The organism is Acinetobacter sp. WCHA29, from assembly GCF_002165335.1.
Lineage (GTDB): Bacteria > Pseudomonadota > Gammaproteobacteria > Pseudomonadales > Moraxellaceae > Acinetobacter.
The window spans coordinates 1-57,671 of record NZ_NHRQ01000009.1 but is presented as its reverse complement, the minus strand read 5'-3'; the positions used below and the strand labels follow the sequence as shown (position 1 = coordinate 57,671).

The following is a 57,671-nucleotide window of genomic DNA, read 5'->3' as shown; positions in this document are numbered from 1 at the left end:
ATACTGCATTCAACTTTTTGCAATTGAGCAAGCGCGTGACTTATAGGATTCTACTCATCACAGGATGGGGAGGTGGAGCAGAATTATTAAAGCCATTACATGAGGCTTTAGAACAAAAGGGACATAGTGTTGAGCGGATTAATATTTTTAATGTCTTGAATGGTGATGTTTTACAACAGCATGTCGAACTTGCGGTTGAATATGATGTAATTATTGGATGGTCGCTTGGCGGACAACTGGCAACAATCTTGGTCAATCAAATACAACAACAATATGCTGAACAGAAAGTTTTAATCACTTTAGCATCGAATCCATGTTTTGTTGCTCAAGCAGATTGGATGACTGCTATGCCTGTTGAAAGTTTTATGCAATTTAAACAATCATTTGAACAGGATGCCATTACCACGCTAAAACGGTTTGGCTTATTGGTCTGTCAAGGTACAAGTTCGGCAAAAAAAGACTTCGTGGCTATGCAGAAATTGATTCGTCCACAACCAATTGCTTTGCTTCGGGATGGGTTGCAGTTGCTGGAGCAATTAAATCTGGTTGAAATGTATAAAAAGTATCAGGGTAAGCAGTTGCATGTCTTTGCCGAGTATGATGCTTTAGTTCCTTACCAAGTTATGCAAAAAACTAAAGATTTAGCTGCAAATAATTCATCTATCGTTTCTGTTGAAGGAGCTTCACATGGTTTTCCATGCTTTATGGTGGAGCAGACTGTGCAAATAATTGAAGATTTTATTCAATAGACGGTTTAATCTTGCTTGAATTGAGAGTTCTCGCAATATATTTTAGCTTTTGACAAGTTTAAGATAAAACCTATTTTATAGATCTAACGGAATCGTGCCGAGTACTCATCCATTTTCAGGATATGCCTTCGGCGACCTACTTTTCTTTCGGGAAAAGTAGGCAAAACCATTTGTCATCTGCAAAACCTGTTCACTTCTTTCACTTTTTCTTTTGATCTAGTGTACTAAGCCTTGTATCTTGTTTATATCACGCAGGTTGCAGATGACATTTCCGAGTATCGAAAAGTGTGATTAGGCTGATGGAAAATTTTGAAATAGCAGCAAATGAGGTAGAGGATGACCGATTTATTTGATTTAGAACATATATGGCATCCCTATACTTCGATGTTAAATCCATTGCCAACTTTTAAAGTGAAACGTGCCTATGGCGCAACCATTGAATTAGAAGATGGGCGAACTTTGGTTGATGGCATGTCGTCATGGTGGTGTGCGATTCATGGCTATAACCATCCAGAACTAAACAAGGCAGTTGCTGACCAATTGCAAAACATGGCGCATATCATGTTTGGTGGTCTGACCCATGACCCTGCAATTGAATTAGGTAAATTACTATTAAAAATTACGCCGCCGAGTTTAGATAAAATTTTCTATGCAGATTCAGGTTCAGTTGCTGTAGAAGTGGCCTTAAAAATGGCCGTGCAATATTGGGCTGCGTTGAATCAACCCGCGAAAACCAATTTTATTACCACCCGTTCTGGCTATCATGGCGATACATGGAATGCGATGTCGGTGTGTGATCCAGTCACGGGGATGCATCAAATTTTTGGTACAAGTTTACCGAATCGAATTTTTGTACCCGCGCCACAAAGTCGTTTTGATGGTGAATGGAATCCACATGATATTCAGCAACTCAAACAACAGATCGAACAGCATCATCACACTATTGCTGCTCTGATTATTGAGCCGATTGTACAAGGTGCAGGTGGCATGCGTTTTTATCATCCTGAGTATTTACGCCAAGCCAAGGCGTTATGTGAACAATACAATTTATTGTTAATTGTCGATGAGATTGCCACGGGTTTTGGGCGCACAGGCAAAATGTTTGCTTGGGAACATGCCCAAGTTGAACCCGATATTATGTGTATTGGCAAAGGTTTAACGGGTGGTTATATGACGCTGTCTGCAACCTTGACCACCAAGCAAGTGGCTGAAAGCATTAGTCGTGGTGAAGCGGGTGTGTTTATGCACGGCCCAACCTTTATGGCGAATCCGCTGGCTTGTGCAGTAGCATTAAGAAGCACCCAATTATTGGTGGAACAGGATTGGCAAGCCAATATTCAACGGATTGAAAAGATTCTGGTTGAACAGTTAAATGATTTATCACAGCTTGATCATGTTGCGGATGTACGGGTTCTAGGTGCGATTGGTGTGGTTGAATTAACCAGCAATGTCGATATGAAAACCTTGCAGCAACAGTTTGTTGAACGGGGTATTTGGGTACGACCATTTGGAAAATTGGTCTATGTAATGCCACCGTATGTGATCACAAATGACGAACTCCATTATTTATTAGCACAGATGAGTGAAGTGGTAAAAAATATGCAAGGAGCAAATGCCAATGTCCTTGCTTGATCATTATGCCGAGCAGCTTGACCAGCTCAAACAGCAAGGTAATTTTCGCCAATTTACTTCAAATCAACAGCAAGGACGATGGATTACTATTCAAGATCGAACCATGTTGAATTTGGCATCCAATGATTATTTAGGTTTAGCCGCTGATTTAAGTTTAAGAGAAGAATTTCTTGATACTTTGCAAATCGACCGTGCACTGTTTAGCTCATCTTCTTCACGCTTACTGACGGGTAATTTTGCAGAATATGAACAATTTGAAAATAGCCTAAGCATAGCCTTTGGTCGAGCTGCCTTACTCTTTAATAGTGGCTACCACATGAATATCGGTATTTTGCCAGCCTTATGTGATAGCAAAACCGTGATTCTGGCCGATAAATTAGTGCATGCCAGTATGATTGATGGCATTCGATTATCGAATGCTCAATATGTGCGTTATCGCCATAATGATTTGCAGCATCTGGAACAGTTATTGCAAAAGTATCATCACGATGAACAAGTTGAACGCATTATTGTGGTGACTGAAAGTATTTTTAGTATGGATGGCGACGAAACGGATTTAGCTGCATTGGCGCAGTTAAAGCAGCGCTTTGCCAAAACCATGCTATATGTCGATGAAGCACATGCGATTGGGGTTAGGGGAGAGCAAGGTCTAGGTTGTGCTGAACAATATGACGTATTGGATCAGATTGATTTCTTGGTGGGAACCTTTGGCAAAGCAATTGCCTCAGTGGGCGGTTATATCATTTGTGATTCGATTATCCGTGATTATCTGATCAATAAAATGCGTCCATTGATTTTTAGTACCGCATTGCCACCGATCTTAATGGCATGGTCAGATTTTATTTTTAATAAAGTATTGAGTATGCAGCAACAGCGTCAGCACTTGGCCGAGATCAGTCAGTATTTACAGCAAGCGGTGATTGCAAAAGGTTTTTCAAGCCCATCGAGCAGTCATATCATTCCAGTTATCGTAGGTGAAAGCCAAGCGGCCATTGAAAAAGCACGCTATGTACAACAACAAGGTTTTTATGCTATGCCAGTACGCCCACCAACAGTGCCACAAAATAGTTCACGCCTGCGAATTTCATTAACCTCTTTGGTGCAAAAAAATGAATTGCAACAATTGGTGGAGTGTTTGTGAGTATTAATAAAGCACTGGTTGCCCAACGTTTTGCCAAAGCAGGGCAAAGCTATGTCGAGCATGCTGTGGTACAAAAACAGATTAGTGCACAATTATTTAAATACCTTAAAGTGTATTGTCCGCAGAACCTAGCCTGTGTGCTTGAGATTGGCTGCGGTTCGGGTAATTTAACTCACTTATTTCATTCTTATTTTCAAGTTGATCAACTATTTTTAAATGATCTTTATGAGGATGTAGATCAGCATTTTTCAACGATTGAAAATATAGCTTGGTTGATCGGAGATATTGAGCAACTGCATTTACCGCAGTCCTTAGATGCAGTGATTTCTAGTTCAGCATTACAGTGGATGACTGATCTACCTACGTTATTGCACCGAATTCATGATGCTTTAAAACCCAATGCATATTTCGGTTTTTCCACTTTTGGGTCAGATAATCTCACTGAAATTAAGCAGTTGACAGGGCAAGGCTTAAATTATATTAGCCTAGAGTTTTTAAAACGACAGCTTGAACAGCAAAACTTTGAAGTGCTGTTCATTGAGCAAGAAGTGAAGCAGATTTATTTTGATCATCCAAAATCGGTATTGCAGCATTTAAAAGCGACAGGCGTGACCGCAACAGCGAAATCACATCGCTGGACCAAGCAATCCTTGCAGAAGTTTTATGCAGATTATCAACAGTTTTATGATGAGCAGGGTTTTCGTCTAACTTATCATCCGATTTATGTGATTGCACGGAGAAAAGCATGAGTGCAGCAATTTATTTTGTCAGCGGTATTGATACAGAAATTGGGAAAACTTATGCCACTGGTTATCTCGCCAAACTGTGGACCGAACAAGGGCAGCGTGTTATCACCCAGAAGTTGGTGCAAACTGGCAATGTCGATGTGTCTGAAGACATTGAAAAACATCGTGAAATTATGGGAAGTGGTTGGTTTCAGGAAGATCATGAAAAATTGACTATGCCTGAAATTTTTACTTATCCAGCTTCGCCACATTTAGCCACGCGTTTGGATGGGCGTGATCTAGATTTTGCCAAGATCGAAGCTGCAACTAAAGAGCTTGCTCAGCGTTTTGATGTGGTGCTATTAGAAGGTGCGGGCGGTTTAATGGTGCCTTTAACCACAGAGTTGTTGACCATTGATTATATTGCTCAACATCAATTTCCTGTTATTTTAGTGACTTCTGGGCGTTTAGGTAGTATTAATCATACCTTATTGAGTTTAGAGGCATTAAAGCAGCGTGATTTGAATTTGCATGCTTTGGTGTATAACTTAAAGGATGAGTCGAAAGATCCACTTATTTCGAAAGATACGGCTGATTATTTAAAAGCTTATTTGACAAAGCATTTTCCAGAAGCAGAATGGATTGAGTTGGAAAAATTTAAATAGCTTTAGATATTTATTGTCTAGTAAATATCTGTAATCGTGATGGGCGGCAAGGATGCCGCCAAGTTAGAGTGCCTTGCGCTGCTTTCAAAGCCTTGCTTTGAAATTGCTCAGGACGTACCGTCAGTCTAACAAAAGATTTTTGTTACTTTTCATCTTTGAAAAGTAAGAAGGTTTCCCTATGATCGGATGAGAGCTGGGGGAGACTCCGTCAAGACCGCTTTCAGATTTAATCACTAAAGAGAAATCATAATGAATAAAAAGAATTTTATTTATATAACCCTCTACCTGTCAGGTCTAATCTCGACAACTCACGCTACTGTACCCACAGATAATACCATCATTAGTTGGATCACTAATTTACAAGATTCAAATGCCAATCCACCTCAAGCCATTCATATCGATTCAACCGAAGCCGTAAAACTGATCTCAGGTGAAGAAGCCTATTTATCGAGTGTGAGTTTTGAAAATGCAGGGCGTAACTTTTGGGCAGGTTATGTATTAACCCGTCCAAAATTAAAACAGGCTCGAATCTTAAAAGAGTTTGGTGGCCAATCAAATAGCTTTAAAGTGCATTCAACGATGTATAAAGGAAAACCGATTGAACTGGTTGAAATCGAAAGTGCTGGGTCGGGACAAGGTACTGTTGAAACTACTAAAAGTTTAGTTTATTTCACTCAGTGGACAAGCAAACTGATTATAGAAGTGGAGGAATCTTCTTATGACGGTCGCTACGATGAAAAACTGGGCGCAGAAGATTGCCGTACTGGCCGAGACAATTCGGGTTATTTAAATGTCATGCCTTATTCACCTTATGTGATTCGAACGACAGTAACCGGAGATGCATGTAATAACAAACCACAAGGCTATAAAGTGAGTAGTAAGCTTATTCCAGTTGTCATCAATGAAATAAAATAGATAAACAACAGTATGTTTTGATTGCTTGTTAAATTTTTTAGAAGAAATAATGATTTGATAAAAATACTGAATTATTAAATAGTTAAAGTAAGTTTGGTTATAAAGTTGAATACAATCTAAAAGTCTAGTATTTATTAAAAAACGATGATGTGAGCACTGATTTGAAGTCAACTTTTTTTACGGTCACTGTATTATCAACCGTTATTGCATTTATGCCGATGGGGTATGCAAAAACACCTGCTCAGGCAGATAAAGTACTCCGTGTTGCTTTTGAAGCCCCAGATGATGGTTTTGATATGGTTAAAACTTTTAATTTTTACAGCGGAAATGTCGCCGATGTAATTTTTGAAAGATTGCTTCAATACGATTATCTCGCTAACCCAGTAAAATTGGTTCCATCTACAGCAGAAAGCCTACCTGTGATTGAAAAAAATGGTCAGGTTTATATATTTAAAATAAAACCAGGTATTTATTTTACTGCTGATCCAGCATTTAGAGGTCAGCGTAGAGAGTTAATTTCAGAAGACTATGTGTATTCGGTCAAACGTATTTTAGATCCTAAAAATCATTCTTCTTCATATGCATTTATCGACCAGAAAATTGTGGGTGCAAATGCTTTAGTTGAGCAAGCGAAACAAACAGGTCGCTTCAATTATGATGCCAAGATTGAGGGGGTAAAAGCCTTAGATCGATACACACTTCAATTTACCTTGACTCAACCTGATTATAACTTTCCCTATATTCTAGCTTATAGTACGTTTGGTGCTACTGCTCGTGAAGTAGTTGATTATTATAAAGATCGATTGGGAATGCATCCCATAGGTACAGGACCTTACATGCTGAGTAAGTATGTGCCCCGTAGTAAAATAGAACTAGTAGCTAACCCAGATTATCGCGGCTTTGTTTGGAATTTTAAGTCCACTGGAACAGCGTGGGATAATCAACTCGTCAAGCAAATGAGTGGCAAGCGTATGCCACAAATTGGCAAAGTCAATATCAGCATTATCGAAGAAGAACAATCACGTTGGCTGGCTTTTCAGTCCAAACAACTGGATTTTGATAAGGTCACTTCAAGTGCAATTCCTAAAGTGCTTGATCAAAATAATCAGTTAAAAGCAGAAATGCAAAAGCAGGGTATACGTTTGTATGCCAATAAAGAGGCAGAGATCACCTATTCAATGTTGAATATGCGTGATCCTGTTGTTGGTGGGAATAGCCTAGATAAAATTGCGTTAAGACGTGCCATCGCCATGTCTTTTAATGTCAATGAATATATTCGTATCTTAAGAAAAGGGCAGGCGGTTAAGGCTGAAATGTTGGTACCTGCAGGCATTAATGGTCATAACCCGAATTATCGCAGTAGTATTGGTTATAACCCTGTTTTAGCCAATAAATTACTTGATCATTTTGGCTATAAAAAAGGTCCAGATGGCTATCGTAATTTGCCCAATGGGAAGCCTTTAACCTTAAAAATAAATACCGAGAGTGGTACAGCTTCCGTGATGTATTCTGAATTGTGGAAGAAAAATCTAGATGCAATCGGGATTCGGGCAGACTTTAAAGTCAGTAATTTTGCCGATAACTTAAAAGCCGCAACCCAGTGTCAATACATGATGTGGAGTGGAGCATGGCATGCGGATTATCCAGAGGGTGAAAATTTCACGCAATTGCTTTATGGTCCGAATGTTGGTCGTGGTAATCAATCCTGTTATCAGTCAGCTGCTTATGACAATTTATATAAACAGGCGATGCAGCAAGCCCCTGAAAAACGTATGCCATTCTATGAAAAAATGAGTCGCCAAATTGAAGCAGATGGAACGTGGATTTTACAAGATACACGGATTCGGAACTGGTTGATTCAACCTGATGTGCAGGGATTTAAAGCTCATCCAATTATGAATACCAACTGGCAATACTTAGATATTGTTTCACCCAATCAAAAATAAGTGATGTGTTTATGATGAAGCAAAATTTTAAACTTTCGATGCAACGGACTAGTCTGGTGCTGTTATTGGGGACAACATTAAGTCTAGGGGTAACGATTACAGAAGCGAAAAGCCCTGCCGATCCAAAAAAAGTGTTACGTTATGCTTTTCCCGTGGCTGAGACTGGATTTGATCCTGTTGCTGTACAAGATTTATATTCAGCACATATTTTGTATTCAGTGTTTGAAACATTATATACCTATGATTATTTAGCTTCACCCGCAAAACTCGTTCCAAATACGGCGGTGGCTTTGCCAGAAGTGAGTACCGATGGTTTGACCTATACCATTCGAATAAAAAAAGGAATTTATTTCACCCCTGATCCTGTATTTAAAGGCAAAGCGAGAGAATTAACTGCAGCAGACTATGCCTATTCTTTTAAACGTTTGCTCGATCCAAATCTACATTCACCCAACAGTTGGTTGTTTGATGGACGTATCTCAGGAATAGATAGTGCTATCCAGCAAGCAGCGAAAAATGGAAAATTTAATTACGATCAGCCGATTGCGGGGCTACAAACACCAGATCGTTATACTTTGGTGATTCGATTAAAAGAGCCAAATTATAATTTTCCAATGCTACTTGCACATCAACCAACGGGTGCAGTCGCGCGTGAAGTGATTGAACATTATCGTGATAAAGCAGGCTATGCGATGGGACATCCTGTAGGGACAGGGCCTTATGTTCTCGCACAATGGACACCAGGCTCGCGTATTATTTTGAAAGCAAATCCTGATTATCGCGGTTATACATGGAATTTTAAAGCGACCCATCCTGAAGATCAGAAAATCGTAAAGCAAATGCAAGGCAAAAAAATGCCGCAGATTGGTGTGGTCGATATTCAAGTGATTGAAGAATCACAGTCAGGATGGTTATCGTTCCAAAAAGATGGGCTAGATATATTTACTTTAGATGGTGAATTACCTGCACAAGCTTTAAAAGATGGTCAGTTAAAGCCAGAGTTGGCAAAAAAAGGGATTCAACTTTCACGTATTGCTGACCCTTCGATTGATTATTTGTATTGGAATATACAAAACCCTGTGGTCGGTGGCGTGAGTAAAGAGAAAATTGCTTTACGCCGTGCAATGGCGATGGCAACCTCTAAAGAGAAATTTATCAACATTTTAGCCAAAGGGAACGCCAAAAATTTAGAATCGCCGATTCCTTATGGTATCGCGGGGCATGATCCCAATTATAGAAGCAGCATTCCGTATTCCGTCAAAGCAGCAAATTTATTACTAGATCGTTATAACTACAAAGTGGGCAAAGATGGTTGGCGGATGTTGCCGAATGGCAAGCCACTGGTGATTGAGTTTATGCCATCGAGTAGCAGTGCACGCAGTATGCAGATGGCAGAACTGTTAAAGAAAGAATTAGCCAATATCAAAGTCAATATGGTCTCTAAACCTGTGCCTTTTGCAGAAGGTTTAAAGGCTGAAAAACAATGTAAAACCATGTTTAAAGCTTCCGCTTGGATTGCAGACTATCCTGATGCAGACAACTTTGTGCAGTTGTTTTATGGCAATAATATTCATGCCACCAACCATACTTGTTTTAAATTGCCAGAATATGATCGTTTATATGAACAGTCATTGAAACTTGCTGATGGTCCTGAACGGAATTTGTTATATCGCAAAATGTCACGGTTGTTAGAGTTTTATGCGCCTGTACAATTCATGTCGACCCGTTACCGTACTGTCGTGGCTCAACCTCGAGTGATTGGCTATAAAAAGCATCCGATTCTGCCCGCAGAATGGATGTACATTGATATGCAAGATAAGCAACCTTAGTCCTATAAAAGGGTTCGCAAGAAACCCAAATGATTGATGAATTAAATTGGAGAGAATAATGGCGAAGAACATGTTGAAACGATCGACACTATGTCTGTTATCTATGGTGATGACAGGGATGAGTCAAGGCGTGTGGGCAGAAAGCACATCTGCTGTTTTACCTATTTTTAAACTGAATGACAGTGCAGAATGGTGCGATGCGAATTTACACAAGTTACAACAGCGTATTTCTCAATTAGAACAACAATCCATTCAACCGCAATCGACAGCTGCATCTGTTCTAGCTGAATGGGATCAATTGATGGCAAGCTTTGAGGATTTTTCTGGGCCAATTAGCTTATATAGCAATGTGTATCCCGATGCGAAATTTCGTAAGGCTGCTGATGATTGTGACGTAAAAATCAATCAGTTGCAGACTGAAATTTATCAGAACCCAAAATTGTATCAACGAATTAAAAATACCAAAACAACAGATCCAATTGATCGTAAATATCGTCAAGATATTCTTGATCAATTTGAAGATACAGGGGTGCAGCTTGCACCGGAAAAACGAGCACGTTTAAAACATATATTGGATGAACTCACCAAACTTTCGCAAGAGTTCTCTCGTAATGTCCGCGACAATCCTGAAAAATTAGAATTCACACCAGCCGAATTAAAGGGACTACCTGAAAGTTATATTTCAGGCTTAAAGAAAAATGATAAAGGCAATTATTTATTGGGTTTTGAATATCCTGAATATCAACCTTTTATGGAACTTTCAGACAGTGATGATGCAAGAAAACGTTATCAAACGGCATTTACACGTCGTGGTACAGAAAAGAATTTAGTCCTGCTTAAACAGATTGTCGACTTACGTTATGAATTAGCACAGCTATTTGGTCAGCCAAGTTATGCAGACTGGGCATTAAAGAAACGCATGGCGAAAACACCAAAAACAGTGAATAACTTCTTAGCAGATGTTCATAAAGTCGTGGCACCTTTAGAGCAAAAAGAGGTGCAGGAGTTACGTGTATTTAAAGCTAAAACCCTAAATATTTCTTTGGAAAAAGCTGAAATTAACCGTTGGAATGTTGGGTATTGGAGCGAAAAACTACGCAAGGACAAATACCAGATTGACCAAGAAAAACTGCGTGATTATTTCCCAACACTCGCCGCACAGAAATGGTTATTTGCAATTTCCGAGAATTTGTATGGTATTCAGTTTAAAGCCGCTAAAGTGGATACATGGCAACAAGAAGTCGAATATTACGATGTTATAGACCAAAAAACAGGTGAGATATTGGGTAGCTTATATATGGATAAGTTCCCACGTGAAGGTAAATATGGTCATGCAGCAGTATGGGGCGTATATGGGGGCAGTACGCTGAGTAAACGTAAACCAATTTCAGTATTAGTGACTAATTTTAATCGTAAAGGTTTAAACAGCAATGAGCTTGAAACTTTTGTGCATGAGTTTGGACATGCCTTGCATGGCATTTTGTCCGATACCCGTTATGTGGGGCAGTCGGGTACGTCAGTCGAGCGTGACTTTGTTGAAGCACCATCGCAAATGTATGAAGAATGGGCGCGCCGTAAAGAAACTTTATCTAAAGTCGCTGACTATTGTGATCCTGCTTGTCCGAGAGTGGATGATGCACTGATTGCACGATTAAAAGCTGTGCATAATTATGGACGTGGATTAGGGTATGCACGTCAAACGCTTTATGCACAATATGATATGGCATTGCATGGCGCTGATGCACTCAAAGTACAGCCGATGGATGTCTGGAAAAAAATGGAATCCGCAACCGCATTGGGCTATGTAGAAAATACCCAATTCCCAGGGCAATTCGGGCATTTAATGGGCTATCAGGCAGGCTATTATGGTTATATGTGGTCTGAAGTATTGGCTCTGGATATGTTGTCTGCTTTCGGTGATAACTTGAATAATCCAGAAGTGGGTCAGCGTTACCGCCAAACGATTTTATCTCAAGGCAGCCAAAAGAATGCAGCTCAACTGGTCAAAGATTTCTTAGGCAGAGAACCAGATAACAAAGCTTTCTTTAGTGAAATTACAGGACAACGGGTCAAATAAGGATTTGCCATTATGCTTGCTTATCTCGTGCGTAGACTATGGCAAATGATCCCGACCATGTTGGGGGTCATTTTGCTGATTTTCTTCTTGTTTAACTGGGTGGGGGGAGATCCTGCCTATATTCTGGCAGGCAAAATGTCCAATCCAGAACAGATTGAAAATATCCGTAAACAGTTGGGCGTGGATCAGCCGTACTATGTGCAACTGTGGATTTTTATCAAGCAGATTCTGACTTTTGATTATGGCGCAAGCTGGAGTACAGGCGAATCAGTATCGCAGATTATCCTGACCCGTTTGGGGCCATCGCTGACCTTGCTGGTTCCATTGGTGATTTTACAAACTGTGATCTCGATTGTACTGGCCTTGGCGGTGGCATCGGTACGTGGTTCACTGACAGACCGTATGGTGATGATGCTATGCACTGTCGGCATGTCGATCAGTATTCTGGTCTATATCATTATCTTCCAGTATGTCTTGGCCTATCAGTTGGGCTGGTTTCCTGTGCAGGGCTGGAGCGATAGCTTTAGCGAAAATCTATTTTATTATTCCTTGTTGCCGATCCTGATTATGTTGGTGGTGAGCATTGCACCGACCTTACGTCTGTATCGTAGTTTTGTGCTGGATGAAATTCATCAGGACTATGTGCGTACTGCCCGTGCTAAAGGTGTGCCTGAAACACGGGTTTTGGGTGTTCATGTGTTGCGTAATGCCTCGATTCCGATTGTCACAGAAGTGATGGCAAGCTTGCCAGCTTTATTAATTGGTGCATTTTTGATTGAGCGTTTCTTTGGGATTCCAGGGATTGGACGGGAAATTATTATTGCGGTGGAACGCAGTGATTTTCCTGTGATTAAGGCGATTACAGTCTATGTGGCAGCCGTCACCATGATTTTTAATTTGATTGCCGATCTGATTTATAAGCTCCTCGATCCTCGCGTACAGTTGAAATAGGAGGATGACAATGCTCAGTACAATTTTTAAAGGCAAATCCTCCTCAAGTGAGTCTCCTGCTTCAACAGGGCTCTGGCAGTTGGCATTGAATCGATTGAAATCAGATCGAATCGCCGTGGTTTCTTTCTTGGTGGTGCTGTTTTATTTCATCTTGCTCGCGTTATCAATGACAGGCGTGATTGCTTCCAATTGGAATAAAGAAGTCGCCGTCAGCTACGCGCCACCGACATTTTTAGGGGCGGATACTGAGTCAGATCAAATGAAAGACAGTAGCCAGAAGACAGAGGCATTACCTGAAAATCCAGTTGATCCACTAAAAGACGTGATTCAACAACTCAATGCCGAAATTCAGGCTGAACAACAAGGTAGCTCAGTCATTGATAATTATGGTGTGGTTGATCCTTTAGCAGAGGATATGCAGCAAATTGATCAACAGCTTGGTGGGCATCTACTTGATCAAAAACAAGAGTTAAAAACCACGTTGCCTTTTGGGGCAGATAAGTGGGGGCAAGATGTGCTGCTCAAAACTATTAAAGGTGCTGAAACCTCAATTCTGGTCGGTTTGTTATCTGCTTTATTGGCTGTGGTGATTGGTACTTTTCTTGGCGCGATTGCAGGTTATTTTGGCGGTTGGATTGATGATGTACTGAACTGGTTCTATAACATTTTCACTTCGATTCCTTATCTGCTATTAGTGCTCGCGATCGCTGCGGTACTCCAACAAAAAGGAATTTTGTCAATTGTTTTGATTTTAGGTCTAACGGGTTGGACTGGGGTATTTCGTTTGGTTCGTGCTGAATATATGAAACACAAATCGCGTGAATATGTACTTGCCGCCAAAGCCATTGGAGTGAGTCATTTACGCCGTATGTTTGTGCATATTTTCCCGAATGTCAGTCATATCGCGTTGGTTCAAATTTCGATTCTGGTGGTGTCATTCATTAAATCTGAAGTGATTCTGAGCTTCCTTGGTTTTGGTGTGCCTGTGGGGGTGGTGTCATGGGGCAGTATGTTGAATGAAGCACAAAGTGAATTGATCTTGGGTAAATGGTGGCAATTGGCAGCGGCATCTATCGCAATGGCGGTGTTGGTTACTGCATTCTCCATGTTTACCGATGCATTGCGTGATGCTTTAGATCCTAAGTTGAAATAGCGGAGAAAAAATATGCAACCTCAAAATGAAACACCGCTATTACAGGTAGACGATCTTCAGATCAGCTTTAAAGGTGAAAATAAACAATGGATCGAAACGGTTAAAGGAATTTCATTTTCAATTCCTAAAAATAAAACCGTGGCTTTGGTCGGTGAGTCGGGTAGTGGTAAATCGGTTACTTCCCTAGCGGTGATGGGTTTATTACCGAAAGGACAAAGTCAAATTGCAGCGCAAAGTCGTATTACTTTTGAGGGTAAGGATTTACTGAATTTATCTGCAAAAGAAATTCGGAAAATCTGTGGTAAGGAAATTGCCATGATTTTCCAAGAGCCGATGTCCTCACTCAATCCTGTATTCACGGTCGGAGATCAGATTGCCGAAGTGCTTCGTATTCATTTAGGCATGGGACGCAAGCAGGCCAGAGTACGAGTGCTTGAGTTACTTCGTGAAGTCGGTATCCCTGCACCTGAAACAAAAATAGATGCTTATCCAAGTCAGCTTTCTGGTGGTCAGCAGCAACGGGTTATGATTGCGATGGCAATCGCCTGTGAACCAAAATTATTGATTGCGGATGAACCAACCACGGCTTTAGATGTCACTATTCAAAAGCAAATCATTGATTTGTTGGAATCATTACGACAACGCCATCAAATGTCGATGCTTTTCATCACGCATGATTTAGCACTGGTTGGCGAAATTGCTGATGAAGTGATCGTAATGCGCCACGGTGAAATCCGTGAATCTGGCGCTGTTGAGCAAGTGGTAGAACAACCGAAAGATGTATACACCCGTGCTTTGTTGCACTGCCGACCACAACTTTCAACCCGACCATACCGTTTACCTGTGACCAGTGATTTTATGAAGCAGGACGAAAATGGACAATTGATTGAAGCAACCAATTTGTCCGAATTAAATCTGAAACAGCGTGTCCGTGGTTTGTCTGGTGATGAGCCGATTGTGCTTGATGTTAAAGATCTGAAAAAGTCGTTTTATAGCCGTAAAGGTTTATGGGGGCGAGAGGAATTTCAGGCGGTCAAAGGTGTATCTTTTCAATTGGCGAAAGGTAAGACTTTGGGTTTGGTTGGAGAGTCTGGTTCTGGGAAAACCACCATTGGTCTATTGTTAATGCGTTTGCATGAGGCGACAGGTGGGCAGGTTTTGATTGGTGGCAAAGATATTCTTGCCATGACTGAGAAAGAATTTTCACTGTATCAACGTAAGATTCAAATTATTTTCCAGAACCCTTATGCTTCACTCAATCCACGCTTTACCATCGGGCAGATTTTATTAGAACCGATGCGGATTCATGGCATAGGTCAGAATGATGCCGAACGTAAAAAGATGGCATTGGAACTGTTAGAACGAGTCAGTTTGCCTGCGCAAGCCTATGATCGTTATCCGCATGAGTTTTCAGGTGGGCAGCGGCAACGGATTGCCATCGCACGCTGTCTGACTTTAAAACCTGAGATTTTAATCTGCGATGAATCTGTTTCTGCCTTAGATGTTTCGGTGCAGGCGCAAGTATTGAATTTATTGCAGGATCTACAGGATGAATTTGGTCTGAGTTATATCTTTATTTCGCATGATTTATCCGTAGTGAAATATATTTCAGACCAAGTAATGGTGATGAATCATGGTGAGTTGGTTGAAATTGCCAATTCGGATGAGTTGTATTTACATCCACAACATGAATATACCAAGAAACTGCTGAATGCCATTCCGCAGGGGGTAAGCCATCATCATTAAAATTCAAGCATAAAAAAAACGCTCTAATCAGAGCGTTTTTTATTTTAAAGCCAAGAATTAGAATTTCTTAAAGCCTTTGTTAAAACCAATGGTTTTGCGGCCATTGTTATTATTGCCATTGCCTGAACGCTGCTCTTGTTGCTCATCATCACGACGTTGTTGACGTAAATAACCACCACGACGTGCAGCCAATGGTTTTTCTGCCATTTTTTCAGTACGACGTTTCGCCATACCAAACAAGCCAGTACCTTGACGTGGTTTTAATTCAACTGATTTCGCTAAGTTGTCGATATCAGTTTTATCTAATTCCATCCAACGACCTGTACGTAATTCACGTGGCAAAATGACAGTGCCATAACGAGTACGTAACAAGCGACTTACTTTTAAGCTTTGTGATTCAAAGATACGACGTACTTCGCGATTACGGCCTTCTTTCACCACAACTTGATACCAACGGTTGATACCTTCACCGCCAATTTCAGAGAATGATTCAAACTTGGCTGGACCATCTTCAAGTTCAACACCTTTCAGCATGTTATTACGAATTTGTGGCGTGACTTCACCCATCACACGTACCGCATATTCACGCTCAACTTCATTTGAAGGATGCATCAAACGATTCGCAAGTTCACCATCATTCGTGAATAACAATAAACCAGTACTGTTAATATCTAGACGCCCTACCATTACCCAACGGTCATTTGCGATTTGTGGCAAATGATCAAATACAGTTGGACGTTTCTCAGGATCATTGCGTGAGCAAATTTCACCCTCTGGTTTATAGTAAATGAGAACACGGCGGCGAATTTCATCTTCTACCTGAAACTGAACTTTACGACCATCGATACGGAGTTCATCTGTAGGTTCAATACGCTCACCCACTTGAGCAATTTTTCCATTGATACTGACGCGACCAGCAGCAATGACTTCCTCCATATAGCGACGTGAGCCTAACCCGACTCTCGCTAAAACCTTTTGTAATTTTTCACTCATGACAGCACAACCTTAGACATAATGATCAACAGTTCACCTCTCAAGACTTCGGTGCATGTGCATCGAGTGTCATGAATGCTTCCTTGGCGTTCTGCAGGGGAGGCAATTGACCTAGCGAAGCTAAACCAAATGCATTTAAAAATTGGGGCGTTGTGACTAACAACGCAGGTCTTCCAGGTAAATCTCTAAAACCAGATTCTTTGATCCAGTTCCAGTCAAATAAGTTTCTCAAGATCTGACTATTATTCGATACACCACGAATCTGTTCAATATCAGCACGTGTAACAGGCTGATGGTAGGCAATCACGGCGACTGTTTCGAGCAACGAGGGTGACAACTTGGTCGGGCGTTCAGGCCAAACCTGCGCAATAATATTGCGATACTTTGCTCGTACCTGAAAGCGGAACCCTTGAGCCGTCTCAATTAACTCAATTGAACGGCCATGTTGCAACATCGCAAGTTGCTGTAAAAAATGACGTAATTGTTGTTTATTATATTGGTTTTGAAATGCTTCTTTTAGTCGTGCAAGTGAAACTGGTGAGTCACTAGCGAACAAAATTGCTTCAATCTGTAATAAGACATCGTGATGAATATCTTCAAGTGACATTCCTTCATTGGTGTCAAATGGATCTAAACTCATGCTGCAATGCCTTGAACTGTTAAAGGAGCTTCAATACCTGTATGGATGATTTGAATTTTTTGCTGGCGCGTGAGTTCAAGCACTGCCATAAAAGTCACCACCATGCCCATACGACCTTGCATAGGATTTAATAATTCCATAAAACTTAATGCTTGACCTGATGCAAGTTGACCTTCAATAAATGCTATACGTTCTTCGAGCAGCACTGGTTCCTGCGCAACAATATGTGTGATCGGTTCTGGACGATTAAACACACAAAATAGTGCATCACGTAAGGCATCGACATCATAACCTTCATAAATTGGAGCAATATGTCCAAGACTTACATTGGCACTAAAAGTATCTCTTTCAAAGATTGGCATTTGCCCCAATCGTTCAGCTGCTTGCTTAATACGGAGGTATGTTTCTAAACGATCAATCAATTCTTGTTTAGGATCTTTTTCAAATTGATCAACTAGAGTTGGTTTTGGAAGCAATAATCGTGATTTCAAATCAGCGAGTAATGCTGCCATCACCATATAATCAGCAGTTAATTCGATATTCAAAGACTTCATACTATCCATATAGGATAAATACTGGGTTGCAATTGGTGAAATATCTAACTGTAAAAGATCAAAGCCATTTTTCTGAATCAAATAAATCAGAAAGTCTAATGGCCCTTCAAACTGCTCCAGTAAAATTTCAAATGCGGCAGGTGGAATGTACAAATCTTCAGGTATGACTTCTTGCCACTCGTCAAGCACACGAATGGAAGGAATTAATTCCAAGGTCGAAGGAAGAATTTGATTCATTACCGTTTATAAGCCACGCGAATTTTCAAAAGCATGAAAGGATGATTTTTTTGTGTTCAAGAAAGTGACACATGCTACAAGCAAGCCTATTCTAATCGAAATCCTTCATTTAATAAATTACTCACTTACAAAAACCTTAAAGTTCTCAGGGTATTTTCTATACTTATACAAGCGAATATGGATGGTATAAAAATCTTATGCTTAAATCGGCCATTAACCTTCGCATTTCTAAACTATAAGTCACCATGAAAAATTATTTAAAAACACAACAGAATCAGTTCGGACAAACGATAGGTTTTTCGCTTGAAGAAAATGTGACAGTTTCACCCGTGCAGGGAAATATATTTGGACAATACGTTCAGTTGGTTGATGTAGCTGATGGCATAACAGATCAGGCGGCAGGGCAGTTATGGGAAGCGGTATCCACAGAACCCGATGAACGATGCTGGACTTATCTGCCTTATTCAGCTCCACAGAGCCAACATAGTTTAAAAGATTCATTAGACAACTTATTCGGCTTTAAAGATTCCACTCATTTTCTAATTCAAGTTGCCGAAGAGATACAAGGTTGGGTTGCATTGTTAAATCCGAGGCTTGGGCATGGCGTGATTGAGATTGGTAATGTTTATTTTTCACATAAAATGAAAAAATCAAAGGTGTCAACTGAAACAATTTTCTTACTGCTAGAACAATGTTTTGCACATGGTTTTAGACGTATTGAATGGAAATGTGATGATTGTAATGCGCCGTCTAAAGCTGCCGCTTTACGCTTCGGTTTTCAGTATGAAGGCGTATTTCGCCAAGATCGGATCATAAAAGGACGAAATCGAAATACTGCATGGTTTTCGATTGTTGATGATGAGTGGTCGGAATTAAAAAATGCTTATCAGCAATGGTTAAATCCAGACAATTTTGATTGGCAGGGTATTCAGAAACAGAAGTTGTCTGATTTTTTTGATTGAATAAGGATCAGTGCTTATTCAAAAGCACTGACATCGCCAACGCCACGGCGAACAATCACAGGATTTTCTCCAGATAAATCCACGATACTGGTAGTGGACAAGGTACCGAAGCCGCTGTCAATAAACACATCAATGCGTTTACCGAGCTGATTTTCAATATCATAAGGATCATCAAGCGGATCTTTTTGATCAGGCAAGATCAATGTACTGGTGAGTAACGGTTCGCCAAGTTCTTGTAATAAAGCTTGTGCAACAGGATTACTTGGAATACGCAGACCAATGGTTTTTTTCTTTGGGTGCATTAAGCGTTTTGGCACTTCACTGGTAGCAGGTAAAATAAATGTGGTAATAGCAGGGGTATTGGCTTTTAACAGTCTGTACATCGCATTATCGACTTTTGCATAAGTTGCAATATCAGATAAATCACAACACATAATTGCATATTGATGTTTAGGACCTAAGCCACGAATCTGAGCTATTCGCTCCATCGCACTTTTATTCCCAATCTGACAACCAATCGCATAGGCTGCATCAGTTGGATAAACCACCACATCACCCGCACGAATACGTTCAACGGCTTGTGTGATTAAGCGAGCCTGTGGATTTTCAGGATGAATATGTAAATGTAACATTATTATTGTAACTCCCTGATCTTTATGGCTGAATTAAGTATGAAACTTGTTCTAGTAAAGATGCAAGTCCTAGATGTGTTAATTTTGTCATTCAATCAAGTAATTCACGTTTAAATTCATTTAGTTGTAATGGTAAGCCATTACGGGTACAAACACAGATATAGTGAATAAAAAGTGCAGCATCTCGTGGCAAAGTGGCTTCACCTGAAAAATAACGTTGTACTTGAGCAAAAACATTATCTTTAAATTGTGTCCCATTACCGCTATCACCCGTTAGATTATCTAAAGAGACACGAAACTTTCGACCAAAGGCTGTTGCAAATAACCATTCAATGGCTTGAGGCTTAATTTCAACTTGTTCAAATAAAGCTTGCTGTTCTGCAGTACGACCATCGGGTGCATACCAATAACCTAAATCAGGTAAAAGGCGACGTTTTTCACCTGAAATACTCCAATGACTAATTTCATGCAAGGCACTGTTAAAGAAACCATGTGCAAATTGGATTTTTGCAGGCTGTTGATTTATGGCTGGGAAATATTCTGGTTCAAAATCACCTTTAACAAGCGTGACATTATGGTGGGAAAACCAATCATTAAAGTGTAAAATAAGCCAATCAACCTGTTCTGGTTCTGTTGTTAACGTTTTCCAAGATGAGCGTTGCACTTGATCTGGTGTTAACATAGGAGCAGTGATTGAATGGGGGCTAACAAGTGATGAAGTTGTTACTTCAAGTTGCGGCTGCAACAGATGCATTGCTGTGTTACCACGAGTTCTGTCTAAAGAAGTGCAAAATTGTATCTTAATCTTTGACAGAGTACCGATGAATTTGTAGAATTGCCGCCTTAATTATGTCAGCAAATACTTTTCCAAGCCAAATCGAGCCATTTAAATGGGCTGAACAGGGCTATACATGGTCAGGAACACTGCCATTGTCTCGCTTTGCTCGTATTGCTCGAGAAGCTGTTGGTTCAATTGATGATCAATTGATCAACATAGACTGTAAGCTATCAATGGATGCCTATCATCGCATTGTATGGTTAGATGGACATATTGATACTAAAGTTCCAATGGAATGCCAACGTTGTTTGGGATCTGTTGAAATTGAATTAGTCTCAGAATTTCATTTAGCTTTAATTGATGATGAGTCACTGATAGAGCGATTGGATGAGGATGCTGATTTCATCGTTTTAGGTGAAAGTGAATCGTCGAAAAAAGGGAGTATTGATACACCTGCTTCGATTGATTTACTCGCATTACTAGAAGATGAATTGTTATTGTTGATGCCTTTGTCTCCCAAACATGATGTTTGTGAGCATAAACATCAACCTGTCGTTCAGGATGTTGTCGAAGAAAAACGGGATAACCCGTTTGATGTTTTGGCAAGTTTGAAAGGCAAACTTAACTCATAACACAATTTGTGTTATCATGTTGAGTTAAGACAACTGAATTTGTTCTGATCCATTTTTCGATCTTTGTAAGGAGCCATCATGGCCGTTCAGCAAAACCGTAAAAGTCGCTCTCGCCGTGACATGCGCCGTTCACATGACGCTTTAACCGAGAATGCATTATCTGTAGACCAAACTACTGGTGAAACTCATCGTCGTCACCACGTGACTAAAGACGGTATTTACCGTGGTCGTCAATTATTCGCTAAAGCAGCTGATGCTGAATAATTGAGTTATATGCATTAAGCGTTAGCTTAAAGTATAAAAAAATGGGAGCGAAAGCTCCCTTTTTTGTTGTTTTTCGCAATTAAAAAACGATTTAATCAATGGTAAATTGCCGCATCGGAAAAGAGTCTGTTGTCATTCTCATGTAGAATCATGAGTGTTGATAAAACTGGCGATAGACCATTTTAAGGATTTTTATATGTCGACTAAGCGACTTGAGCAGGCTGCTCAAGCAACAAAAACAGCATTTGTTTTTCCTGGTCAGGGTTCACAAAAAGTAGGGATGCTGGCTGAGCTTGCAGAGCAGTTTAGTGTCGTTCGAGATACCTTTGCAGAAGCATCAGCAGCACTTGGTTTTGATCTTTGGCAGATTGCCCAAAGTGGTGAGGGTTTAGATCAAACTGAAAATACTCAACCAGTTTTGCTAACAGCAAGTATTGCCTTATGGCGTGTATGGTTAGAGTTAGGGGGTATAGCACCGAAATACTTGGCTGGACATTCTTTGGGAGAATATAGTGCGCTTGTTGCAGCAGAGGCAATGAGTCTAGCTGACGCGGTTAAATTAGTCCATTTACGCGGAAAATTGATGCAGAGTGCTGTTCCTCAAGGTACAGGCGCAATGGCTGCAATTCTTGGTTTAGCTGATGAGAAAGTGATCGAGCTTTGCCAAAAAGTGAATGCATCTGCGGCAGGCCAAGGTTCGGTTGAAGCGGCGAATTATAATGCGCAAGGTCAGGTGGTGATTGCAGGCAGTACAGCTTTGGTTCAGCAAGTCATGGCTGAAGCAAAAGAGCAATCTGGTAAAGCGATTGCATTGCCTGTTTCTGTTCCGTCACATTGTACCTTGATGAAACCAGCAGCAGAAAAGTTTGCCGAAGCTTTGGAACAAACTGCCATTGAGCTACCTAGCATTCCTGTAATACAAAATGTCAACGCGGAAATCGCAACGGATGTTGCCCAGTTACGTCAGGCATTGACGGCTCAGTTATATCAGTCAGTTCAATGGACACGTACCATGCAATATCTTCAAGATGAAGGTGTGCAGTATGTGGTTGAATGTGGACCAGGTACAGTACTCAGCAATCTTGCCAAGCGATTACCCAACATAGAAAAAGCATTTGCGATTGATAGCAAAGCACGTATGGAAGATGCCCTAAACGCAGTGTTAGTGGCAGAAGGAAAAATTGCATGACACAACAACGAAAAGTTGCGTTAGTGACAGGAGCAAGCCGTGGTATTGGCGCAGCAATTGCACAGCAACTCATTCAAGACGGTTATTTTGTGGTAGGCACAGCAACTTCTGAATCAGGCGCACAAAAACTGACAGAAAGCTTTGCTGAACATGGGGCAGGTGCTGTACTCGATGTTCGTGATGGTGCAGCGATTGATGCACTTGTATCAGATATTGAACAAAAATATGGTTCAGTACTGATCTTGGTGAACAACGCAGGCATTACCAAAGATAACTTGTTGCTTCGTATGTCGGAAGATGATTGGGACGACATTCTCAATATTCATCTGAAAGCCGTATATCGCTTGTCTAAACGCGTATTGAAAGGTATGACCAAAGCACGTTTTGGCCGCATTATTAACATTAGTTCAGTGGTTGCACATTTTGCGAACCCTGGACAGGCGAACTACTCAGCAGCAAAAGCAGGGATTGAAGCATTCAGTCGTAGCTTAGCCAAAGAGATGGGGAGTCGTCAGATTACAGTGAACAGTGTTGCACCTGGTTTCATTGCCACTGAAATGACTGATCAGTTAAGCGAAGATATTCGTAAAAAAATGACTGATCAAGTAGCTTTAAGTCGTCTAGGTGAACCTCAAGATATTGCTGATGCAGTGAGTTTCCTGGCTAGCGATAAGGCTAGTTACATTACTGGTACAGTTTTACACGTAAATGGTGGTCTATACATGGCCTAACTGGCGGTGTATAAACTTTTAAAAGTTTTTATATTCAATTAAACTAGTGGCAAATCAAAACGCCACAAGCAATGAGGAGAATTCCTGTGAGCGATATCGAACAACGCATCAAACAAGCGGTAGCTGAACAATTAGGTATGCGTGCTGAAGAGATCAAGAATGAAGCATCTTTCATGGATGATTTAGGTGCTGACTCTTTGGATCTGGTTGAACTTGTAATGTCTTTCGAAAATGATTTTGATATCACGATTCCAGACGAAGATTCTAATGAAATCACGACTGTTCAATCTGCAATTGATTATGTAACTAAGAAACTTGGTTAATCATATCGCATGATTAAAAGCCACCTTTTTCGGTGGCTTTTTTATATGTTCAACTTTTCATATGAATAGATGTAAAAATATCTTACAAAAAAAATAAACTATAAATATGAAAATAATTTATTTGAGTGTATAAAGTTTATGCTATTTAAAATAATTTATTAAACCATAACAACAAAAGGGAATTTTATGAATATAGCAAACCGTATTAAAGAGATCATTATTGAGCAACTTCGTGTAAATGAAGAAGATGTTTTACCAAATGTATCCTTTACAGATGATTTAGGCGCTGATTCATTGGCTGTGGTTGAGCTCATTATGGCTTTTGAGGGGGAATTTGGTACTCAAATTCCTTATGAAGAGGCTGAGAAAATTATTACCGTTCAATCTGCAATTGATTATATGACCAATATTGTGGGAGAAAATGCTTAAATTGCTTCAAGTTTTGAACGAATTGAAAGCCGCCGTAAGGTGGCTTTTTATATTTGAAAAATATATAAATGTGAAAGCTTAAAATCAGTTTTACTGCATATACATATATTTACAAGACTTCGTTAAATTGAAACTCGCATGCTTTATTTTTTCGGTATAACTAATTGTAAGTCTGTTTTGACTATGCTTAATCAATAATTACAGAGGAAATAAAAAATGGGTATTTTTGATTTTGTTAAAGGAATCGGTAAGAAAAATAATGCTCCAGCAGAGCCACAACCAGCACCAGCAACTCCAGCTGAACCTTCTGCACAAGAAGTTGCCAATAAATTATTAGGTTTAATTAAGAGTTTAGGTCTAGGTGTTGAAGGATTGGCTGTAACGTATAACGGCAATACGGATACGGCAATCATTAAAGGGCAGGTAAAGAGTCAGGCTGATAAAGAAAAAATTATATTGATCGTCGGTAATATTGATCATGTCGCTCAGGTGGATGATCAAATGACTGTTGAAGTCCCAGAACCTGAAAGTAAGTTCTATACAGTAAAATCAGGGGATAACTTGTCTAAGATTGCAAAAGAAGTTTATGGTGATGCAAACCAATACAATAAAATTTTTGAAGCGAATAGACCATTACTTAAAAATGCGGATGATATTTTTCCTGGACAAGTGTTACGTATCCCTGAATAAATTGTAATGTGACAGAAGGGGCGCGTATTGCGCCTTTTTTGTTAATAAATTCTGGAAGATTTATCAATTTGAAAACAACTTAAAACCGTTTCGGAATCTTCTGCCCATTCACCACAGGCGATTCCGCATTTTTCAAAACACCAAACAACCATGTTTCAGCATGTTGCACTGCAATTTTAAGGGAATCTCCCAAAGCTAAACGCCCTGCAATGAAACTTGCCAAAGAACAGCCAGAACCATGATATTGTCCGTCTAAACGAGGGCAATGGCTTTCAGCAATCATTTTGCCGTCAGCATAAAGTATATTGCGAATATGATCAGGTGTATCTTCATGTCCACCTTTCACTAGTACAGCTTTTGCGCCCATCTCAAATAATTTTTGAGTGGCTTGCTCAATATCATCAATACCTGTTAATGCTCTTAATTCAACTGTATTTGGGGTAATGACTGTAGCTAAAGGGATTAACTCAACAAATGCTTTGACCAGTGTCGCCTGATCGCCAAGAGAACCACCGCTATTGGCAACCAGTACAGGGTCAAGTACGTATAAATAATCTAGGTGTTGACGTAAAAACTCAGCCAATGCAGCAATATTATCAGTTGTACCCAGCATGCCTGATTTTACACATTTAATCGGTAAATCACCCACTACTGCATTTGCTTGAGCAAGTAGTAACTCTTTTGACGTGGCTTCAAAACCAAACACTTGTTGCGAGTTTTGAATGGTCAATGCTGTGCAGGCAATGGCTGCATGTGCGCCACTTTGCCCAATTGCCTCAATATCTGCTTGTAAGCCAGCACCACCTGATGGATCTAAACCTGAAAAACATAGTACGGTAGGACGCACAGCCATTTCCTTTTATTCTCTCATTTAAGCTAGTATATGGGAGTTTCGAGAAACTCTCGACTATGTTATGTAAGGCTTTAAGAGATTGAACGAATGACGATCAAAAATATTCTGATTGATTTAGATGGGACTTTAACTGACCCTAAAGCGGGTATTCATCGCTCAATTCGTTATGCTTTAGAAAAACTGGGCCACCCTTTAGCGGATGGAGTTGATTTAGATTGGACGATTGGACCTCCGTTGAAAGCTTCTTTGGCAAAGTTATTAAATACTCAGGATGATGATTTTGCTGAACAAGCGTTACTTGCTTATCGTGAGCGTTTTTCAGTGACTGGTTTATTTGAAAATGAAGTTTATGCAACAGTGGTACAAACGTTGCAACAGTTACAACTACAAGGTTATCGATTATTTTTAGCGACGGCGAAGCCAACAGTTTATGCGAAACGTATCCTTGCCCATTTTGGTTTGGATCAATTTTTTACTGAAATGTATGGCAGTGAATTAACAGGTGAACGTACCAATAAAGTAGATCTAATAGCTTATATTCTTGAAAAAGAGCAATTGGATGCGCAGCAATGCATTATGGTGGGAGACCGACAATATGATGTGATTGGTGCACGTGCCCATGGTATTGAAACCATTGCTGTAAATTATGGTTATGGCACAGCAGAAGAACTTGCTCAAGTACAACCGATTGCTCAAATTTCACAATTTAGCCAATTGCTTAATACGGTGAATCAACTGAATTTAGAACGAAAAGTATCATAATCAGGAACGCAATAAAAAGCCTCGAATGATCGAGGCTTTTTTGTTTCATTAAATATTATGTTTTAAGCGATATTGAACCAATTCTTCGATACTAATCACGGTAAGGCCATGTGTCTGAGCATAAGCTAGAACTTGAATACCTGATGTCATAGAGCCATCAGGATTAGTCAATTCACATAATACGCCAGAAGGTTTTAAACCAGCCAAACGGGCTAAATCTATTGTTCCTTCAGTATGTCCTCTGCGAGTTAATACGCCACCATTACGTGCACGTAATGGGAACACATGACCTGGTCGACTGAGGTCACTTGCAATAGCGCCATCTTTAGTGGCAGCTAAAATTGTTGTTACGCGATCTTTAGCAGAAACACCGGTGGTCACACCTTGTGCAGCTTCGATCGTTACCGTGAATGCTGTTTTAAATTGGCTAGAATTGTCGACCACCATTGGTGGGAGTTCTAGATGATCGGCCAACTCTTCTGTCAGGCATAAGCACACAATACCAGAACCATCACGAATCATTCGTGCCATGGTTTCGACAGTGAGTGTTTCAGCAGCAATAATAAGATCAGCTTCATTTTCACGATCGAAATCATCCATTACCAATACTGGTTTGCCTTGGCGGATATCTTCTAAAGCTTGTTGAATACGTTGTTCAGCAGGGGAAAGGGCTGAAAAGAAAAGTTCGGGTTGAATTAAACTCGACATAATGAAACGCTCTCGTAAATAGGATACGGTTGAACATTTCAGGACTGATGTAAAAAATAAGCGTACACCAAAACAACGCGAAAAGCGTATTTCAGTGGTTTCGTCTTCTTTCATCCGGACTATACCGTCGGCTTTGGTCTCTCACCAAATCTGCGAGTATATAAATATATACAGGCTCGTGGGCTGATTAGGTCACTTGATTGCAAGGCCCAACTTACCACCGGTGGGGAATTACACCCCGCCCTGAAGCGATGTGCTTTGATTATAGCTAGTTTTTTGAGAGGAAAGGGAACTATTTATGAAATGGATCGTTCTATTGAAATATGAATTTAAGCAAATGAAGTTTCGGTTTTGTCGTGGAGAAGTCATTGTTTTTGAATTGTTTTGATGAGTTCTATTCAGCACTTAGTATCGACCTAGCCATAAAAAAAGCCAGTTCACATTGACTGGCTTTTTAGAAATTTTTTAAATATTTATGCAATTTGTACAGGAATACAGTTTGCCGTGTGATTGACTGTATTGTCCGGATTTGCATAAACCAAACGTGGTTTGTGAAGGTTTGCTTCTACTTCAGTGAAATCACCAAAAGTTGCAATAATGACTAAATCACCGACATCAGCTTGGTGTGCTGCGCCACCATTCACTGAAATAATACCTGAGTCATCTTCACCACGAATTGCATAAGTTGTGAAGCGTTTGCCGTTGGTTACGTTCCATACGTGGATTTCTTCGTATTCACGAATCCCTGCTAAGTCCATTAATACACCATCAATTGCACAAGAACCTTCATAATGAAGTTCTGCATGAGTGACAACTGCACGGTGAATTTTACATTTTAATAAACGAGATAGCATGGCTAGCGTCTCCTGAGTAAGACCTAAGATGAATATCTTATTGGTTGACTTGTCACGTTTCCCGCTGGCGATAGGCGGTTTGATGCGCATTTTGCGCTTAAAAATGCAATATGGCAAGCGTGATTGATCAACAATTCAGTTTAAATTTAAGCGGGTTTGTATGCATTAATTTGATTCATTGCCTGTGAAACTTGTCCATCGACAAGCATTTTCACTTTTGATAAAGCATGATCAATCGCAGCATCCATTAAAGCTTGTTCACTGCTAGGAGCTTTGCCAAGCACATGACCAGAAACACGTTCTTTAGAACCAGGATGTCCAATTCCTATACGTAAGCGATGGAAATTAGCACCAATATGTGGAACGATGTCGCGAAGACCATTATGTCCGCCATGTCCACCACCTGATTTTAAACGAATAATACCAGGATCCATATCGAGTTCATCATGAGCAACAAGAATTGCTTCAGGTGCAACTTGATAAAATTTGGCAAATGGTACGACACTTTGACCAGAACGGTTCATGAAAGTGGTAGGTAAGAGTAAACGTACATCATGACCATCAATTTGACCACGACCGCTGTATCCATGAAATTTTGGATCAGCCTTTAAAGAAATACCATAACGATCTGCAAGCTGTTCTACGAACCAGAAACCTGCATTATGGCGGGTTTGGGCATATTCCTTACCAGGATTACCCAAACCAACAATTAGCGAAATACTTGACACTAATTTACGCCTTTAACACTTATGCGCGTTTGAAATCAGCGTGCATAGGTGTGTTTTTAGCTGGGTGACGTTGTAACGCTTGGATTTTAACGTTTTCAACTTTATCACCGATTTTGATTTCGATAACTTCTTCGAAGAAAGCATTGTTTTCTAAAGCTTTAACAATTTCACGAAGCTCTAAAGTAACAGCTACAGGCTCAGCGCTACCACCATAGATGATTGCTGGGATTTGAGCAGCGTGGCGAAGGCGGCGGCTCGAACCTTTCCCTTGTTGTGCTACTTCACGTGCTTGAGCGTTTAATACGAAGTTTGCCATGGGCATATCCTCATTGAGTTTGAGTAACTAAACTTGCGACCAGTTTAGTGATAGAAAAACCCTAGCGAGCTAGGGTTTAAGAAAAAAAGCTGGGCTATTATAGATAACTATCGAACATAGCGCTAATAGATTCTTCGTTATTGATACGACGAATTGTTTCAGCAACCATGCTTGCAACAGAAACTTGGCGAATTTTACCTAAGTTTGCTGCTTCATCTGAAAGAGGAATCGTGTCAGTAACAACGAGTTCATCAATAACAGAGTTACGAAGGTTATCAATCGCTTTACCTGATAAAACAGGGTGAGTCGCATAAGCAATCACTCGACGAGCACCAAATTGTTTCAGTGCATCCGCAGCTTTGCAAAGCGTACCTGCTGTATCGACCATGTCATCAACAATGACACAGTCACGATCTTTTACATCACCAATCAAATGCATCACTTGTGACTCATTTGCTTTTTGGCGACGTTTATCAATGATAGCTAAATCGATATCACCTAACTGTTTTGCAACAGCACGTGCACGAACAACACCACCTACGTCAGGAGATACAACCATTAAGTTGTCATGTTGTTGTTGACGTAAATCAGCTAACAACGCTGGCGTACCATAGATGTTATCAACAGGGATATCGAAGAAACCTTGAATTTGGTCTGCGTGTAAGTCGATCATTACCACACGGTCAATACCTACAGTTGTCAGCATGTCTGCAACAACTTTTGCAGTAATTGGAACACGAGCAGAACGTGGACGACGATCTTGACGTGCATAACCGAAATACGGAATGACTGCAGTGATACGACCAGCACTTGCACGACGCAAAGCATCAGCCATGACCAAGATTTCCATCAGGTTATCGTTGGTAGGCGCACAAGTAGATTGAACGATAAAAACGTCTTTACCACGAACATTTTCAGTAATTTCAACTGAAATTTCACCATCAGAAAACTTACTTACAGAAGCAGCACCGAGAGGGATATGTAAATGGCTTACGACTTTTTGGGCGAAATGTGGATGAGCACTTCCACTAAAAACGACAAGATTGGGCATGAAGCACCCTTGGCGGTTGGCTTATAATGAATTTGGATGGCAGGGGCGGCTGGATTCGAACCAACGGATGGCGAGATCAAAACCCGCTGCCTTACCACTTGGCGACGCCCCTAATGCGGCAGAACTTTAATCGTTTTGCATGATAATGTCAATATGATTGAGCAAGTATCGATATAAAACAAGTCTGTCTAAAGATATGGCAGGGGCGGCTGGATTCGAACCAACGGATGGCGAGATCAAAACCCGCTGCCTTACCACTTGGCGACGCCCCTAACGCGGCAGAACTTTAATCGTTTTGCATGATAATGTCAATATGATTGAGCAAGTATCGATATAAAACAAGTCTGTCTAAAGATATGGCAGGGGCGGCTGGATTCGAACCAACGGATGGCGAGATCAAAACCCGCTGCCTTACCACTTGGCGACGCCCCTAACGTGTAACTTTGAAATATCTTAAAGGTGATTCTGCTAAACTGTTGACCAAGTAAGCTTTACAAGGTGCGTTTTGCAAAATCTTCTTCGTATCCATTTCACTGGTTACTTCAGTAAAAACACAAGCACCTGTACCTGTAAGCTTTGCTAGACCAAATTGATCTAAATATTGCATCGCTTCTTCTACTTCAGGGTATAACTGTCGAGCCAGAGGTTCGAAGTTATTTCCAAAGCTAGAAGGTTCTAACTGATAGGCGCAAAATGTAGTGATCTTGGAATCTCTTGTCAATGTTTTTTGTGAAAAAAGTGCTTGAGTGCTGATAAAACAATCAGGTTTTAAAATTATGAATTGTTTTTGAGCTAAGTCTATGAATGATAAATGTTCACCTATGCCTTCTGCCCATGCATTTCGACCAAAAATAAAGATAGGCACATCTGCACCCAGTTGCACACCATAATCAGCTAATTGCTGTTCATTTAAACCGCATTCCCACAGTTGATTGAGTACAATAAGTGTAGTGGCTGCATTAGATGAACCGCCGCCAAGACCAGCACCCATCGGAATATTTTTCTCGATTTGAATATTTAACCCACATGGTTCTTTTGCATGGGGTTTGAGTAATTGTGCTGCACGATAGATTAAGTTTTGTTCAAGAGCAACCTCGTTTAAGCCTTCAATATGAATCATTCCATCCGAAATTCGCTCAAAAGTCATCCAATCATATAAATCAATCAGTTGAAAAATAGTTTGTAATTCATGATAACCATTGTCTCTACGACCAGTGATGTGCAGAAATAAATTCAATTTAGCAGGGGAAGGTACTCTAATCATAAAAGAATCTAATCTATCGGTTTTGAATCACCATTGTAATACGGTTTTCTTTATCGTCAGCAAGTGCTTGCTTCAACAAAAGTTTATTTGGAAGGATTTGCTTATCGTTATAGCTGAAATCAACAGTCCAGCCATCTTCAATGAGCTGTTTCAAGCGATTTTGTTCGTCTTTGCTCGCTTGAGCATTTTGCGTCGCAGGCTTCGCTTGTACCCAGTAGGCAAGGTGCATAATCGGTGCCTGCCAACCTGTTGCTTTTTCTAATAATTCTTCAGGTGTAGCTGCCGTAATCAGACCTGTTTTGGCGCTATTTAAAGTGACTTGACCTGGTTTGCCTTCAATTTGGGTTTTCCCAACACCTAGAATTCCAGTTAATTCAATATCAAATTCATCTTGTTGCTGTGCCCATGTAAAGAATGCACTGCCAGATTGCTGCGGTGTGCGAACCCCAATTTTGCCTTGTAAGTTAAAATTATTTTCATCTTGAACTTGCGGTGTCACGATTGGTTTTTGGGGTTGAGTTAAGCTTTGACAACCACTAAGTAATAAAATACTTGAACTACAAATCGCAATACATAGTTTTGACAATGAGCGCATGAATTTAACTCTTTTTTACTGAGACAGGTAAGATTAAGCCATCAAGTTGTTGTAATTGTGGGGCATTTGCATGTTTTTGTTTCAATTGCTGTAATACCTCACTAAATTGTGTGAGTGCGCCTTGCATATACAGCGCTTTAGCATAGCGAACTCCAATATTGATATTTTGGCTAATTGAATAGGCTTGTCCCAAGACTTTGGTTGCGGTATCAAAATCATTTTGTAGAAAAGCGATATAGCCCAATGTATCAAGAATAGAGGCTTGTTCAGGTGCAAAGTTGAGCGCTAGTTCTGCATATTTGCGCGCTTCTTTTAGGCGACGATTTTGCAATGCTAAGGTATAGGCATAAGCGTTTAAATAGGTCGGGCTATTGGGTTCAATAATTAAAAGCTGCTTCAAAGTTTTATCTAATTTATCCCGATCGGTATAAGGATCCAGCAATAATACTTCTGCATAAATCAGTTCAGGATCATCGGGTAAGCTTTTAATCGCTTCATCTAGCAATACTAAAGCTGCTTTTTTATTATCCATCTTTTTTAAAATATCAGCTTGAGCTTGATAGAGGAAACTTGCATGTTGTGGATAATTCACCCGTTCTTGTGTAAGAAAGCGTAAAGCATCATTCAGTTGACCCTGCTTCTCAAAAATCGCGATCATATTGCGTCGAGACACAATATATAAGCTGCCATCCACGAGTCGATAGTATGCTTTTGCGGTTTCATAATGTTGTTTGCGCTGTGCATTGATTGCAAGATAGTAATAAGCTTCATTCTGATATTTTGCTGAAGAACGCAATTCAACTAAATATTGTTCAGCTTTTTCGTATTGTTTTAAATCAATACTGGTTAAGCCGGCAATAAATAAAGCTTCTTCAGTTTTTGGATAATCTTTGATAATACTTTCAAGCTTATCTAATGCTTGCTGTTGTTGATTGATTTGAATGTAATAGCGAGCTTCAGCTAATCGTATATCAATATTGGTTTTATTTTTTCGACTGGCTTGTGCAAACCACTTTTGTGTTTCAGCATCGTCGCGTAAAGCCATTAATAGATTGGCTTTCATCAGAATGAAACTGGTCGATTTTGAACGTTTACGTAAGGCTTTATTGATATTATTTAATGCTTGCTCATATAAGCCATCTTGCGCTTCTAATCCAGAGATTAAAGCCAAGATAGATGGGTTTTCACGTTCTTTACTGGTACGTAAGGCATTTAATAAAATTTCACGATCTTGTGCTTGTTCGGGGGCAATCCCTGCCAAAATTTGTTCGAGATCAGCAGTTGGGTCAATATTTAAGATCTTATCTAATGTTTTAGCTGCCAATTCATATTCATGAGTTTTCAGGGCAATATGTGATAAGTAAAATAAAGCAGGAACATCTTTAGGTTCTTGTTCTACCCAATGTGTTGCAATATCTAATGCAGATTGAAAATCGTTATATTCTAAGGCGACATCTAAAGCACGCTGTTTGATAGTGGTTGAATTACTTCGAATTGCCAGCACTGTATAATTGTGTAATGCAGTTGCAATATCATCATAAGCAAGAGAAAATTCAGCAACCATACTTTGTTGTAATGCGTTGTCAAAGCTTTTATCTGCATACATGTCGTGTATTGCTTGTGCAGAGACATACGAGCTCATGCTACCTAACAACAAGATTGTGGTAGAATACCGTCGAATCGTCTTGCCGCTAAAAAGGGTACGGCGATATAGCTGACGCAATTTTTATTGATCCAAAGTAATGCTTTTTATGACACCGATGTTGCACAATAACATAAATTTAGCGAAATGATGATCTGATATGTCTTTCTTTGCATTGGGTGTCAACCATCAAACAGCTTCTGTTGAACTTCGTGAACAAATCGCTTTCAATGCAGAGCGATTAGCTGCGCTATTGCTTGAACAAAATAAGCATTCACCTTTGAATGATTTAGTTGTTGTATCAACTTGTAATCGCACTGAAGTTTATGCCATGACAGAAGATGCTGATAGTGTTCTGACTTGGTTAGCCCAAGTGAATAATATTGATGTAAAACAGTTAATTCATCATGTTTATCGTTACGAAAATGCCCAAGCTGTTACACATTTGATGCGTGTTGCAAGTGGTTTAGACTCTTTGATGTTGGGTGAGCCACAAATTTTAGGGCAAGTCAAAAGTGCTTTGGCTTTATCTAAAGACGCACAAACTGTGTCGCCTGAACTAAATAGTGTTTTTGAATATGCTTTTTATGCAGCGAAACGTGTTCGTTCAGAAACCTCTGTAGGTAGCCATGCTGTTTCAATGGGCTATGCAGTTGCTCAGTTAGCATTGCAAGTTTTTAGTCGCCCTGAAAAGTTAACGGTTATGGTAGTTGCCGCAGGTGAAATGAATAGTTTGGTTGCTAAGCATTTAGCGGAAATGGGTGTGGCAAAAATTCTAATTTGTAACCGTAGCCGTGAGCGTGCTGATTTACTGGCACAAGAAATTGCTCATCAAGTTGAGGTTGAAATTATTCCTTTTGCTGAACTTGCCCAGAATTTATATAGAGCAGATGTTGTCTCGAGCTGTACAGGAAGTTTACATCAAGTTATTCAATATTCAGATGTTAAAGCCGCACTTAAAAAACGTCGCTATCAGCAAATGTTGATGGTCGATTTGGCTGTTCCACGTGATATTGATCCGAAAGTTGAATCATTAGATAACGTATATTTATATGGTGTGGATGATTTACAAAGTGTGATTGATGAAAATTTAGCGCAACGTCGTCAGGCGGCTGTTGAGGCTGAAATTATGGTGAATCAATTGGCTACTCAATTGATGACCCAACAAAAAGTGAAAGAGGCGAGTAGCACCATTCAAGCTTATCGTCAGCACAGTGAAGAAGTCAGCCAAAAAGAGTTGGCACATGCATTAGAGTTATTGCAACATGGTCATGCCGCAGAACAGGTGATGCGGGAGTTTGCTCATCGCCTATCACAGAAACTTATGCATCCAACTTCCATTTTATTAAGAGAAGCTGCTAAAGCTGAAAATCCAGATTATTTTGAATGGTTACAGCAACATCTACAGGATGTGTTTGAGCATGAGCGTAAACCGAGGCAGTAACTTAGCTTAGGACAATAACTTCAAGCTAATCTGTTTTGTTAACTCATTTAATTGTTGACGTAAATTGCGTGATTCGATGAGTGAGATAGGTGATCTCAGTTTTAATTTTAAATATTTTTCTTGTAGATTTAATGAAAAGTCCTTAGCCAATTTATCAGCAATCTCAGGTGCTTGAGTTAATGACTCAATATTGGTTCTCTGCATAACATCGGCAATCTCATGACTATAACGACTACATGCACCGAGTACGTAATAGGTCGCCAATTCCTGATCGTCCGGTAAATCATCAAAGATAATGTTGAGCACTGCTAAAACTTTAGCCAGCAGCTCAGTTTGGTCAATCACTGCAAGTAATTCTTCAAAATGAATATAGAGGAATGGGTGATGCATTAAAATTGCGATTGCAAAATCTTCATCTTTGGTTTGAATATTAAAAGATAAAGAGGCATCGTGGCTGATTTGAGGGGTAAAACGTTTGCCTAGACCGAGTTTCTCACGGAAAGACTGACTCAACAGATAACGGAATGAGCCATGTTTAGGTAATAACTCTGTTAATTCACGTAGTTCTCCCATGACTAAACTTTTACCTTCAGGCGTGCTAACGTCATGCTGTCCTGTTAAATGAGCAAACACAAAGTCTGATAAAAGCGGTGCCTGTTGTAATAATTTTTGGAAGTTTTCTAAGCCTTCACGACGAATCAATGAGTCTGGATCATGTTCATTCGGAAGCACAAAGAATTTTAATTCACGACCATCATTGAGTAAGGGGAGCGCAATTTCTAAGGTGCGTCGTGCCGCTTTCTGTCCAGCAGCATCCCCATCAAAGGCAATGGTGATACGAGAATTTTGTTTAAATAGGGTGGTTAAATGATCTGCATTACTGGCTGTTCCTAGTGTTGCGACAGCACCATTGATCCCATATTGCTGTAAGGCAATCACGTCCATATAGCCTTCGACCATTAACCAATCATTGGCTTTGAGTTTACGACCCTCATATAAACCATAAAGCAATTGATTCTTGTGGAAGACCTCTGAATCTGGTGAGTTAATATATTTAGGTTTAATTTCATCATTGAGCGCACGACCACCAAAACCAACCACGCGGCCTTTATGATCGCGGATCGGAAAAATCACCCGCTCACGTAATAAATCAAAATCTCGACCACTATCACTAGAGCGAATCAGACCCAGCTGTTTCAAACCTTCAATATCTTGTGGAAAGGCTTTTTCTAAATGCTGCCAATCCTCTGGTGCATAACCCAAACGCCAAAATTGAATCGTTTGTGCCGATAAGCCACGCTGTTTGAAATAATTTTGTGCTTTTTGACTCATTGGGAGTTGACGTTCATAAAACTGAGCAACGTTTTCCAATAAGTCATAGAGGTTACCTTCTTGAACTTGTTCATCCATATAAAAGGATGGATCAAATTGAGCAAAAGGATCATCCATAATGCGATCTATATCGACAAAATGCCCATCGATAAATTCGTCTGCTACAGAAATAGGTGCTAGATTTTCAGCGACTGACGTATTTGTTGGTTGAGCCGCTGCAATTTGTTGAGGACTACGTTTATAAGAAAGTTTTTTATTGTCGTGATTATCTTTCGGTAATTCGATGCCTGTCTGATTAGACAAATCTTTCATCACATCGACAAAGTTCCGACTATCAATGTCCATGAGGAAGCGAATCGCATTTCCATTCGCTTGACACCCAAAGCAATGATAATACTGCTTATCTCTATATACATGGAATGATGGAGATTTTTCCTGATGGAATGGACAACAGCCTGAGTAAGTACGCCCAGTCTTTTTTAACTTCACACGTTGACCGATTAAATCGACGATATCAGTTCGATCTAAGATTTGATCAATCGTATGTTGTGGAATTGCCATGTACATTTAACCATTTTGGACTGAGAGATAACATCTTCATTGAAGTCAGTGTGTCAGAATTTATTGTTGCATAAAATGAAAAACAGGCAAGGGTAGACTTGCCTGTTTTGTGGTTTTGATGAGTGCAAATTAATTTGCAGCATCAGCCCCCGAAGTTTCTTTGGTCTCAGGCTTATCTAATAGCCCGAAGCTTAAACGGTTCATCCAACTTGGTTTATCGGTTGGTTCTTCAATAGGAGCAGAATTGATTTCTTCGGTTGTCGGTTTATCTAATAAACCAAGGCTCAAACGATTTGTTAAGCTGCGTTGCTCAGTTTCACCATTGGTTTGTTCTTTTACTTGTACCGTTTTAGATTCACGACCAAGCAAGCCTAATGTGGCACGATTGACCCAACTACCTTCTTTACGAGCAGCACGAAGATTTACTTCACCATTTGCCTTAACTAAATTTGGATAGTTTAGTTTTAAGAGATCAATATATTGCTTAGACGTGGCTTGATCGCCTAATTTTTGGTAGCTATACGCTAATATTGCAAGTGCTTCAGGTGTTTGTGGTGTTTGAGGGTAATGTTCAATGACCCATTGTGCGCGTTCAGCAGCAGCCAACCATGCTTTACGTTGAACATTGAAACGTGCCGCATTCATTTCACTTTCAGCCAATTCTTGACCGATAAATTTCATACGTTGTGCAGCATCTACTGAGTATTGGCTACTTGGGAAACGACGAATCAAATCTACAAAGTTTTGATAAGCGACTTTAATGTAGCTCACATCACGATGTGATTGTTGTAATGAGGTATAACGAATCAAACTGTCATAATTCATTTCCATGTTGGCTACACCTCGAACATAGTAGGCGTAATCAACATTTGGATGTTGTGGATTTAAACGAATGAAACGATCTGCCAGTGCAATCGTACCTTCATAATCTTTTTGTTTAAATTTGGCGTAGATGAGTTCAAGTTGTGCTTGTTGAGTGTATTGTCCAGTTGGATAATACGTATCTATCGCTTCAAGTGATTTAACAGCATCCGTATATTGATTACGTTCAAGTGATTTTTGTGCTTTTTCAAAATAGACTTGTTCACTTGACTGTGGGCCTTTATCAACTACTTCTTTTTTGCTTGGATTACTGCTACAACCAACAAATACAGACGCTACGCCTAAAGATAAAGCCAATATGGTAATTTTATAATGGGGTAGCGACATAAAAATTCCTCTGCTTTTGGGACAATAAGCTACAATGGTGCTATTAAACCATTTTTGTATCGATCATCAAAATGACTTCAACACAATCTTCCAATTCAAACCTTTCTGAGACAGATTTCTTACTTGAAGATTCTGTCGATGCAGATAATCATAATTCTGATACAACTGCAACACGTTTATCGTTGCAAATTCAACTCGATGAAGAGTATCTAGGTCAGCGTATTGATCAGGTTGCTGCATCGGTTTGGAGCGAGTTTTCTCGTGAAAAGCTCAAGCAATGGATGAAAGATGGGCATCTGTTGGTAAATGGTAACATTGTAAAACCTAAATATCGTTGCGAAGGCAACGAATTGCTTACGCTGAATGTTGAGTTAGAAGCCCAAACCTCGAGTCAACCTGAAAATATTCCCCTCAATATTGTCTATGAAGACGACGATATTATTGTGATTAATAAAGAAGTTGGCATGGTGGTTCATCCTGGTGCTGGCAATCCTACAGGTACTTTGGTTAATGCCTTGCTTTATCATGCACCGAAACTGGCTGAGCTTTCACGTGCAGGTTTAGTACATCGTATTGATAAAGATACCAGCGGTCTATTGGTTGTTGCAAAAACATTGGAAGCCCAGTTTTCTCTCAGTAAACAACTTGCGAAAAAAACCGTTTATCGTGTTTATGATTTAGTTGCATATGGAAATATTATTGCGGGTGGGACGATTGATGAGCCAATTAAACGTCACCCAGTCGATCGTGTCAAAATGGCGATCTTACCGGGTGGGCGTGATGCAGTAACACATTACAATGTGAAAGAGCGTTTCCGCGACTTCACGCGTATTCAGGCGCAACTTGAAACAGGACGTACCCATCAAATTCGTGTGCATTTTAGTTATCTTGGACATGGTTTGGTAGGTGATCCTGTTTATGTCAATCGTGTACGTTTCCCTGCTGGCGCATCAGAAGTCTTAATTGACATGCTACGCAGTTTTAAACGTCAAGCGTTACATGCAGCAAAATTAGGTTTAGTGCATCCACGTACTGGCGAAGAAATGATGTTTGAAGCACCATGGCCAGAGGATTTCACTCAACTGGTGGAAGTACTTCGCCAAGAGAATGAAGCGTATTAAAAAAATTCTCTTTAAATAAAGGGGGATGTGTTTAGCTTCTCCCGTTCAAAAGCTAAGACATATATTCTGGTAAGAGGACGGATTTTATGGAATTTGTACAAGGTTTGCCTAAAGGTGTGTATCTAGGGCAAACGCGTATTGAACATCCTCAAACCATTGCAACTCAAAATGAAAATCTATCAGGATTTAATCTGGCTTTGCATGTCAATGATGATGCTCAACGGGTTCAGCAGCACCGTATGATCTTGCTAAATGAATTATCTGTATATGGTGTTGATAGAATCACATGGATGACGCAAACCCACAGCACCATTTGCTATACCATCAATGAACAGATTCCATTTGTTGCACTTGAAGGCGATGGTTTGGTCACGCAACGGGCAGGGCATGCCTTGATGATGATGACAGCGGATTGTCTTCCTGTTGTCTTGGGTAATAACGAAGGTACAGAAGTAGCCAATCTACACGCAGGTTGGCGTGGTTTGGCTAATCGAATTGTCGAAAATACCGTGACGGAAATGAAATCTCAGCCAACTTGGGCGTGGTTAGGCGCTGCGATCAGCCAACCTTGCTTTGAAGTCGGTGCTGAAGTAAAAGCCATTTTCTGTGAGCAATATCCTGAATTAGCTGTTGCTTTTATTTCAGGTCAAACTGAAGGTAAATATCAGGCTGATTTGTATGCAATTGCCCGATTTATTTTAAACAGTTTAGGTGTGGAAACAGTATTGGGTGGTGATCAGTGTTCTTATCAGCAAGCAGAGGATTATTTCTCCTATCGTCGTGATGCAAAAACTGGACGAATGGCAACATTTGTATTTATGCAATAAATCTATCCTTTGCACTATTGATTCGCCTTGTATTCGTTAAAAATGTTAAACTTGATTCAATTCATTGGTTTTTAAATTCTCCATGTCTGTTATTGAGCAAATTACTCCCCAAATCAAAGTTTGTGTGATTTACCATAGTCCTTATGGGCACACAGCTAAGGTTGCACAATATATCGCACAAGGCGCTGAACAAGCGGGAGCCGAAGTGCATCTACTTTCTGTGGCTGCACCGCAATGGGATTTATTGGATCAGGCGGATGTGATCGTGATGGGTTGTCCAACCTATATGGGAAGCTTAACTTCTGCTTTGAAACAGTTTATGGAGGATTCTTCTAAACGCTGGTTGGCACGTACATGGCAGGGGAAATTGGCTGCTGGTTTTACTAACGGTGGTGGTCTCAGCGGAGACAAATTGGCGGTATTACAGCAAATTAATTTATTTGCGATGCAACATGGCATGTTATGGGCTGGTTTGCCATTTATGCCAACAGGAAGAAGTCCATTGGATATTAACCGAATGTCGAGTTTTCTGGGTTTAATGACGCAGTCCGATAACGCTAGCGTTGAAATTACACCGCCCGAAGGGGATTTAGAAACTGCACGCAAGTTTGGCAAATATTTGGCTGAAATAAAGATTAAAAATAATTAAAATCAATACCTTAAAATAAATAATAAAAATTTTTCTATCGGACATTATATGTCTGGCAAGGCTGCTATGATGACTTTAACAGCAAGAGTTAAAGTCGGAATAAGCCATGAAAATGACAAAACCAAAAGGTTTTCCAAGAAATTTAAATCGTCGTCAGTATCATCAAAACATTGAAATCAATAAATTGAATAGAGTATTGAATTTATATTATCAGTTACCACGTCTACCTAAACAACCTTGTCCAATGGATCAATTACAGCTAAAAGTACGGTCTTGGTATAACGATGAAATTGATGATCAATCCATGCGTAAAGCCATTAAACGGGACTTGGATAAGCTTAAAAGTATTTTAGTGACAGGGACAGTAAATTGTATTCCTAAAAAGGGCAATCAACCGAGTGAATATTATCTAAGTGAAGATGCTGCAATCGAAGAAATGGATGCTGAATTGGCTCTAGTGCTTGTTATGGCAAATAGTTATTTACATCAATACTTGCCTGAAACGATTTATAATAATGTTAAAGGTCATTTTGAATCTGCTACCAAACAATTAGAAAAAAATACTCAATTACAAGATTGGCAAGAAAGGATTCGTTTTGTACCTACAGGTTACCATAATACGGATGTTGATAATTTTCATATGGAAAAAGTTAAAAATATTTATACTGCCTTATTAAATAATGAACAATGGGTCAAATGTTTATATCGAAAAGAAGGTTCATTTGAGCAAACAGAATATACGCTTAAACCACATGGTATTATCCAATATGGAAATAAGCAATATCTTATGGCAAGTAAGATTGTTGATCAATATAGTGAGTTGCGTACATTTAATATGCAGCGTTTTGATAATGTCAAATTTGCTAAACAGCGTATTAGTGTGGATGTTGATTCATTTGATTTAGATGATTTGGTTGAAGAAAAAGAATATGAAAATGCTCATTTTGAGAGGGAAGAACTTTCAATCAAGCTGCGTTGTGAAAATTATCTGAGAGATGAATTAGAATCTTATCCAATTGATGAATATCAGGATATTATTGATCAGGATGAAGATTATTTTATCCTTGAGGCAAAAATTATTATTACGACCAGTGTTTTAAATTGGTTAGTTGAAAAATCACATTCCATACAAGTGATTGAACCACAAGAGTTATTTGAAAAAGTTAAAGTACATGTCTTGGCTGCACGCAATTATTATGACGTGGACTATGATGATTTAGCAGAATATCGAGATGATGAAAAAGAAGAAAGTGATCTTGATTCATTTTCTGATGATGAATCGGATGCTGAAATTGAGGATATAGATCAGGATTCAGTTGAGCTAGATCATGAGTGAAGATATTTCTATCTATGCTGATGCTGACAAAATGATCTGTTTAGAACATACCAAATTGTATTATAGAAATTTGCGTATTACCGCTTCATTGATTGATGTATTACCAACTCAGTCTAAAGATACAGTCACAATGATTGTGACGGAAAATCAGGATATTTTAGCAGAAATTAATGCGGATCATTTTAACTTTTTGATCCTTATTGTGCCAGAAAGTGTTGTAATGCCTTTAAATACTAATTTGTATAATGCAATTATTTATCGGTATAAACAAAATGAATCCTATCAGGTTGCAATAGAGGAAATACTGGTAAGTTCGGTTTCTTTTATATTTGATCGAGATTATAGTTTAGATTTTTTGGAACTAAAAAAAGCTTTATCTTTTAAGCAAGGGGAATATTTAAATATTGAATATAGTTCTATAAAAATGGAAGTTCTGGATGAAATAGAATTTGATCGTTTTCAATATAATACTTCATTTATTATTCACATGAATTTAAAGTCTTTACAGTTTGAGAAAATGAATGAGGTAATGAGTATTGTTGGGGAAAAGTTAGTTGATGAACATTGGGGTGATATCTTGTATGAAGTAAAAGACTGTGGGGGTATTTTTCCAGAAGAAGTTTTTATTTTATATACCGTTGCAGATTAGATAAGGAGAATGATATAAGTTTAAACAATTAAAAGTATTATGTTTTTGAATGACTAAAGTAGAAATGTCTTAATAAAAAGTGATGGGGAGGTAAAAATATGGAGTTGGCTATACCAGAATTTTCTAATCAATTAGCAAACTTCTTTAATGATTGGAAAAGGCTAGAACGGCAGCAACAGGATGTTGTTCAAGAACAGCTTTCTTTTGAGGAGAATCTTGGACGGTTTTTTAAAGACTGGCGTAAGGTATTTATCAATGATAGGCAACTTGCTCGTTTCTTTAATCAATATCAGTCAGACGAAGTTCAAGCACCTATTCGTGTAGCCCAACAGCAAGGATTAGCGGTGAATGTCTGGCAAATCGCAGGTTTAAAAACTGATGAAGTGCGTCATAGTAAAGTATTGACATGGTTTTTAGATTGTCGGGGCGATCATGGACAGGGGAATGCGATTCTATTGCACCTGTTAAAAGAACTGCCTTTGATGGAAAAATATCAAACTAAACGTTATTTTACGACGGAAGAATGTTGTCCTTTAGGCAATCAGGAAAGTCGGGTCGATATTGAAATTGATGCAGATGAGTTTTTACTTTTTATCGAAATTAAAATTAATGCAACGGAGGGGAAAGATCAATTACAACGTTATATTGATATTGCCCAAGCCAAAGCCAAAAATCGGGATTGGTTGATTGTCTATTTAACAAGAGATGGAAAGTTACCTGAGAAATATAAGCTATATAAGGAACAGGAACGATTGATAGGGCTGTCATGGAAAAAACTTGCTGAAATATTTTATGATTACGCCAAAGATCGTGACGTCAATAATCGTAGTGTATGGTTATTGAAACAATTTGCTGATCATATCAAAAAATTTTAATTTAAATGAATTGCTTTATTCTAGGGGAAAATAATGAGCAATACTAATGCAGCAAAATTAATTATTGAAAATATTCAATTGTTGGAACAGTCAAAAAAGATGATTGAAGATGAAATAGGTGTAAAACTACATGAAGCAGTAGATAAAGTCATCAAGGAGCATATTGATAGTTTTGGAGAGTGGGAAGGATGTTATCAATTTTTAGAAGAAGGGTATATTGCTTTCGCTCCTAATAATTGGAAAGCCAAAATCTCAAATAAATTTCATCAAAATTTTTATGCAAGATATTCTTTAAGCTCTGAAAGTAGTGAAACAGATCAGGAGGGTAATGAATGGTGGTTAAGTAGTTTCCTAAAAAATGATATTGAACGTGTTATCTTTAACTTTTATCCATGGTATGATAATTTTAAAGAAAAGGTTAATAATAAAAAGTGGAAAGAATTTTCCAATGAGCAAAACCAATTAATACCTCAAATTGAGCAGTTAGGCTTTAAATATAATGCTACAAATGGTAGCTGGTATCTTGTTGTAGATGGTATTGAACCAGCAGTTTTTATTGAAAGCTATGAAAATGACGATTTAGAAGATGCTTTAACGCCTATCACAGAAGCATTAGATACTTTGAAACAGGCACATCCATATTTTGATCAAATTGTACAAGCTGCAATCACAAAGTTTGGTCGTATTGATAGTGAAGATGCTGCATAAGTGGATATATTAAAAAGAGCTTTGTCGAAACAAAGCTCTTTTTATGTAAGATAGGGGGAAGAAAATTACTTATGCAACATCCTAGCTTTATCTCTCTGCCAGTCACGGTCTTTTTCTGTGGCACGCTTGTCATGTAACTGTTTACCTTTCACCAGCGCAATCTCCAGCTTAACCAGATGACCTTTCCAATAACAAGCAAGCGGCACACATGAATAACCTTTTTGATTGACGGCACCCAAAAGTTTTTCTAGTTCGCGACGAGAAAGTAATAATTTACGTGTTCGTGTAGATTCAGGAACCACATGCGTTGATGCCGATAATAACGGCTGGATTTGTGAACCGAATAAGAAGGCTTCACCATTTTTAAAAATGACATAACTTTCGGACAGAGTCATACGACCTGCACGTAAAGACTTAACCTCCCAACCTTGGAGGGACATGCCTGCTTCAAATTTTTCTTCGATAAAGTAATCGTGACGTGCTCTTTTATTTTGAGCAATCGTGCCACCATTATGTTTTTTTACTACTGTTGCTTGCGCCATAATTCAAACTTCCACAATTACATATATTGTGCCGTAAAATGCAATCTTTTTCCATCGTTTAGCAATTTCGCGTTTAGAGCTAAATTTGTTAAAATATGTACCTTATCTCATTAACTAGAGTACAACGCATGTCTAAAACACGTGTGATTTATCCGGGGACTTTCGATCCAATTACCAACGGGCACGTTGATTTGGTTGCAAGAGCATCAAAAATGTTTGATGAAGTGGTGGTTGCAATTGCAATTGGTCATCATAAAAATCCAGTGTTTAGTTTAGAAGAGCGTGTAGAATTAGCAAAAGCTTCATTAAGCCATTTGTCTAATGTAGAGTTTGTTGGTTTTGATGGTTTATTGGTCAATTTCTTTCGAGAACAACGTGCAACAGCGGTACTGCGTGGTTTAAGAGCAATTTCAGATTTTGAATATGAATTTCAGTTGGCAAATATGAACCGCCAACTTGATCCTCATTTCGAATCAGTATTTTTAACCCCATCAGAGCAATATTCATTTATTTCATCAACATTAGTAAGAGAAATTGCTCGATTGAAAGGTGATGTGAATAAGTTTGTGCCCGCTGTTGTTGTTGAGGCATTTGAACGTAAACATCAGCAAGGTTGGTAGATGTCTCTTTATATTACTGATGAATGCATTAACTGTGATGTTTGTGAACCAGTATGCCCCAATGAAGCCATTTATATGGGTGAATTGATTTATGAAATTAACCCTGCACTTTGTACAGAGTGCATTGGGCATCATGATCAGCCACAGTGTCAGTTATTTTGTCCAGTTGATTGTATTCCGCTTGATCCTCAGCATGTCGAGTCACAAGATGAGTTGATGGCAAAATATAAAAAATTAACTGCACAAAAAAATGCGAGCAATTAACTTCGATCTTTGATAAGATGCGCCACGAAGTGGGCTGGACGGTCGCTGCTGTGGAGGTCTCCGTGACTGAAACAGGGGAGGAAAGTCCGGGCTTCATAGGGCAAGGTGCCAGGTAACGCCTGGGCGGCGAAAGTCGACGGCAAGTGCAGCAGAGAGTAGACCGCCTCATTCGTGAGGTAAGGGTGAAAGGGTGCGGTAAGAGCGCACCGCGTGTCTGGTAACAGTTCACGGCAAGGTAAACCCCACCAGAAGCAAGACCAAATAGGAATCCTGAGGCACGGCCCGTGCTGGATTCGGGTAGGTCGCTTGAGCGTATGAGTGATTGTACGCCTAGAGGAATGATCGTCCTCGACAGAACCCGGCTTATAGGCCCACTTTTCAAATTTTTTGAAATTGTGCTTGACGTGTGTATTGAAAGTTAAGATAATGCGCCCACAGTTTTCGGCTATGTAGCTCAGTTGGTTAGAGCACCGCACTCATAATGCGGGGGTCACAAGTTCAAGTCTCGTCATAGCCACCATTTTATAGACCACGCTCCTGCGTGGTCTTTTTTTATTTGAACTTTTTGAATTAATTTTTTTCTGTTTGAGAGAAGATTTATTGAAAAGTAATCAAATAAAAATTAAAAGCACAAAAACTGTTCATATATTTCATGTTTTCAATGTCATACACTTGACCTGTTGTATAGAACACTAGATAATGCGTACACAGTTTACGGCTATGTAGCTCAGTTGGTTAGAGCACCGCACTCATAATGCGGGGGTCACAAGTTCAAGTCTCGTCATAGCCACCATTTTATAGACCACGCTCCTGCGTGGTTTTTTTATGTGCTTTTATTGGCTACTCAACTGATCTGATATCAATTGAATATTATTTATAGATTCAAGATAAAAAAAGAATAGCCATCAGATTTTCTGATGGCTTCAGTGGGTTAGCTTCAATGTGATTGAGTTAGAAAATTAGAGAGATATATTGATTTGGTCTCAATATATCTCAGCAGAAAAATAATAATTATAAATACTTTTCAATTGTCGCTAGAGTTTGATGACTTTCATAAAAAGGTTTTATGATCATGGTAATGATAGGTTCTAATACACCATGTTCATCTAAGGCTACAACGACTTTAGGATAAAAACGTACAGCTTCATTTTGAAGATCTGACTCTTCAATTCCGATCGCAGCAAATACATCCTCTAAGCTTTCGTCTTCATAAAAATCGTAGAAAACTTTTACGCCGTATAGGATGAGATCCTGAATGTAGGAAGATTGGCGTAGCTCTTTCCAGTATTCATAAATCATGACAAAGAATTCTTCAACATCCAGAGGTGTGACTTGTTTGGTGTATTCAGACAAAGGTTTAGCTTTGTTATCTTCCCAAATATTACGCGCCAAACTTTCTAAGTCATCGTTTGAAAGTAAGCTTAAATCGGCAAGTTGTTCTTGGATAAAGCGAGCAATACTTTCTTCGATTTTCTGTTCAATGCGTTGTTGTTGACGATGTGAAAAAGTCTTTAGTTTCTGCTGCCACTGATATTTGCTTTCAGAAATTTGTTCTTCGTCAGATTGTGAAAATAATTTTGGTAATTTATTTTGTAAAGTTGTGGTTGCAATATATTGGCATAATTGCTGAATTGAAGGGCTTTCTTTCAAGAAGTGGTTTAAATAATGTCGAATATTTTCTAATTCGAGAAATTTAGATAACCACATTTCAAATTGGCGATCTGAAAAAACATCTTCTAAATGTGCTGAAGACTGTAAAGAAAAAACATGCAAGCGTTGAGCAATTTCACCAATAAACTCTAACAGTCCAGCACCCAGCTGCATTTCAAATGCATAACGCTTAACAACGGCTTGGATTTGTTCAAGCTCTATTACTTCTTTCAGTTTGATATTTGGTGCATGTTGTAGAAACAACTGAATAAACTGCTGAAAGAACTCAGCAGAAAGCTGTGTAGTAAGTTGATTTTTATAAAATGCCACTTGCTCAAGCATAAGTGCTTGAGCAAGTAATTGTGACTTTTCAGAAACAATTTTTTCAGTCATTCGCGGTCCATCCATTGACGATAGGGTAGCGTCGTTCGCGACTGAAAGCACGTGAACTAATCCGTGGGCCAATTGCACCCTGACGACGCTTATATTCATTACGATCAACTAAGCGTATTACTTTTTCAACCACTTCAGCTTCGTAGCCTTTTGCAATTATGTCTGCTTGGCTAAGATCTTCTTCGATATAAGCGTATAGAATTGCATCAAGTACATCATAAGCAGGTAAAGAGTCTTGGTCTGTTTGATCAGGACGCAGCTCTGCTGAAGGTGGACGAGTAATGACACGCTCAGGGATCACAGGTGTTTCACTTAAAGTATTACGGTATTTTGCTAACTCGAAGACGATGGTTTTATAGACATCTTTTAATACAGAGAAGCCACCGACCATATCACCATATAGTGTGCAATAACCGACTGAAATTTCAGACTTGTTACCTGTTGAAAGTACAAGGTTGCCAAACTTATTTGATAAACCCATGAGCAGCGTACCACGGGTGCGCGCTTGCAAGTTTTCTTCCGTTGCATCCGCTGGTGTGTTGCCAAAGAACGGGAATAAGGTCTGCATGAAGCTATTTACGATTGGGTGAATCTCTGCAATACCGAAAGTTACACCCATACGACGTGCTTGTTCTGTTGCATCTTCTACACTCATTTGAGAGGTGTAAGTATAAGGCATCATCACGGCTTGTACTTTATCAGCACCAATCGCATCAACAGCAATAGCAAGTGTCAAGGCTGAATCGATTCCACCCGATAAGCCCAAGATCACACCAGGGAAACCCGAGCGTTGTACGTAGTCACGTGTTGCCATAACCAATGCTTGATAGATTTCGGCAAAAGTATCTAAAGTTGGGATGGCATTAGCAGTTTTAAATCGTTTTTGCTCTGCATCATATTCAGTCACATAAACAGATTCTTGAAAACTTGGTGCTTGTAATGCAAGTTCGCCATTTTTATTACTAACAAAACTTGAACCATCAAAAATAAGATCGTCTTGTCCACCCACTTGATTGACATAAACAATATTCAGATTCAGTTGTTTTGCGAGTTCATTTAATGTTTGGATGCGATGCTGTGGTTTACCGACTTCATACGGAGAAGCATTTAAGACAAGCACAGTTTCAACATTCAGTTGGCTAAGTTGTTTGACGGTATGCAGTGACCAAACATCTTCACAAATCAGTACACCAAACTTATGACCTAAATACTCAAAAACGAGATGTTGATGACCATCTTGGAAATAACGTTTTTCGTCAAAGACGCCATAATTTGGTAAGTTCTGTTTGTTGTATATTCCTAAAACTTGCCCATCTTTAATCACTGCGGCTGAGTTGTAACGGTGACCATCTTCAGTTTGATGTACGAAACCGAATACCATGACGATATCTTTTACTTCACTTAATTGAGCGAACGCTTTTTGAGTGCGTTTTTGTAAATTTGGGCGAAGTAATAAGTCTTCAGCTGGGTAACCTAGCGTAGAAAGTTCAGGGAAGATGATCAGATCAGCCTGTTGTTGTTTCGCTAAATTTGCTTGCTCAACCATCTTTTGAGTATTTGCGTCAATATTGCCAATATGCGGAGAAAATTGAGCAAGGGCAATTTTAAAATTTTTCATTCAAACCTAATCCTAAGTCTTAACAAGTGCTGATATACAAGTTCTTGATTTGTGTAAGTATAATTTTAAAGAACGTTGTATATCATAGCGCCAAGTATTCTATATCTTAAAGAAAAATGACAAGGTGTCTAATATATACTAATTGCACATTTTTCTGCGTAAAAATAACAAGTTTTTCTGTCTTAAAGAGCAACATTTTTAAATGGTTGCGTAGTAATGGTGCATGACTATGAATAAACTTAGCATTGTCATTTATTCTTTTTCTTCGTGTCACTTTCGCATACCGAAATGACAGTTCAATGACATGAATAGAAACACTCTTTTAGCTTATTTCGGTAATGGGATAAAAAATACAAAAAATTAGAGTTTTCGTAAAATTTAAATCTATCAAAAACATAATTTTATTGAATTGAATCTTTTTTGACCGTTCGTCGGGAATCCTTTTGCTACACTTGAGTGTACAAATGTCCACTGCTATTATCCTAATTAATGTGAACATCTGTACACTAGATGTAACAGTAAAAATATGCATTTCGCATATAAAAAGAGGTAATAGAAATGTCAGTTGTATTTTTTCCAGTAATTGCGTTTGGTTTAGCTGTTGTAGTTGGTCGTATTGGTACTTTAATGTTCCAAGAGCAAGTACAAGAGTCAGAGTAAGTTTGATTAATTAAACTTTTGATGAGAGGTAATAAGTTATGGTGATTCCAACAATCTTATATCCAGTAATTGCTTTTGGATTGGCAATTGGTGTGGGACGTATCGGTACAATTGTTAAAGATGCGATGCGTGTAGATTTTACGACTGAAATGGATGATAGTCATGAACTTAGCTCAGAGAGCAGTAAAAACACAGCAGCATAGAATTGCTAATGATGTTTCAAGCTGAAAAGCCCTGTAAATAAACGACAGGGCTTTTTATTGATTCAAAATAATATTTGGAATCTTCTTTAAAAAAATATCTCGTGCAATATCACCTTGTTGTTCAATGTTGTAACTAGTGAAAGTCTTGGTTTGAATAAATTGATAATGATAGGGATTATACTTTTTAAAACTTAGATAGTAGCCTGTCTGTAACAACATTCCTTTTAAGATGACATTGGTTTTTTGTTGAAATTGCAAGATGTGGGCGAGTTCATGAATAAAAATTGCCTGAAGGTCTAATGAGCAATTTGAATAATCCTGATAAAAATGTTGTTTATGTACAAATAGATTGCCGTTTGGTGCCATAAAAATATTAACAGGCTGCCAAGGGAGATAGGGGATATTGAAAATCTTAACTTCTGCATAGTTAATCAAGTCGCCAAATACGGGGCGTGCCATGGCGATTTCGCCTGACGTCAATCCACGATATTGGAACTCATTCATTTTAAGATAAAGGATTAGGTTTGCAATGAAGCCTGCCTTTAATCTTTGTATATATGTTTGAAATGATTTGATCATTTGAACTATAGATAGGAAAAGTGAGGGTGATCAGAATATTTTAGAATAAAAAAACCCCAGTTAGAACTGAGGTTTTACGACCACTAAGATGACCACGGCAAATAAGATCAAGGTTGGCATTTCATTAAAAAAACGCCAGAACTTGTGCGATTTATAGTGCGCATTACCAATTAGCTTTTTGCGGTAATAACCACAGACAAAGTGGTAAATCACCAATAATCCAACCAGACCGACTTTGAAATAGAACCATAAGGCTTCATGATAATGTCGGGTCGCATTCCCCCAGTCAACCAGAAAGTGGGCGGTAATTAATGTGGCAATCATCGATGGCCACATAATTCCACGATACAACTTGCGTTCCATCACTTCAAAGCGTTGATGACTAACGGTATCTTCGCTCATGGCATGATAAACATAAAGACGTGGTAAGTAGAACAATGCAGCGAACCAGCAAACCACAGCAATAATATGTAATGCTTTTACCCACAAAAAAGCATCAGAAGGTGCATCCATCGATAATCCTACGCAGGATTATGCATCCCACTTCTTGAAAATAAGGCAAGCGTTTACGCCGCCAAAACCAAAACTGTTACTCATCACAGTATTCAGTTTTGCATCACGTTTTTCAAGTACAATATCGAAACCTTGTGCGCCTTCATCAAGCTCAGTCACGTTGATGTTTGGAGCAATAAAGTCATTTTGCATCATCAATACAGAATAAATCGCTTCTTGAACACCTGCAGCACCTAAGCTGTGACCCGTCATTGATTTAGTTGAACTAAGTGGTGGAACTTGTCCTTCCCCAAATGCACGCTCCATTGCTTTAAGCTCAGTCACGTCACCCGCAGGTGTTGAAGTCCCGTGAGTATTGACATAATCGATTTGTTCTACACCGTGCTGTTTTGCTTCATCAAGTGCCATGAGGATACAGCGAGTCGCACCCTCACCACTTGGGGCAACCATATCTGCACCATCGCTGTTCGCTGCATAAGCAACAACTTCAGCCAAGATGTTCGCACCACGTGCTTGTGCATGCTCAAGTGATTCAAGAACCACAAAGCCACCACCACCTGCGATCACGAAACCGTCACGGTCAGCTGAATAAGGACGAGATGCTGTTTCTGGTGTATCGTTATATTTAGAACACAATGCACCCATAGCATCAAAAAGTAAGCTTTGAGACCAGTGATCTTCTTCACCACCACCAGCAAGCATTAAATCTTGTTTACCCAATTGAATTAAGTTGTAAGCATAACCAATTGCATCAGCAGAAGTTGCACAGGCACTGGTAATTGAGTGAGCAATACCTTGTAGTTTTAATGCAACGCCGACATTGGCAGTAATGGTATTACTCATATTACGAGGAACAAAGAAAGGACCAATTTTACGTGCGCCTTTTTCTTCTAATAGTTTAACCATCTCTGCAACAGAAGCAGTTGAGTTACCGCCGCTACCACCTGCAATACCATAACGAGGGTTATTTGCTAGATCCTCTTGTTTTAGACCCGCATGTTCTACGGCTGCAATCGCTGCGTTATAAGCATACATTGCACATACACCCATAAAACGCTTGATTTTACGATCAATACCATCAAAATCCTGTTCAGCAGCAGCGCTGACATGACTTTTAAAATTTAATTCGGCATAAGTTGGATTAAAACGTGTTCCTGAGATTCCATTTTTTAAAGAATGAGTGACATCTTCTAAAGAGTTACCGATACATGAGTTAATGCCCATACCAGTGATTACAACACGTTTCATTTACAGATCCCTTTTATGGTAATACGAAGCCTTGTGCATATCGCTATAAGTACAAATCAGGAGAAAATAACGATTTAAATGGCTTATGAGTGAATGACACCATCATAGCAGAAAGGTTTTTTATTTCTTATGGCAAATTTTATGCCTATTTCTAGTTGTGTGAATATTCGTAAATATAAATGTAGTTGAGACAAAAGGTAATGAAAGAACACAGATAAAAGTTGAGATAAATTTGCATTCAACCTAGTATTTACCTAGAGATGCAAAGATTATAGAACAGAGGTACTTGATGACAAAATCTAAAAACAAGCAATCTTCAGGTTTATTTACCCAAGCCTTTGGAGTGGCTAAAAAGCTCAGTTCAGAAATACAAAAACTTCAAACTGCGCCTAAAACATTAGCAACTGGATCTACAGATTCATCGAATGTGATCGAAGGGAAGGCGCATTTTAAAAGCCCATTTAAGATTGAGCAATACGAAAGCCCACAACATATGTTACGTCAACAGTTACCTAAATTGTCCCATCAACTTTTAGGTCGTCATTACACAAAAGTAAATAATGTTGCCTCTTTCATTTCACCTGACATGGGCGAAAAAGTTTCTGATTATTTATTTCAGTGGTTGAATGAATTTAGCTCGAATACTTCACTTACAGAAAAGATTCTGGAAGAAGCAGGTGTAAAAGATATTACCGAACTCACTCAAGATACGGGGCGTTCTCAACGTTTAAGTCAGGCATTAATCGAACAAAATAAATTATTAGCCGCTGCGCAAGGCGTTATCACGGGTGCTACAGGAGTTTGGGGTGCAGCTGTTGATATTCCTGCCTCGATTGTTCTAGCACTAAGAACAATTTATCAAACGGGTCGCTCTCATGGCTTTGATTTGGCCGATGAGGCAGATCAAGAAGTGGTTGCCTTTATTTTTAAAGAAATTGATTTGGGTATTATTGCTGAAAAACAAACAGTATTGATTGCATTAAAAGCGTTGAAGTCGATGTTAGAAACCCATGACTTACAACAGTTTCAGCAGTTGCTTGGATCGAGCAACGATGTTGAACTTGTAAAGAAATGGTTAGTTGATGAGGAAGGACAGTTTAAATGGGGGTGGTTAAATCATATCCCTCAAGCATCTGTGATTGGTAAATTAACGCCAGTTGCTGGTGCTGCTTTAGGTGGCTTTTATAGTTGGCGTTTACTCGAAGATGTTGGACACAAGGCACAATCTGTTTTCGGGGCAGCACGTTTTTATTTGAATGAATATCCGAATGAAGATCTTTCACCCTTAGAAGCCTATTACAAAGCGGAAGCATTATTAAGAAAGCCAAATTCACGATTGTTAAATGCAACAGAGACTACGACAAATGCAATAAGTAGTGTTGATGAAAGCAAAAATGATGTGATTACCAATGTTTCAGTGCAATCTAAAGATCATGTTGCTAAAGAAATTCAGACGAATGAAAACGTTGAGCAGGGTATTCAACAGCTTGCATCAGAGCATGTGGTCAAGCACGAACATACTGAACAGCAACCTGCTTTGAAAGAGCAATCAAATGAATTACTCACTTCTGATGAATCGGAACTATCTACAGAACCAAAAACAATCGATATAGAGCCTGCATCAACAAAACACAGTTAATTATTTGTTGGTGTGATTTAGACATCAATAAAACAACAAAATTATAGAAATGGTCAACAGTTGCTTTATCTTGCATTGTTGACCATTTTTACTTCTTGGCTTACAATTATGTGCCCTTAAAAAGAGGTGTTTTTCTTTTTAAGGTTGTTTAATCACGGGAGAATTGCCAAATGGCAACAACAAATCAGTTGATCCGTAAGGGTCGTACAACTTTGATTGAAAAATCAAAAGTTCCTGCGTTGAAGGCTTGTCCACAACGTCGTGGTGTATGTACACGTGTATATACGACTACTCCTAAAAAACCTAACTCAGCAATGCGTAAGGTTTGCCGTGTTCGCTTAACTTCTGGTTTTGAAGTATCAAGCTATATCGGTGGTGAAGGTCATAACTTACAAGAACACAGTGTTGTTCTAATCCGTGGTGGTCGTGTTAAAGACTTACCAGGTGTACGTTACCATACCGTTCGTGGTTCTTTAGACTGTGCTGGCGTGAAAGATCGTAACCAGTCACGTTCTAAATACGGTGCTAAACGTCCTAAGAAGTAATTCTAGGCAACCAGCCCAAACAACCCTTTAGCGTTTCGCTTGTTTGAATTCTTCATAGATTTGTAATTCAAGCGACGTATAGTAAGGCCAGCGTAGCGTACATGGCACTTGTACAAACTGCCGGATCATCCTGAAGTGTCATAATATTAGGTGTATTAAAATGCCAAGACGTCGCGTAGTCGCTGCTCGTGAGATCCTTCCAGATCCAAAATTTAGCAGCCAAACAATCGCTAAATTCATGAACCACGTAATGCAAGATGGTAAAAAATCTGTAGCTGAAGGTATCGTTTACGGTGCTTTAGAGCGTGTTCAAGAAAAAAACAAAGTAGACCCAGTTGAATTTTTCGAGACTACTCTTGAAAAAGTTCGTCCTATGGTCGAAGTAAAAGCACGCCGTGTTGGTGGTGCTACTTATCAAGTACCTATGGAAGTACGCCCATCCCGTCGTACTGCCTTAGCAATGCGTTGGTTAGTAGATGCTGCTGCTAAGCGTTCTGAAAAAACGATGGCTTTACGTCTTGCTGGTGAGTTGCTTGATGCAGCTGAAGGTAAAGGTGCAGCGATCAAAAAACGTGAAGACGTGCATCGTATGGCTGAAGCCAACAAAGCCTTCTCTCACTACCGTTTCTAAACGGATAAAACAGTCCCTAATCAGGAGAATATTCATGCGTACAGCAGCTCGATTCAACATCGCTCTTTATCAAAGTGGGAGCTTTGCGGGTATTTAAGTTGCCTGCTTGGATATTCGTGCGCATCAATTTAATTGATGCGTCCTGTTTTAAAGATAACATTTAGGAATGTAAGACATCATGGCTCGCCAAACCCCGATTACTCGTTACCGTAACATTGGTATTTCTGCGCACATTGACGCAGGTAAAACAACTACAACTGAACGTATCTTGTTCTACACAGGTGTATCTCACAAAATTGGTGAAGTACACGATGGTGCAGCAACAATGGACTGGATGGAACAAGAGCAAGAGCGTGGTATTACCATTACTTCTGCTGCTACGACTTGTTTCTGGTCTGGTATGGGCAACCAATTCGAACAACACCGTATCAACGTAATTGATACACCGGGACACGTTGACTTCACAATTGAAGTTGAGCGTTCTATGCGTGTTCTTGATGGTGCGTGCATGGTTTACTGTGCTGTTGGTGGTGTTCAACCTCAGTCTGAAACTGTATGGCGTCAAGCTAACAAATATAAAGTGCCTCGTTTAGCATTCGTGAACAAGATGGACCGTACTGGTGCAAACTTCTTCCGTGCTGTAGAGCAAGTTAAAACTCGTTTAGGCGGTAACCCTGTACCTATCGTTGTACCAATCGGTGCAGAAGATACATTTGCAGGTGTTGTAGATCTTATCGAAATGAAAGCGATTATCTGGGATGAACCATCTCAAGGTATGAAGTTTGAATATGGTGAGATTCCTGCTGACCTAGTTGATACTGCTAACGAATGGCGTACTAACATGGTTGAAGCGGCTGCTGAAGCTTCTGAAGAGTTAATGGACAAGTACCTTGAAGAGGGTGATCTTTCTAAAGAAGACATCGTTGCAGGTTTACGTGCTCGTACATTAGCATCTGAAATCCAAGTGATGCTTTGTGGTTCAGCGTTCAAAAACAAAGGTGTTCAACGTATGTTGGATGCTGTGATTGAATTCTTACCATCGCCAACAGAAGTTAAAGCGATCGAAGGTATCCTTGACGATAAAGCTGAAACTAAAGCATCTCGTGAAGCATCTGACGAAGCTCCGTTCTCTGCGCTTGCGTTCAAAATCATGAACGACAAATTCGTAGGTAACTTAACTTTCGTACGTGTTTATTCTGGTGTCCTTAAACAAGGTGACCCAGTATATAACCCAGTTAAGTCTAAGCGTGAACGTATCGGTCGTATCGTGCAAATGCATGCGAATGAGCGTCAAGATCTTGATGAAATCCGTGCAGGTGATATCGCAGCGTGTGTAGGTCTTAAAGACGTTACTACGGGTGATACATTATGTGATGAGAAAAACATCATTACACTTGAGCGTATGGAATTCCCTGAGCCAGTAATTTCATTGGCTGTTGAACCAAAAACTAAAGCTGACCAAGAAAAAATGTCAATTGCTTTAGGTCGTTTAGCGAAAGAAGATCCATCGTTCCGTGTACGTACTGACGAAGAATCTGGTCAAACAATTATTGCTGGTATGGGTGAGCTTCACCTTGACATCATCGTTGACCGTATGAAACGTGAGTTCGGTGTTGAAGCGAATATCGGTAAACCAATGGTTGCTTATCGTGAAACGATTAAGAAAACTATTGAGCAAGAAGGTAAATTCGTACGTCAAACAGGTGGTAAAGGTAAATTCGGTCATGTATATGTTCGTTTAGAGCCACTTGATGTTGAAACTGCTGGTAAAGAATACGAATTCGCTGAAGAAGTTGTTGGTGGTGTAGTACCAAAAGAATTCTTCGGTGCAGTTGATAAAGGTATTCAAGAACGTATGAAGAATGGTGTCTTGGCTGGTTACCCAGTTGTGGGCGTTAAAGCTGTTCTTTTTGACGGTTCTTACCACGATGTCGACTCTGATGAATTGTCGTTCAAAATGGCTGGTTCTTATGCGTTCCGTGATGGTTTCATGAAAGCAGATCCAATTCTTCTTGAACCTATCATGAAAGTTGAAGTAGAAACTCCAGAAGACTACATGGGCGATATCATGGGTGACTTAAACCGTCGTCGTGGTATGGTTCAAGGTATGGACGATCTTCCTGGTGGAACTAAAGCAATTAAAGCAGAAGTTCCATTGGCTGAGATGTTTGGTTACGCGACTCAAATGCGTTCTATGTCTCAAGGTCGTGCGACATACTCTATGGAATTTGCTAAATATGCTGAAACTCCACGTAACGTGGCTGAAGGCATCATCGCTAAGTTCCAAGCTGGCGGTAAAAAAGGTGACGACGAGTAATCTTTCGATTACTATATTACCCAACTAAAATTTAGTTAAAAAACCAAGTGCTCATGGGCGACCCTCATGAGCAGTTTATAAAGGAAGATCATCATGGCTAAAGCCAAGTTTGAACGTAATAAACCACACGTAAACGTGGGTACAATTGGTCACGTTGACCATGGTAAAACAACTTTAACTGC

Annotated in this window: 59 protein-coding genes, 5 tRNA genes, 1 other RNA gene and 1 riboswitch; of the genes, 40 read left to right on the top strand and 25 right to left on the bottom strand. The window is 39.4% G+C overall.

Going from position 1 to position 57,671, the window contains the following annotated elements; genetic code table 11:
* The first annotated feature begins 35 nt into the window (after positions 1-35).
* From CDG59_RS08235 to CDG59_RS08180, 12 genes are all read left to right on the top strand, one after another.
* Positions 36-749, top strand: coding sequence for a hydrolase (locus CDG59_RS08235; RefSeq protein ID WP_087544746.1), 714 nt, complete (start codon positions 36-38; stop codon positions 747-749).
* Positions 750-1,085: 336 nt separating this feature from the next.
* A complete protein-coding gene (gene bioA, locus CDG59_RS08230; RefSeq protein ID WP_087544745.1) occupies positions 1,086-2,381 on the top strand; it encodes an adenosylmethionine--8-amino-7-oxononanoate transaminase in 1,296 nt (431 codons plus the stop codon).
* Positions 2,368-3,522, top strand: a complete 1,155-nt coding sequence (locus CDG59_RS08225; protein WP_087544744.1) for an 8-amino-7-oxononanoate synthase — start codon at positions 2,368-2,370, stop codon at positions 3,520-3,522. Before bioA ends, CDG59_RS08225 begins: the two co-directional genes overlap by 14 nt.
* Positions 3,519-4,271, top strand: a complete 753-nt coding sequence (gene bioC / locus CDG59_RS08220; RefSeq protein WP_087544742.1) for a malonyl-ACP O-methyltransferase BioC — start codon at positions 3,519-3,521, stop codon at positions 4,269-4,271. Before CDG59_RS08225 ends, bioC begins: the two co-directional genes overlap by 4 nt.
* Entirely contained in the window at positions 4,268-4,912 is a 645-nt protein-coding gene (gene bioD, locus CDG59_RS08215; RefSeq protein WP_005158468.1) for a dethiobiotin synthase, read from the top strand. The genes bioC and bioD overlap by 4 nt, the downstream gene beginning before the upstream one ends.
* A 249-nt stretch (positions 4,913-5,161) precedes the next feature.
* A complete protein-coding gene (locus CDG59_RS08210; protein WP_087544741.1) occupies positions 5,162-5,827 on the top strand; it encodes a hypothetical protein in 666 nt (221 codons plus the stop codon).
* A gap of 161 nt (positions 5,828-5,988) precedes the next feature.
* Positions 5,989-7,773, top strand: a complete 1,785-nt coding sequence (locus tag CDG59_RS08205; RefSeq protein ID WP_087544739.1) for an ABC transporter substrate-binding protein — start codon at positions 5,989-5,991, stop codon at positions 7,771-7,773.
* Positions 7,774-7,787: 14 nt separating this feature from the next.
* Positions 7,788-9,602, top strand: a complete 1,815-nt coding sequence (locus CDG59_RS08200) for an ABC transporter substrate-binding protein (RefSeq protein ID WP_087544738.1) — start codon at positions 7,788-7,790, stop codon at positions 9,600-9,602.
* A 58-nt stretch (positions 9,603-9,660) separates the two neighbouring features.
* The gene (locus tag CDG59_RS08195) at positions 9,661-11,679 is read left to right on the top strand and encodes a M3 family metallopeptidase (RefSeq protein ID WP_087544736.1); all 2,019 of its coding nucleotides are present in this window, start codon (positions 9,661-9,663) and stop codon (positions 11,677-11,679) included.
* Between the two features lie 12 nt (positions 11,680-11,691).
* On the top strand, positions 11,692-12,630 hold the full coding sequence (locus CDG59_RS08190; protein ID WP_087544735.1) for an ABC transporter permease: 939 nt from the start codon (positions 11,692-11,694) through the stop codon (positions 12,628-12,630).
* A 10-nt stretch (positions 12,631-12,640) separates the two neighbouring features.
* Positions 12,641-13,783 carry an ABC transporter permease gene (locus tag CDG59_RS08185; protein ID WP_087544733.1) on the top strand — a complete coding sequence of 381 codons (1,143 nt, stop codon included), beginning with the start codon at positions 12,641-12,643 and terminating at the stop codon, positions 13,781-13,783.
* A gap of 12 nt (positions 13,784-13,795) precedes the next feature.
* Positions 13,796-15,529 (top strand): ABC transporter ATP-binding protein, encoded by a 1,734-nt coding sequence (locus CDG59_RS08180; protein WP_087544731.1) that lies wholly within the window; start codon positions 13,796-13,798, stop codon positions 15,527-15,529.
* Positions 15,530-15,586: 57 nt separating this feature from the next.
* Here CDG59_RS08180 and rluB read toward each other — a convergent pair whose 3' ends face one another.
* The 3 genes from rluB to CDG59_RS08165 are packed head-to-tail and all read right to left on the bottom strand — an operon-like array spanning position 15,587 to position 17,953.
* Entirely contained in the window at positions 15,587-16,522 is a 936-nt protein-coding gene (gene rluB / locus CDG59_RS08175; protein WP_087536766.1) for a 23S rRNA pseudouridine(2605) synthase RluB, read from the bottom strand.
* A gap of 40 nt (positions 16,523-16,562) precedes the next feature.
* Positions 16,563-17,162 (bottom strand): SMC-Scp complex subunit ScpB, encoded by a 600-nt coding sequence (scpB, locus tag CDG59_RS08170; protein WP_004663573.1) that lies wholly within the window; start codon positions 17,160-17,162, stop codon positions 16,563-16,565.
* Positions 17,159-17,953 carry a segregation and condensation protein A gene (locus CDG59_RS08165; protein ID WP_087544730.1) on the bottom strand — a complete coding sequence of 265 codons (795 nt, stop codon included), beginning with the start codon at positions 17,951-17,953 and terminating at the stop codon, positions 17,159-17,161. Before CDG59_RS08165 ends, scpB begins: the two co-directional genes overlap by 4 nt.
* A gap of 245 nt (positions 17,954-18,198) precedes the next feature.
* On the opposite strand from CDG59_RS08165, the gene CDG59_RS08160 reads away from it, so the two are divergent.
* Positions 18,199-18,915, top strand: a complete 717-nt coding sequence (locus CDG59_RS08160) for a GNAT family N-acetyltransferase (protein WP_087544728.1) — start codon at positions 18,199-18,201, stop codon at positions 18,913-18,915.
* 14 nt (positions 18,916-18,929) lie between these two features.
* Here the strand turns inward: CDG59_RS08160 and CDG59_RS08155 are convergent, their stop codons facing one another.
* Positions 18,930-19,547, bottom strand: a complete 618-nt coding sequence (locus CDG59_RS08155) for an L-threonylcarbamoyladenylate synthase (protein ID WP_087544727.1) — start codon at positions 19,545-19,547, stop codon at positions 18,930-18,932.
* A gap of 91 nt (positions 19,548-19,638) precedes the next feature.
* Entirely contained in the window at positions 19,639-20,301 is a 663-nt protein-coding gene (locus CDG59_RS08150; RefSeq protein WP_087544725.1) for an elongation factor P hydroxylase, read from the bottom strand.
* 95 nt (positions 20,302-20,396) lie between these two features.
* Here CDG59_RS08150 and CDG59_RS08145 point away from each other — a divergent pair, with 95 nt between their 5' ends.
* The 7 genes from CDG59_RS08145 to lysM all read left to right on the top strand — a co-directional run bounded on the left by CDG59_RS08145 (position 20,397) and on the right by lysM (position 24,583).
* Positions 20,397-20,957 carry a YceD family protein gene (locus CDG59_RS08145; protein WP_004663562.1) on the top strand — a complete coding sequence of 187 codons (561 nt, stop codon included), beginning with the start codon at positions 20,397-20,399 and terminating at the stop codon, positions 20,955-20,957.
* Positions 20,958-21,035: 78 nt separating this feature from the next.
* A complete protein-coding gene (gene rpmF / locus CDG59_RS08140) occupies positions 21,036-21,221 on the top strand; it encodes a 50S ribosomal protein L32 (RefSeq protein WP_004638135.1) in 186 nt (61 codons plus the stop codon).
* A 196-nt stretch (positions 21,222-21,417) separates the two neighbouring features.
* Positions 21,418-22,410, top strand: coding sequence for an ACP S-malonyltransferase (fabD, locus tag CDG59_RS08135; RefSeq protein ID WP_087544723.1), 993 nt, complete (start codon positions 21,418-21,420; stop codon positions 22,408-22,410).
* Positions 22,407-23,141 carry a 3-oxoacyl-ACP reductase FabG gene (gene fabG, locus CDG59_RS08130; protein WP_004663557.1) on the top strand — a complete coding sequence of 245 codons (735 nt, stop codon included), beginning with the start codon at positions 22,407-22,409 and terminating at the stop codon, positions 23,139-23,141. Before fabD ends, fabG begins: the two co-directional genes overlap by 4 nt.
* Before the next feature lie 86 nt (positions 23,142-23,227).
* Positions 23,228-23,464 (top strand): acyl carrier protein, encoded by a 237-nt coding sequence (gene acpP / locus CDG59_RS08125; protein ID WP_004655272.1) that lies wholly within the window; start codon positions 23,228-23,230, stop codon positions 23,462-23,464.
* A gap of 186 nt (positions 23,465-23,650) precedes the next feature.
* On the top strand, positions 23,651-23,893 hold the full coding sequence (gene acpP, locus CDG59_RS08120; RefSeq protein ID WP_087544722.1) for an acyl carrier protein: 243 nt from the start codon (positions 23,651-23,653) through the stop codon (positions 23,891-23,893).
* A gap of 216 nt (positions 23,894-24,109) precedes the next feature.
* The gene (gene lysM, locus CDG59_RS08115) at positions 24,110-24,583 is read left to right on the top strand and encodes a peptidoglycan-binding protein LysM (RefSeq protein WP_087544720.1); all 474 of its coding nucleotides are present in this window, start codon (positions 24,110-24,112) and stop codon (positions 24,581-24,583) included.
* Positions 24,584-24,662: 79 nt separating this feature from the next.
* Here the strand turns inward: lysM and CDG59_RS08110 are convergent, their stop codons facing one another.
* On the bottom strand, positions 24,663-25,430 hold the full coding sequence (locus CDG59_RS08110) for a hydroxymethylpyrimidine/phosphomethylpyrimidine kinase (protein WP_087544792.1): 768 nt from the start codon (positions 25,428-25,430) through the stop codon (positions 24,663-24,665).
* 93 nt (positions 25,431-25,523) lie between these two features.
* Here CDG59_RS08110 and CDG59_RS08105 point away from each other — a divergent pair, with 93 nt between their 5' ends.
* Positions 25,524-26,198: an HAD-IA family hydrolase gene (locus tag CDG59_RS08105; protein ID WP_087544719.1), complete on the top strand. Its 675-nt coding sequence runs from the start codon at positions 25,524-25,526 to the stop codon at positions 26,196-26,198.
* Positions 26,199-26,246: 48 nt separating this feature from the next.
* Here the strand turns inward: CDG59_RS08105 and ribB are convergent, their stop codons facing one another.
* The 11 genes from ribB to CDG59_RS08050 all read right to left on the bottom strand — a co-directional run bounded on the left by ribB (position 26,247) and on the right by CDG59_RS08050 (position 33,437).
* Entirely contained in the window at positions 26,247-26,906 is a 660-nt protein-coding gene (gene ribB, locus CDG59_RS08100) for a 3,4-dihydroxy-2-butanone-4-phosphate synthase (protein WP_087544717.1), read from the bottom strand.
* A 98-nt stretch (positions 26,907-27,004) separates the two neighbouring features.
* A riboswitch (FMN riboswitch) is annotated at positions 27,005-27,160 on the bottom strand.
* A gap of 219 nt (positions 27,161-27,379) precedes the next feature.
* Positions 27,380-27,760, bottom strand: a complete 381-nt coding sequence (gene panD / locus CDG59_RS08095; protein WP_004655255.1) for an aspartate 1-decarboxylase — start codon at positions 27,758-27,760, stop codon at positions 27,380-27,382.
* Positions 27,761-27,906: 146 nt separating this feature from the next.
* A complete protein-coding gene (pth, locus tag CDG59_RS08090; RefSeq protein ID WP_087544716.1) occupies positions 27,907-28,488 on the bottom strand; it encodes an aminoacyl-tRNA hydrolase in 582 nt (193 codons plus the stop codon).
* A 19-nt stretch (positions 28,489-28,507) separates the two neighbouring features.
* Positions 28,508-28,804, bottom strand: a complete 297-nt coding sequence (gene rplY / locus CDG59_RS08085; RefSeq protein ID WP_004663523.1) for a 50S ribosomal protein L25 — start codon at positions 28,802-28,804, stop codon at positions 28,508-28,510.
* Between the two features lie 97 nt (positions 28,805-28,901).
* Positions 28,902-29,855 carry a ribose-phosphate pyrophosphokinase gene (locus CDG59_RS08080; RefSeq protein ID WP_004663520.1) on the bottom strand — a complete coding sequence of 318 codons (954 nt, stop codon included), beginning with the start codon at positions 29,853-29,855 and terminating at the stop codon, positions 28,902-28,904.
* 37 nt (positions 29,856-29,892) lie between these two features.
* Positions 29,893-29,967, bottom strand: a tRNA-Gln gene (locus CDG59_RS08075).
* 85 nt (positions 29,968-30,052) lie between these two features.
* Positions 30,053-30,127, bottom strand: a tRNA-Gln gene (locus CDG59_RS08070).
* 85 nt (positions 30,128-30,212) lie between these two features.
* A tRNA-Gln gene (locus CDG59_RS08065) sits at positions 30,213-30,287 on the bottom strand.
* Positions 30,286-31,119: a 4-(cytidine 5'-diphospho)-2-C-methyl-D-erythritol kinase gene (gene ispE / locus CDG59_RS08060; protein WP_087544714.1), complete on the bottom strand. Its 834-nt coding sequence runs from the start codon at positions 31,117-31,119 to the stop codon at positions 30,286-30,288. Before ispE ends, CDG59_RS08065 begins: the two co-directional genes overlap by 2 nt.
* Positions 31,120-31,132: 13 nt before the next feature.
* On the bottom strand, positions 31,133-31,714 hold the full coding sequence (gene lolB, locus CDG59_RS08055; protein WP_087544712.1) for a lipoprotein insertase outer membrane protein LolB: 582 nt from the start codon (positions 31,712-31,714) through the stop codon (positions 31,133-31,135).
* Positions 31,715-31,718: 4 nt separating this feature from the next.
* Entirely contained in the window at positions 31,719-33,437 is a 1,719-nt protein-coding gene (locus CDG59_RS08050; RefSeq protein ID WP_087544710.1) for a tetratricopeptide repeat protein, read from the bottom strand.
* Positions 33,438-33,516: 79 nt separating this feature from the next.
* Here CDG59_RS08050 and hemA point away from each other — a divergent pair, with 79 nt between their 5' ends.
* Complete coding sequence (hemA, locus tag CDG59_RS08045) at positions 33,517-34,800, top strand: glutamyl-tRNA reductase (protein ID WP_087544708.1); 1,284 nt, start codon at positions 33,517-33,519, stop codon at positions 34,798-34,800.
* 6 nt (positions 34,801-34,806) lie between these two features.
* On the opposite strand, the gene CDG59_RS08040 is transcribed toward hemA, so the two are convergent.
* Positions 34,807-36,693, bottom strand: a complete 1,887-nt coding sequence (locus CDG59_RS08040) for a DNA primase (protein ID WP_087544706.1) — start codon at positions 36,691-36,693, stop codon at positions 34,807-34,809.
* A 129-nt stretch (positions 36,694-36,822) separates the two neighbouring features.
* Positions 36,823-37,902: an outer membrane protein assembly factor BamD gene (locus CDG59_RS08035; protein WP_087544704.1), complete on the bottom strand. Its 1,080-nt coding sequence runs from the start codon at positions 37,900-37,902 to the stop codon at positions 36,823-36,825.
* Between the two features lie 71 nt (positions 37,903-37,973).
* Here CDG59_RS08035 and rluD point away from each other — a divergent pair, with 71 nt between their 5' ends.
* The 7 genes from rluD to CDG59_RS08000 all read left to right on the top strand — a co-directional run bounded on the left by rluD (position 37,974) and on the right by CDG59_RS08000 (position 44,067).
* The gene (gene rluD / locus CDG59_RS08030) at positions 37,974-39,023 is read left to right on the top strand and encodes a 23S rRNA pseudouridine(1911/1915/1917) synthase RluD (RefSeq protein ID WP_087544702.1); all 1,050 of its coding nucleotides are present in this window, start codon (positions 37,974-37,976) and stop codon (positions 39,021-39,023) included.
* Between the two features lie 86 nt (positions 39,024-39,109).
* Complete coding sequence (gene pgeF / locus CDG59_RS08025) at positions 39,110-39,850, top strand: peptidoglycan editing factor PgeF (protein WP_087544700.1); 741 nt, start codon at positions 39,110-39,112, stop codon at positions 39,848-39,850.
* An 82-nt stretch (positions 39,851-39,932) separates the two neighbouring features.
* The gene (locus CDG59_RS08020) at positions 39,933-40,499 is read left to right on the top strand and encodes a flavodoxin family protein (protein ID WP_087544698.1); all 567 of its coding nucleotides are present in this window, start codon (positions 39,933-39,935) and stop codon (positions 40,497-40,499) included.
* Between the two features lie 106 nt (positions 40,500-40,605).
* The gene (locus CDG59_RS08015) at positions 40,606-41,835 is read left to right on the top strand and encodes a helix-turn-helix transcriptional regulator (RefSeq protein WP_087544696.1); all 1,230 of its coding nucleotides are present in this window, start codon (positions 40,606-40,608) and stop codon (positions 41,833-41,835) included.
* The gene (locus CDG59_RS08010) at positions 41,828-42,484 is read left to right on the top strand and encodes a hypothetical protein (RefSeq protein WP_087544694.1); all 657 of its coding nucleotides are present in this window, start codon (positions 41,828-41,830) and stop codon (positions 42,482-42,484) included. The genes CDG59_RS08015 and CDG59_RS08010 overlap by 8 nt, the downstream gene beginning before the upstream one ends.
* 98 nt (positions 42,485-42,582) lie before the next feature.
* Positions 42,583-43,359, top strand: a complete 777-nt coding sequence (locus tag CDG59_RS08005; RefSeq protein WP_087544692.1) for a PD-(D/E)XK nuclease family protein — start codon at positions 42,583-42,585, stop codon at positions 43,357-43,359.
* A gap of 33 nt (positions 43,360-43,392) precedes the next feature.
* Positions 43,393-44,067, top strand: a complete 675-nt coding sequence (locus tag CDG59_RS08000; RefSeq protein ID WP_087544690.1) for a hypothetical protein — start codon at positions 43,393-43,395, stop codon at positions 44,065-44,067.
* A 65-nt stretch (positions 44,068-44,132) separates the two neighbouring features.
* Here CDG59_RS08000 and smpB read toward each other — a convergent pair whose 3' ends face one another.
* Positions 44,133-44,609, bottom strand: a complete 477-nt coding sequence (gene smpB, locus CDG59_RS07995) for an SsrA-binding protein SmpB (RefSeq protein ID WP_004663490.1) — start codon at positions 44,607-44,609, stop codon at positions 44,133-44,135.
* Positions 44,610-44,737: 128 nt separating this feature from the next.
* Here smpB and coaD point away from each other — a divergent pair, with 128 nt between their 5' ends.
* The 5 genes from coaD (at position 44,738) to CDG59_RS07970 (ending at position 46,286) form a co-directional block, all read left to right on the top strand.
* Complete coding sequence (gene coaD, locus CDG59_RS07990) at positions 44,738-45,229, top strand: pantetheine-phosphate adenylyltransferase (protein WP_004663488.1); 492 nt, start codon at positions 44,738-44,740, stop codon at positions 45,227-45,229.
* Positions 45,230-45,493: a YfhL family 4Fe-4S dicluster ferredoxin gene (locus CDG59_RS07985; RefSeq protein ID WP_004663486.1), complete on the top strand. Its 264-nt coding sequence runs from the start codon at positions 45,230-45,232 to the stop codon at positions 45,491-45,493.
* Between the two features lie 26 nt (positions 45,494-45,519).
* Positions 45,520-45,875: RNase P RNA component class A (rnpB, locus tag CDG59_RS07980), an RNA gene on the top strand.
* Positions 45,876-45,936: 61 nt separating this feature from the next.
* Positions 45,937-46,013 (top strand) — tRNA-Met (locus CDG59_RS07975).
* 196 nt (positions 46,014-46,209) lie between these two features.
* Positions 46,210-46,286: transfer RNA gene (locus tag CDG59_RS07970), tRNA-Met, on the top strand.
* Between the two features lie 218 nt (positions 46,287-46,504).
* On the opposite strand, the gene CDG59_RS07965 is transcribed toward CDG59_RS07970, so the two are convergent.
* Together CDG59_RS07965 and CDG59_RS07960 are read right to left on the bottom strand one after the other, a co-directional pair.
* Entirely contained in the window at positions 46,505-47,536 is a 1,032-nt protein-coding gene (locus tag CDG59_RS07965) for a hypothetical protein (RefSeq protein WP_087544688.1), read from the bottom strand.
* The gene (locus CDG59_RS07960) at positions 47,529-49,154 is read right to left on the bottom strand and encodes an NAD+ synthase (RefSeq protein WP_087544686.1); all 1,626 of its coding nucleotides are present in this window, start codon (positions 49,152-49,154) and stop codon (positions 47,529-47,531) included. Before CDG59_RS07960 ends, CDG59_RS07965 begins: the two co-directional genes overlap by 8 nt.
* 698 nt (positions 49,155-49,852) lie before the next feature.
* Here CDG59_RS07960 and CDG59_RS15300 point away from each other — a divergent pair.
* Positions 49,853-50,017: a hypothetical protein gene (locus CDG59_RS15300; protein ID WP_004913964.1), complete on the top strand. Its 165-nt coding sequence runs from the start codon at positions 49,853-49,855 to the stop codon at positions 50,015-50,017.
* A gap of 54 nt (positions 50,018-50,071) precedes the next feature.
* On the opposite strand, the gene CDG59_RS07950 is transcribed toward CDG59_RS15300, so the two are convergent.
* Genes CDG59_RS07950 through CDG59_RS07940 form a run of 3 tightly spaced genes read right to left on the bottom strand, consistent with a single transcriptional unit; the run spans position 50,072 to position 52,357 of the window.
* On the bottom strand, positions 50,072-50,596 hold the full coding sequence (locus tag CDG59_RS07950) for a hypothetical protein (protein ID WP_087544684.1): 525 nt from the start codon (positions 50,594-50,596) through the stop codon (positions 50,072-50,074).
* A 60-nt stretch (positions 50,597-50,656) separates the two neighbouring features.
* Positions 50,657-51,109: a protoporphyrinogen oxidase HemJ gene (gene hemJ / locus CDG59_RS07945; protein WP_087544682.1), complete on the bottom strand. Its 453-nt coding sequence runs from the start codon at positions 51,107-51,109 to the stop codon at positions 50,657-50,659.
* 18 nt (positions 51,110-51,127) lie between these two features.
* The gene (locus tag CDG59_RS07940) at positions 51,128-52,357 is read right to left on the bottom strand and encodes a beta-ketoacyl synthase N-terminal-like domain-containing protein (protein ID WP_087544680.1); all 1,230 of its coding nucleotides are present in this window, start codon (positions 52,355-52,357) and stop codon (positions 51,128-51,130) included.
* 289 nt (positions 52,358-52,646) lie between these two features.
* Here CDG59_RS07940 and CDG59_RS07935 point away from each other — a divergent pair, with 289 nt between their 5' ends.
* The 5 genes from CDG59_RS07935 to CDG59_RS07915 all read left to right on the top strand — a co-directional run.
* A complete protein-coding gene (locus CDG59_RS07935) occupies positions 52,647-53,996 on the top strand; it encodes an EcsC family protein (RefSeq protein ID WP_087544678.1) in 1,350 nt (449 codons plus the stop codon).
* Between the two features lie 170 nt (positions 53,997-54,166).
* Entirely contained in the window at positions 54,167-54,541 is a 375-nt protein-coding gene (rpsL, locus tag CDG59_RS07930; protein ID WP_004638184.1) for a 30S ribosomal protein S12, read from the top strand.
* Between the two features lie 160 nt (positions 54,542-54,701).
* Positions 54,702-55,172, top strand: a complete 471-nt coding sequence (rpsG, locus tag CDG59_RS07925; RefSeq protein WP_004638185.1) for a 30S ribosomal protein S7 — start codon at positions 54,702-54,704, stop codon at positions 55,170-55,172.
* Between the two features lie 178 nt (positions 55,173-55,350).
* A complete protein-coding gene (fusA, locus tag CDG59_RS07920; protein WP_005158306.1) occupies positions 55,351-57,489 on the top strand; it encodes an elongation factor G in 2,139 nt (712 codons plus the stop codon).
* A 93-nt stretch (positions 57,490-57,582) separates the two neighbouring features.
* On the top strand, positions 57,583-57,671 hold an 89-nt coding region (locus CDG59_RS07915), incomplete at its 3' end, for a GTP-binding protein (protein WP_072292276.1).

Excerpts from the sequence above, each read along its gene's own strand:
- bioA (WP_087544745.1), top strand. The coding sequence starts at position 1,086 with ATGACCGATTTATTTGATTTAGAACATATATGGCATCCCTATACTTCG.
- CDG59_RS08225 (WP_087544744.1), top strand. The coding sequence starts at position 2,368 with ATGTCCTTGCTTGATCATTATGCCGAGCAGCTTGACCAGCTCAAACAG.
- bioD (WP_005158468.1), top strand. The coding sequence starts at position 4,268 with ATGAGTGCAGCAATTTATTTTGTCAGCGGTATTGATACAGAAATTGGG.
- CDG59_RS08210 (WP_087544741.1), top strand. The coding sequence starts at position 5,162 with ATGAATAAAAAGAATTTTATTTATATAACCCTCTACCTGTCAGGTCTA.
- CDG59_RS08200 (WP_087544738.1), top strand. The coding sequence starts at position 7,788 with ATGAAGCAAAATTTTAAACTTTCGATGCAACGGACTAGTCTGGTGCTG.
- CDG59_RS08195 (WP_087544736.1), top strand. The coding sequence starts at position 9,661 with ATGGCGAAGAACATGTTGAAACGATCGACACTATGTCTGTTATCTATG.
- CDG59_RS08190 (WP_087544735.1), top strand. The coding sequence starts at position 11,692 with ATGCTTGCTTATCTCGTGCGTAGACTATGGCAAATGATCCCGACCATG.
- CDG59_RS08185 (WP_087544733.1), top strand. The coding sequence starts at position 12,641 with ATGCTCAGTACAATTTTTAAAGGCAAATCCTCCTCAAGTGAGTCTCCT.
- CDG59_RS08180 (WP_087544731.1), top strand. The coding sequence starts at position 13,796 with ATGCAACCTCAAAATGAAACACCGCTATTACAGGTAGACGATCTTCAG.
- rluB (WP_087536766.1), bottom strand. The coding sequence starts at position 16,522 with ATGAGTGAAAAATTACAAAAGGTTTTAGCGAGAGTCGGGTTAGGCTCA.
- scpB (WP_004663573.1), bottom strand. The coding sequence starts at position 17,162 with ATGAGTTTAGATCCATTTGACACCAATGAAGGAATGTCACTTGAAGAT.
- CDG59_RS08165 (WP_087544730.1), bottom strand. The coding sequence starts at position 17,953 with ATGAATCAAATTCTTCCTTCGACCTTGGAATTAATTCCTTCCATTCGT.
- CDG59_RS08160 (WP_087544728.1), top strand. The coding sequence starts at position 18,199 with ATGAAAAATTATTTAAAAACACAACAGAATCAGTTCGGACAAACGATA.
- CDG59_RS08155 (WP_087544727.1), bottom strand. The coding sequence starts at position 19,547 with ATGTTACATTTACATATTCATCCTGAAAATCCACAGGCTCGCTTAATC.
- CDG59_RS08150 (WP_087544725.1), bottom strand. The coding sequence starts at position 20,301 with ATGCATCTGTTGCAGCCGCAACTTGAAGTAACAACTTCATCACTTGTT.
- CDG59_RS08145 (WP_004663562.1), top strand. The coding sequence starts at position 20,397 with ATGTCAGCAAATACTTTTCCAAGCCAAATCGAGCCATTTAAATGGGCT.
- rpmF (WP_004638135.1), top strand. The coding sequence starts at position 21,036 with ATGGCCGTTCAGCAAAACCGTAAAAGTCGCTCTCGCCGTGACATGCGC.
- fabD (WP_087544723.1), top strand. The coding sequence starts at position 21,418 with ATGTCGACTAAGCGACTTGAGCAGGCTGCTCAAGCAACAAAAACAGCA.
- fabG (WP_004663557.1), top strand. The coding sequence starts at position 22,407 with ATGACACAACAACGAAAAGTTGCGTTAGTGACAGGAGCAAGCCGTGGT.
- acpP (WP_087544722.1), top strand. The coding sequence starts at position 23,651 with ATGAATATAGCAAACCGTATTAAAGAGATCATTATTGAGCAACTTCGT.
- lysM (WP_087544720.1), top strand. The coding sequence starts at position 24,110 with ATGGGTATTTTTGATTTTGTTAAAGGAATCGGTAAGAAAAATAATGCT.
- CDG59_RS08105 (WP_087544719.1), top strand. The coding sequence starts at position 25,524 with ATGACGATCAAAAATATTCTGATTGATTTAGATGGGACTTTAACTGAC.
- ribB (WP_087544717.1), bottom strand. The coding sequence starts at position 26,906 with ATGTCGAGTTTAATTCAACCCGAACTTTTCTTTTCAGCCCTTTCCCCT.
- panD (WP_004655255.1), bottom strand. The coding sequence starts at position 27,760 with ATGCTATCTCGTTTATTAAAATGTAAAATTCACCGTGCAGTTGTCACT.
- rplY (WP_004663523.1), bottom strand. The coding sequence starts at position 28,804 with ATGGCAAACTTCGTATTAAACGCTCAAGCACGTGAAGTAGCACAACAA.
- CDG59_RS08080 (WP_004663520.1), bottom strand. The coding sequence starts at position 29,855 with ATGCCCAATCTTGTCGTTTTTAGTGGAAGTGCTCATCCACATTTCGCC.
- ispE (WP_087544714.1), bottom strand. The coding sequence starts at position 31,119 with ATGATTAGAGTACCTTCCCCTGCTAAATTGAATTTATTTCTGCACATC.
- lolB (WP_087544712.1), bottom strand. The coding sequence starts at position 31,714 with ATGCGCTCATTGTCAAAACTATGTATTGCGATTTGTAGTTCAAGTATT.
- hemA (WP_087544708.1), top strand. The coding sequence starts at position 33,517 with ATGTCTTTCTTTGCATTGGGTGTCAACCATCAAACAGCTTCTGTTGAA.
- CDG59_RS08040 (WP_087544706.1), bottom strand. The coding sequence starts at position 36,693 with ATGGCAATTCCACAACATACGATTGATCAAATCTTAGATCGAACTGAT.
- CDG59_RS08035 (WP_087544704.1), bottom strand. The coding sequence starts at position 37,902 with ATGTCGCTACCCCATTATAAAATTACCATATTGGCTTTATCTTTAGGC.
- rluD (WP_087544702.1), top strand. The coding sequence starts at position 37,974 with ATGACTTCAACACAATCTTCCAATTCAAACCTTTCTGAGACAGATTTC.
- pgeF (WP_087544700.1), top strand. The coding sequence starts at position 39,110 with ATGGAATTTGTACAAGGTTTGCCTAAAGGTGTGTATCTAGGGCAAACG.
- CDG59_RS08020 (WP_087544698.1), top strand. The coding sequence starts at position 39,933 with ATGTCTGTTATTGAGCAAATTACTCCCCAAATCAAAGTTTGTGTGATT.
- CDG59_RS08015 (WP_087544696.1), top strand. The coding sequence starts at position 40,606 with ATGAAAATGACAAAACCAAAAGGTTTTCCAAGAAATTTAAATCGTCGT.
- CDG59_RS08010 (WP_087544694.1), top strand. The coding sequence starts at position 41,828 with ATGAGTGAAGATATTTCTATCTATGCTGATGCTGACAAAATGATCTGT.
- CDG59_RS08005 (WP_087544692.1), top strand. The coding sequence starts at position 42,583 with ATGGAGTTGGCTATACCAGAATTTTCTAATCAATTAGCAAACTTCTTT.
- CDG59_RS08000 (WP_087544690.1), top strand. The coding sequence starts at position 43,393 with ATGAGCAATACTAATGCAGCAAAATTAATTATTGAAAATATTCAATTG.
- smpB (WP_004663490.1), bottom strand. The coding sequence starts at position 44,609 with ATGGCGCAAGCAACAGTAGTAAAAAAACATAATGGTGGCACGATTGCT.
- coaD (WP_004663488.1), top strand. The coding sequence starts at position 44,738 with ATGTCTAAAACACGTGTGATTTATCCGGGGACTTTCGATCCAATTACC.
- CDG59_RS07985 (WP_004663486.1), top strand. The coding sequence starts at position 45,230 with ATGTCTCTTTATATTACTGATGAATGCATTAACTGTGATGTTTGTGAA.
- CDG59_RS07965 (WP_087544688.1), bottom strand. The coding sequence starts at position 47,536 with ATGACTGAAAAAATTGTTTCTGAAAAGTCACAATTACTTGCTCAAGCA.
- CDG59_RS07960 (WP_087544686.1), bottom strand. The coding sequence starts at position 49,154 with ATGAAAAATTTTAAAATTGCCCTTGCTCAATTTTCTCCGCATATTGGC.
- CDG59_RS15300 (WP_004913964.1), top strand. The coding sequence starts at position 49,853 with ATGGTGATTCCAACAATCTTATATCCAGTAATTGCTTTTGGATTGGCA.
- CDG59_RS07950 (WP_087544684.1), bottom strand. The coding sequence starts at position 50,596 with ATGATCAAATCATTTCAAACATATATACAAAGATTAAAGGCAGGCTTC.
- hemJ (WP_087544682.1), bottom strand. The coding sequence starts at position 51,109 with ATGGATGCACCTTCTGATGCTTTTTTGTGGGTAAAAGCATTACATATT.
- CDG59_RS07940 (WP_087544680.1), bottom strand. The coding sequence starts at position 52,357 with ATGAAACGTGTTGTAATCACTGGTATGGGCATTAACTCATGTATCGGT.
- CDG59_RS07935 (WP_087544678.1), top strand. The coding sequence starts at position 52,647 with ATGACAAAATCTAAAAACAAGCAATCTTCAGGTTTATTTACCCAAGCC.
- rpsL (WP_004638184.1), top strand. The coding sequence starts at position 54,167 with ATGGCAACAACAAATCAGTTGATCCGTAAGGGTCGTACAACTTTGATT.
- rpsG (WP_004638185.1), top strand. The coding sequence starts at position 54,702 with ATGCCAAGACGTCGCGTAGTCGCTGCTCGTGAGATCCTTCCAGATCCA.
- fusA (WP_005158306.1), top strand. The coding sequence starts at position 55,351 with ATGGCTCGCCAAACCCCGATTACTCGTTACCGTAACATTGGTATTTCT.